Source organism: Pseudoalteromonas sp. TAE56 (assembly GCF_000497955.1).
In the GTDB taxonomy this organism is placed as follows: Bacteria; Pseudomonadota; Gammaproteobacteria; order Enterobacterales; family Alteromonadaceae; genus Pseudoalteromonas.
Genome location: NZ_AUTN01000100.1, coordinates 1 through 57,671, shown reverse-complemented (window position 1 = coordinate 57,671; position 57,671 = coordinate 1). Strand labels below are relative to the sequence as shown.

Below are 57,671 nucleotides of genomic sequence, written 5' to 3'. Positions count from 1 at the left end.
AGGTTGGACAAGGGACGTCTGACATTAAATCGGCTTCACTTGAAGCGCTTGGCGGTACATTTAATTTTGTAAGTAAAGCACCAAGTTTAGATAAAAGCACCACTTTTGCTTATACCTCAGGCAGTCACGATGCCACACGCTATTACGTTAAGCACGAAACAGGTACGATTTTTGATAATACACAAGCGTATGTAAGTTACTCGCAAACCGATACNCGGGAAAGATAACCAACACGCTGAGCTTAAATTTGTAACTACGCTTACGGATTTAACCATTACTGGTCGTTTATCTTATGATGATGTAAGCGAGACAAACTACAATAGTGTAAGTATTGAGCAGTTTGAGCAAACACCAGATTGGGATCAGCTGACATGGAATTGGACTGGGGTCCCACATTTTGACCAAATGTTCGCAGAAGGCTGGGGTACGCTTCGCGAAAACACTCTAGCGTATTTAAAATTGGAATATGCACTTTCTCCAACATCACTTATTACCGTTAGCCCGTATTATCATAAAAATTCAGGGCGTGGGGATTGGATCCCACCGTATTTAACAACCCCTGTTGATGAAAATGGTAATCCAACAACTGAGGGCGGAACAAATGCTGGCTCTTACGGATTTGCTGATAGTGAAGGGGATCCGCTTGCACCAAACGAAGAATGTACGGCAAGTTTAAGCTGGCCATGGGAATCGGGTCCTGGTTTAAACCCAGCGTGTTACGACGATACAGCAACACCTGTTATGTCGTATCGCCATACGCATTACAAAAAAGACCGCCTCGGTTTAACGGCAAACTACCAAGCCACTTTTGGTATGCATGATATAGAAGCAGGTTTATGGTATGAACAAAGTGACCGTGAAGAATCTCGTGATTGGCACAAGGTAATTGATGCGCGTATTTATCATCACTTTGATAGCACTCCATACTGGACACAATACAAAAACACTTTTGAAACTGACACTCTAAAATGGTATGCGCAAGATTCAATGGCGCTTGGTGATTTTACACTTAACTTAGGTGTTAAAAAGTACCTTGTTGATATTGAAAAGTATGATCATTATCAAAATGCAACCACAGCAAAAATAAATAGTGATTCAGACATATTGTTCAGTGGCGGTATTTTGTATCAGTTAAATGACTCTACAGAGTTATTTACCAGTTACAGCGAAAATTTTGCGGCTATTAAAGACGGTGTACTAGAACGTGATAGCTCGGATTTATCAGCCATCGAGCCTGAAACCGCTGAAAATATTGACCTTGGTGTGCGCTATCAAAATAATGCATTAAAACTAACAGCAACAGCGTATTCAATAGAGTTTGATAACCGTATTACCTTTATTGCACCTGGTAGCGATACAGGCGGTATTGATTACACAATAGGCACTAATGGCTCTTACTTAAATGTAGGTGGTATTGAGTCTAAAGGTTTAGAGCTTTCTGCAAGTTATATGCTTAATTCAGAGTGGAATATATATAGCTCGTATACAAATAACGACTCGGAGTACAAGGGCGACGCGCCAGGCTTTGAACCAGGTGACAAAGTAATTGACTCAGTCGATGACTTATTCGTGCTATCGACAGACTACTACAGTGGGGATTTTCGTTTTGGGTTGTCGGCTAAATACACCGGCGAACGTGGTGAGGTTGACGGCTACACTGTACTGGATTTAAATGCAGGTTACTCAGCAGAAGTAAATGCAGGCCCATTTAAAGCACTAGATATTGCATTTGTAGTTTATAACGTGACAGATAAAAGCTATCTAGCTGGCGGTACAGGCAATGGTACCACTTACTTTATAGGTGCTCCGCGTACAGCGGCAGTGACTTTAAGTGCTACTTTTTAATACTCAAAGTACGCAACTTATTATTCAATTATGTTAGTAAACTCTTAACCAGAGTTCAGGTTAAATAGTAAATATTTTAAAGCCCATCACTGATGGGCTTTTTTAAAAGGTACACACATATTATGAACTCAATAATAAAAGTAGTGGTATTTAGCTTAACTGTATTATTAAGCAATGCGGTTAATGCGGCGCAAAATGTAGTGCTGATAACGCTTGATGGAGTACGCTGGCAAGAAGTATTTAATGGGGCTGATAATAGCTTAATTAATAATACTGACTTTGTTAAAAAGCCAGAGCAATTAAAGACTCAATTTTGGGCTAAAACAGCGAATGAGCGCCAGCAATTACTAATGCCTTTTTTAACTCAAGTAGTGGCTAAAAAAGGGATTATAATTGGCGATAGAGCTAACGGCTCTGCTATGTCGGTAAGTAACCCGTGGTATTTTTCATACCCTGGTTATAACGAAATACTCACCGGTGAAGTAGACGAAAATATAAATAGTAATAACAAAGTGCTCAACCCAAATAAAACTATTTTAGAGCGTTTAGATAAGTTACCTGAGTTTAAAAGTAGCACAGCCTTATTTGGCAGTTGGGATGTATTTCCATACATTGTAAATACTAAGCGCAGTAACGTGTATGTAAATGCAGGTTTTATGTCAATTGAAGAGAATTTATTCACTGATGCGCCACTGTTAAATGCGCTACAGAATGAAATCCCCAGTCCTTGGTATAACGTACGGCTAGACAGTTTTACATATCGCTTTGCTAAAGCGTATATGTTGGCTAAAAAGCCTAAGTTGTTAGTGATAAGTTTAGGCGAAACCGATGACTTTGCGCATGATGGTCATTACGATCAATACCTTAAATCGGCAAGGCAAAGTGACGCGTTTATAAAAGACTTATGGGCAACCATTCAAACTACAGCGGGTTATAAAGATAACACCACACTAATTATTACCACTGATCACGGGCGTGGCAATAATGCCAACGATTGGCAACATCACAGCTCTAAACGTGCACTTGCTGAGCTAGAGTTAGGTGCAAATACTTACCCAGAAGGAATTGTTGGCTCTGAACATATTTGGCTTGCAGCCATTGGTCCTGCAATAAGAGGCAGTGGCTTAATTAAAACTAAAAATGAGCTTAAACAAGCGCAAATAGCAGCGACCGTTTTAAAGGCTCTTGGGCAGAACCCAAATGAAATAAATTCAAATATGGCACCTGCTATTAGCGAGATTTTAAAATGAAGAACCTATTTAAACCATTGACCCTATCAGCCTTGGCGTTGAGTTTGGTTATTAGCGCGAATGTTACTGCCGCGCCATCTAAAATCCTATTTGGTTCGTGTGGGCATCAAGATAAAAACATTCCCATATTTAATGCAATTAATAAAGAGCAAGGGGATTTGTTTATATTTCTGGGTGACAATATTTACGGCGATACCAACGATATGGATGTACTTGCCAATAAGTATCAACGTTTAGGGGCAAAGCCTGGTTTTAAAACGTTAAAAGCGCAAACGCCTATTATTGCTATGTGGGATGACCACGATTTTGGTCAAAACGATGCAGGTAAAGGGTATCCGCATAAAGAGCAATCACGCCAAATTATGCTTAATTTTTGGGATGAACCTGCAAACTCAGCGCGTCGCACTCGCCCTGATGGAATTTATACCTCGTACATGTATGGTGAAAATGAGCAAACCATACAAGTAATAATGCCTGATTTACGTTGGAACCGTGATGCGCTAAACCATGTAGGTGAGCTTGAGTATTACACTAAGCGTAAGTTTAATAACCAAGGCCCGTATAGTCCTAGTGAAGTGAAGGGCGCATCAATGATAGGTGAAGCCCAGTGGCAATGGCTTGAACAAGAGCTTAAAAAGCCCGCTGCAATAAAATTGATTGCCTCAAGCTTACAGCTTTTACCCGATTTTACAGGTTGGGAGTCATGGGCAAACTTTCCTGAAGATAGAAACCGTTTATTTGCATTGATTAAAAAGCACAAGGTAAATGGGGTAGTGATTATAAGCGGTGACACACACTGGGGCGAAATATCAAAGTATCAGCAAAACCTTGATTACCCATTAATTGAGATGACTAGCTCTGGCTTAACTGAAAAGTGGAAAGACGTAAGCCCTAACAAACACCGAGTAGGGGACTTTACTCATAACGTAAATTATGGTGATTTAAGCGTCGACTGGCAACAAACAGATCCCGCTATTTCACTTAAATTAAAAGGCATTGATGGCGAAGTAATAATGCAAAGTGACTTTAGTTTATCAAGTATTAGCCCTTATAAATAAACTCACTACTACGCACAGTATATAAAATAGATGCTGTGCGTTTAAATTACTTGCTAACTCTCTGATTTATTAATACCAATTACCTGTTTGCGCTACCCCTAATATTGAAAATATCTTACACTGGTTTTATCTCAAGCAAGGTCAGTGTTATATGCTAAATATTATTCAATCAAACCGTATGGAAGCCCTGCAAGCGCAGTTCCACCAGCTGTTAAAAGTAAACCCATTGCAAAGCCCGTTCGACAAAGAAGTAGTGCTAGTGCAATCGCCGGGTATGTCGCAGTGGTTAAAAATAGGTTTGAGCGAAAACTTAGGGGTTGCAGCGCAGGTAGATTTTCCGCTGCCATCGAGCTTTATTTGGCAGTTGTATCAGCAATTACTGCCAAATGTCCCTAAAGAGTCGGCATTTAACAAGCCCAACCTTGCTTGGAAACTATTTGCAATTTTACCAAACTGTATTGATGAGCCATTATATTTGCCGCTAAAAACCTATTTAGAGGGCGATATTGACGGGCAAAAAACTTTTGCGCTGTGCGAAAAAATAGCCGACGTGTACGACCAATATTTAATGTACCGACCGCACTGGATAGCCACATGGGATAGCGGCAAAGATGAGCTTGATGATGTAGATGTAGCCATTGCACCATGGCAACCTGACTTATGGCGACGCATTGTAAAATTAAGCCAAGACCTTGGGCAAAGTCAATTTCATCGCGCTAATATGCAAGGGCAGTTACTTGCAGCGCTTGAGACTATGGATAATAGCTTACTGCCACAACGCATTAGCTTATTTGGTATATCTGCGATTGCCAGCTCCCAGCTAGACGTATTTGAAGCGCTGAGTAAAAAAACAGAGGTTATATTATTCTTTTTTAACCCAAGTGAGCATTATTGGGGCGATATTATAGATGAAAAAACAGCGGCTAAAATAAGCGCTAAATACGCTAAAATGCCGCTGGTGGAAGCACAACAAAAAAAACAAACCAATCCAGATGAAGAATACTACTTTATTGGTAATCCGTTGTTATCGTCGTGGGGGAAATTAGGTCGCGACTATTTTGAGCAACTCGTACAGTTAGATGCCCGTTGGATTGACGGTTTTATTGATGTGTTTGACGACACCTTACTAGGGCAAGTACAAAGCGAGATTTATCAGCTTGCGTTTAAAGGTGAATCGCTGACCGATAACAAAGAGTGGTTTATAAACGACGAAGGTAAATTACCAATCAGCGCAACCGACACCAGTATTACGCTAAGCGATTGCCATACACCGCTAAGGGAAGTTGAGCGCTTGCACGACTACTTACTTAACTTATTTAATCAAAACCCAACGCTTACTCCCAAAGACATAATCGTCATGATGCCCGATGTAGGTACTTACAGCCCCTACATTGAAGCCGTATTTGGCGGAGCACAAGGCAGCCGTTTTATTCCATACGCATTGGCCGATCTAGCCATAGAGCAAGAAAAGCCTGTCCTTAGCTCATTTGCGAGTTTAGCTAACTTGCCGTTTTCGCGCTTTGGTGTGTCGGATATTCTTGATTTACTGCAAGTAACGCAAATTGCCGAAAAATTTGGCCTTGAAGCGCACGAGTACGAGCAAATTCAATACTGGCTTGAGCGGGTGGGCGTAAAATGGGGTATAAATGCTGAGCATAAAAGCAGCTTTGATTTACCCGCTATTGATTTAAATACATGGCAACACGGGCTTAACCGCTTATTGCTTGGCATAGCGCAGCGCGACGAGCAATGCCCGTTTAATGGTATTTACAGCGCCGATGAAGTAGAAGGCATGGCGCTTGATACACTCAACAAGCTCGTGCACTTTATTGATGTACTGCAAAGCTTTAAAGAGCAGCTAACGCCCGACGATACGCTCACTAATAAAGCGCATATTTTAAGTGAGCTATTAAACGCTATATACGAAAGTGAAAGCGACGACAGCTGGGATTTATTAGTGCTGCAAAATGTGCTCGAAGAGTTACAAAAGCACCACGACAACGGCGATTACAGTAAAGCGGTTTCGCAGCGTATTGTTAGTTACTTAATTAAACAAGGCATTCAAGAAAAAGGCGTGGGGCAGCGGTTTTTAGTAGGCCAAGTAAACTTTTGTACGCTTATGCCCATGCGCGCCGTGCCATTTAAAGTGGTGTGTATGCTGGGCTTAAATGATGCCGACTACCCGCGTAACGTACAGCCTATTGGTTTTGACTTAGTGCCTTATTCTAAAAAGCAAAAAGGTGACCGATCACGTAAATTAGATGACCGCTACTTATTTTTAGAAGCACTACTGAGTGCCCGCGACAACTTATACATGAGTTACATTGGTCGTTCGTGTTTTGATAACCAACCGCGTATGCCATCAACCCTTGTAAGCGAGCTGTTAGAATATATTGGGCGTAGCTTTGTATTAAGCGATAAAAGTGAAAAAGCACTGCCAGAATGTCTAATTAATCAGCAGCATTTACAGCCCTTTAATAGCCATTATTATTTAGCCGATGAGCAAGCCAATACTGTGCTGAGTAACCACAGTTACAATCCAATTTGGCTGCCAAGTGAGTCAATTAAACCACAGCCAGTTACCGCGCTTGATGTTGTTGTGCCAGAACAGTTAGATCTCGATGTGTTTATTAAAAGTGTGTGCAGCGCACAAGAGAGCTTTTATCAACAAACATTAGGTTTACGCCTGCCACAATTTAACGAAGTAGCAAAAGACGAAGAACCATTTAGCCTAGATGCACTGCGCCGTTATTTTTATCTTGATGAAATACTTAAAGCCAATATAAACGAGCAACCGCTGAGTACAGAGCAAATACTGCAGCGAGGTGAGTTACCTCAAGCCAATGTAGGCAGCCTCATATTTGAGAGTATGGAGCACCGAGTTGATGCGCTTGCAGGGCAAGTTAAAGAGCACATTAAAGGCGGGAAAAGTGAGCCGATAGAAGTTTTGCTTACCATTGAAGGCACCAAAATAGAAGGCTGGCTCAATCATGTTTATTTGCAAAAACAAGTGTTTTACCGCAGTGCGAGTATTAAAGCGAAAGATTTAATTAAAGGCTTTATTTATCACCTTGCAGCGCAAAGTATGGATCATCACGTAGAAACATTGTTACTTGGGCTCGATAAGCAAATTACCTTTGCGCCCATAAACAAAGCCGATGCGGATGCACTATTGGCCGATTGGTTTGAGTTATACAAAGCACTCCGCGCAGAGCCTGTGCCATTTTTTCCGGTAAGTGGTTATGAGTACGTTAAAAGTGGCGGCGATATAACAAAAGCGATGAGCAAATTTAGCCCGCAATACATAGGGCGAGGAGAGGGCGAAAACCCGTATATCCGCTTAACGGTGCAATCGCTAAACGACTGCCAAGACGAATTTATAAAATGGAGTGATAAATTGCTCACGCCTTTATTTGAACACGCAAAGGAGAGTGACCATGCAAGCGCTTAATCCTCTTACTATGCCGCTCATTGGTCAAAGTTTAATAGAAGCCAGTGCGGGTACCGGCAAAACTTATACAATTACGGGGCTGTATTTACGCTACTTGTTAGGTATGCAAATAGAAGGTGAGTTAAATACGCCGCTCAGTGTTGAGCAAATTTTGGTTGTAACCTTTACCGATGCCGCCACCCAAGAAATTAAAGACCGCGTACGCAGCCGAATTATTGCTGCGCGCGATGCACTACTTGGGCAAGACCCAAACGACGAACTCATTGAAGGCGTAATTGCCAAAATTGATGATAAACACCGCGCCTTTGATTTACTCGATGCAGCTGCTAAATCAATGGACGAAGCCGCTATTTTTACTATTCATGGCTTTTGTCAGCGGATGCTAAAACAACATGCGTTTGAGTCGGGCGTGGCGTTTAACCTCGAATTTATTTTAGATGAGCGCGACATACTGCTCGAAACTATTAAAGATTTTTGGCGTGCGTTTGTATACCCACTTAACAAAGAGCGCACCGATGCTATTTTAGATGTGTTTGCCGCACCAGAGTCTCTATTCGCTAAAGTGGCGAGTATTTTAAATAAAGCTAATGCGCACATTACGCCACAAATAAATTTAGGTGATGTATGGAAGGCGCGTGACGAGTACATAACCCGTGTACCCGCATTTAAAAAAGCAGTATTAGAGCAAGAGTTTATAGGTGCCATTAAAGGCTCGGGTTTAAGCGGGTCTAAAACGCCAGCACGAAAAGGCAGCCTTGCAGCGCTTGAAGCATATTGCTTAGGCGGCGATTTGTTTTTTGAATTTGGCACTAACAAGTATTCGTTTGAAGTGTGGAGTACAGAAAACTTAAGTGATGTGAGCAATTATAAAAAAAATCAGCCATTATTTGTGCATCCATTACTGAGTCAGTTTGACGAGCTTGCCGCACTTAATAACACCATAAACCAAGGGCTCATAATAGCAGTTATACAACATGCAGCACGCTGGGTAAAAGCCGCAATAGTTAAGCGCAAGCAAGAGCAAAGCGTTATCACCCCAGATGACTTATTGACCAATTTACACAGTGCGCTTAATAACGAGCAAGGCGACGTACTAGCGCAAAAAATTGCGCAATTGTTTCCGGTTGCCATGATTGATGAATTCCAAGATACCGATCCGATTCAGTACGGTATTTTTAGTAAAATTTATGGGCAACAAAATACCACGCTTGCCATGATAGGCGACCCAAAACAGGCTATTTATGGCTTTAGGGGCGCAGATATTTTTACGTACATTGGCGCAAAAGAAGCTGTACAGACTGATCAGCAATTTACACTAGGCACTAACTTTCGCTCAAGCACCGATATAGTAAATAGCGTTAATAGCTTATTTGGCAAACACGCTAACAGCTTTATTTATAACGACGCCATACCGTTTAACGCAGTAGCTGCTAAAGGTAAAAAAGCGGAAGACTCTTTTTTAATTGATGGCAAACCCGCGACCGCATTCGAATTTAACGTATTTGTAGATGAAGCCGCAGACGAAAAAAACAAACCAACCAACAAAGGTGTAGGGCAAGCACATTTAGCCACTCATTTTGCTAATAAAATAGTGACCCTGCTTGAAAAAGCAAAACAAGGTAATGCCTGTATTGGCAGTACTCCTGTAAGCGCTGCCGATATTTGTATATTAGTGCGCGACCGTGTTGAAGCACAAATAATGAAAAAAGCGCTTAGCGAAGCCAAAATAGCCAGCGTGTATTTATCGCGCGAAAGTGTTTTTAGCCAAGAGCTTAGCCATCACCTACTTAACTTTTTAACGGCGCTGCATGGGCAATATGACGAGTCACTGCTGCGCGGTGTATTAGCTGGCCCGTTATTTTGTTTAAGCTATAACGAAATACACGCACTCGCCGATGATGAAAATAAATGGCAAGACTACTTAAACTTTTTTGCACAACTTAGTCATATTTGGAACAAGCAAGGCGCCATGGCCATGCTTGAGCGCTTAATGAGCCATAACCAGCTTAGCGCTAAATGGCAAGGGTTGGGATATAACGTTGAGCGTTGGCTGACGGACTTTAGGCACTTGGGCGAAATACTTCAGCAAAAACAAATAGAGCTTGAAGGCACGCTGCGTTTGCTGCGATGGTTTGCACAAAAGGTAAGCCAACAAGATGGCGAAACAGTACAAGTGCGCCTAGAAAGTGACGCCAACTTAGTTAAAATTGTTACTATGCATGCCTCAAAGGGGCTTGAATACCCACTGGTATTTATGCCGTTTGCTAGTGGCTATCGCGAAACAAAAGAAGCGCTTTATCATAATAACGGCAAACTAATTTACGATTTAAGTAAAGACGAAGATGCCCTGCAAAAAGCAGAGCAAGAGCGCCTAGCTGAAGATTTACGCCTGCTTTATGTAGCACTTACTCGCGCCGTACATTTTTGTGCGCTGGGTGTTTATAACATTGGGCAAGGGCAAAGTAGCCGCTTAGCTATGCAAAGTAGTGCACTAGGACACGTGTTATTTGCAGGGCTTGAACTTGCCAGTAGCCAAACATGGCGTACGCATTTAAGTGAGTTTTGCGACGCTAATAGCGCGATGAGCTATCAGCAATTTACCTCACAAACGTTATTAGAGCAGGGAACACTTGGTTTTAATAATAGTAAAATTGCGCAGCAAACATTAAGTGTTAATAAAGTAACGGCAAGTATAGAGCGTAACTGGCGAGCAACCAGCTTTAGCGCGTTGAGTTTTAAAAAGCACAGCGACCAATTAGCCCCAGGGCGAAGCGATGAAGATCACGAAAAAGACGAGTTTGCAGTGCAAGAGGACGAACTGCCATCACCTTATAGTTTTCCTAAAGGGCCAAAGCCGGGTAGTTGTTTGCACGAAATATTTGAACAAATAGATTTTACTAGCCCAATAGTCCACCCAACTAATACCGAGCAAAACTTATCGGAAGTTGTTAAGCGCAGCCTTGAAAAATACCACATAGGTGAGCAATGGCGAGAAGTGGCTGAAAAATGGGTGCTCGATGTTCTTGCGTGCCCCCTAGATAACAGATCTCTAGATAAGAGCCTTCTTTCATTGGGTGTACTTACACCAAGCGACTGCCTAGTCGAAATGGAGTTTAATTTACCACTTGAGAGCTTAAGTGCACCTAAGCTAAACGAAATGTTGGTTAAACATTTTGGTTTTACGCAAAGTAAGCTTGAATTTTCGCAGGTGAAAGGCTTGTTAAAAGGCTTTGTCGATTTAATATTTTGCTACCAAGGCAAGTATTATATTTTAGATTATAAGTCTAATTATTTAGGCAGTACGACAGCTGATTACGAAGGCGATATGCTTGAGCAAGCGATGAGCAGTCATCAATATCATTTACAGTATTTAATCTACACGGTAGCGCTGCATCGTTTATTAAAACAACGTATAGCTAATTACTCAATAGAGACCCATTTAGGCGGCGTGTATTACACTTTTTTACGTGGAATGCCTGCAGGGCAGGGCGTGTACTTTAAAAAGCTAACTGTAGAACAAGTGATTATTTTAGATAGCTTATTTAGCCAAGGAGCCATGCTATGAGTGATTTAAATGAACAACCTGGCTTGTTTGACGATATTGATCAAGCGCCTAGCGATGAGCCTCTAAATATTCTTAAATCACAAAATGAGGTGGCTGTAAAAAATTCAATTACTGAAGTCCCGTTACTTGAGTATTTATTAGTTGAAAAACGATTACGTGTAGTTGATGTTAAGCTCGCTGAATTACTGAGTACTAATGGCATAGAGCAAACACATAATGAACTATTTTATATTGTTTTATTACTGTGTTTATCGCAGCAAAGCCAGCATAGCTGCCTAACCTTAAATGAGGTTGATTGGAGCAATCCTTTTAACTTGCGCAAAGGTGACTTTAATAAACTCGATGGCAATGTACCCAGTACGCTAAGCCCGTTTAGTGATGACTTTAATGTACACACAGCGGTTAGTTATTTACAAAACCATGAAAGCGTTGGCGAGAGTAAGCCATTGCAATTATTTAACGAGCGACTTTATTTTGCGCGCCTTGCCGGTTATGAGCAAACACTCGCGGATAGACTATTAAGCATGAGCGAGCGAAAGCTCAATATTAATAATGAAGTATTGGCTGAACTTTTAAATACCTATTTTCCTACTGATTCAACAATTGAAACTGATTGGCAAAAAGTGGCGTGTGCGATTGCCGCAACCAAAGGCTTTAGCGTGATCACGGGCGGACCAGGTACAGGTAAAACCACGACAGTGACTAAGTTACTGGCTATTTTGCAGTCGCTTTATAAAACCGCGCCGCTTAGCATTAAGCTGGTGGCACCCACAGGTAAAGCAGCTGCACGTTTAAGTGAGTCTATTTTGGGCGCTAAAAATAAGCTCACAACGATTCCTGATGATATAAAAACACTGATACCGCAAAGCGCTCAAACGATTCATCGCTTGTTAGGTGTAAAACCGTTTACTAATAAATTTAGGCATAACAAAAGCAATCCGCTGCATTTAGATGTACTAATTATTGATGAAGCCAGTATGGTCGATTTATCGCTGATGGCTAAATTAATAGAAGCACTGCCCGCGCACGCGCGGTTAATACTCTTAGGTGATAAAGATCAACTTGCCTCAGTAGATACCGGCAGCGTAATGAGCGATTTATGCCAAGGTTTAACACTTGGACAAACGCCACGCTATTCGCAAGCACGTTGTGATGAGTTAAATAATTTATGCTTTAATAACGAGGCTAAACTTGCAGCGCAAAGTGCGAGTGAATTTAAACTCGCAGATTGCATTGCCTTTTTACAACACAGTTATCGATTTGACGCACAAAGCGGTATTGGTCAACTTGCACTTGCGGTAAACACCAATAACACCGGTATTTTAAATTACGTAGAACAAGAAAGTACTGAAGGGCGCTTTAACGATGTAATTTTAGATTACGACTTTGTAGCAAAACCGATTGAAAAACTCGTTAAAAGTGCAGCAAGTCATTATGCAAAATACCTTAACTTAATTGCCCAAGGTGCAGGTGTTGCACAAGTGCATGCTGCTTTTGCTAGTTATCAGCTTTTAGCTGCGGTACGAGAGGGCGATTACGGAGTGCATAGCTTAAATCAACGAATAGAGCGCGTGTTGCAACAGCAAGGTTTAATTACCGTTAGTCCTAATACTCACCACTATACGGGTATGCCTATTATGGTGAGCCAAAACGATTATCAACTTAAGTTATTTAACGGTGATATTGGTATTTTAATGCCAGATGAAAGTAATCAACTCAAAGCCATATTTATTGATGAGCAAGGTAACCAACGAGCATTTTCGCCTGCACGACTCCCCGCACACGATAAAGTATACGTAATGACCATTCATAAATCACAAGGCTCAGAGTTTAACTACACCGCTATGGTATTGCCACCGCTAAAACAAGCGCGCATGGGTATAAACAGGCAATTAGTTTATACGGGTATAACCCGCGCTAAAAATACCTTTGAGCTGGTGGCTGATAAAAAAGTACTGCAATTAGCAATGAATAAAAGTGTATCAAGGGCATCTGGTTTATATGAAAGGCTAACTTTTTAAGCTGTTAGTAATAGCATAGCACCGAGACGGTTAGATAAATACATTCTCATTCATGTAGAAATTAATACGCGAAAGTGGTTAAAGTTCTTATTATTTATCGCGTTATGATAAATGTCTTCTATACTAAAATTAATTTTATATTGAATGTATTCGGGCGTGTTGATCTTTGGTGGGTGAATTTGCAGCTGTGCGTTTGGTTTTTAGACAAGGCAGAGCCTATGTAGTGTGGTTATCCCCCATAAATAGGCGATAACGCAGCATAAATACCAAACATACGCTGCCCTTTGGGTTCTTTCTAGGGGCGATTAATTCTTTGTTGCTCGGTTTTTACTTATTCTTACATGGATGTAAGCCATTAGAATAACGCAGGAGCAGTTATCGAGCCCACTAGGTTATAAACCTCGTGCCGTGATTTAATCGCCCCTAGATTGAACAAATTTCAATCCACAAAGATCAACACGCCCTAGTAAGGATATTAATGTTTTTTTCTAAAAATAAACAAACTGAAATAGCCTCTTTAAAAGCAGAGCTCTATCCATTACAACAAGTGTGGGAAGGGCTTTACCGAGAGATGTTAGTACTGAACATTCTTTATGATGGCAGGATTTCGCACGCCAACGATAAATTTTTAGAAAACCTAGGCTATAGCGAAGATGAGCTAACTAATAACTCTTTTGATAATTTTATTACAGATTCGTCTCGACAATCTGTCGAATTTAAAAGCTTGCAACAAGCTATTAAAAAAGAAGGGCATTGGGGCGGTGCATTACAAGTTATGCGCAGCGATGGCAAAGCTGAATGGTTACGTTTAATAGTACATCCTGTAAAAGGGGAACAAGATCAGTTGCTCTATTTTTCTATATTCGGGAGTGTACTTACAAAAACAATTACAGCTTCTCGCGAGCAAAGCGATACTATTAAAGCTATATACCGCTCTATGGCGGTAATTGAATTTGATTTAGAGGGCCATGTTTTAAAAGCAAATGAACAGTTTTTAGCTGCAATGGGTTATCAAGAAAGTGAATTAATAGGAAAACACCATCGCACATTTTGTGAGGCTTCAGAGTACAACTCCCAAGAATATCTGCAATTTTGGGATAAATTAAGAGATGGTCAATTTATTGCTGAGCGCTTTAAACGCGTAGATAAACACGGCAATATTGTTTGGCTAGAAGCGTCATATAACCCAATCTCAAATGACGCAAATGAGCTTTATAAAGTGATGAAGTTTGCCACAGTTATTACTGAACAAGTAAATCAAGAAATTGCAATCTCACAAGCGGCCGAGATTGCTTATAGCACCTCAACCCAAACGGATAAAAAAGCAGAACAGGGCGCGAGCGTTATACAAGACACTGTTGCAGTAATGACTGAGCTGGCTATTAACATGGAGCAAGCTGCGAATGAGATTTCAGCGCTTGATCAGCAGTCGCAGCAAATATCAAGTATTGTACAAAGCATTAGTAGCATTGCTGAACAAACAAATTTATTAGCATTAAATGCCGCAATTGAAGCGGCTAGAGCTGGCGAGCAAGGTCGAGGCTTTGCCGTTGTTGCAGATGAAGTTAGGCTGCTTGCATCGCGTACATCAAAAGCAACAGAAGAAATTGTAGAAGTGGTACAGCGCAATCAATCACAAACACAAAATACGGTTGCTGTAATAGAAAAAGGTAAAGAAAAAGCAGAGCAAGGCTTGGCGTTATCTAAAGAATCTGGTGACGTGATGCAGGAAATTCAACAGGGTGCACAAGAAGTTGTAAATGCGATTGGGCAATTTACCAGTGAGCTTAAAGCTAACGGTTAGATTAGCTTTGTCCTTATTCTATAGCGGGCACTTTTAATGGTGCTCGTTTTAATCTTATACCTCAATATCCCCCTGAAACTCATTTAATAATTTCATATTTAACAACTATACCTTTGTTAACTCATTAATCAGTATGAAATAAATTCCCACCCCTTCTAAATGATAATAAGTTGTTGCATTTTTGTTCGTTGTTCCTAATACTAGTGAGCGCTTAGGCTGACAAGCTTACGCAGACCAACATGAATACCTTAAATGATAATAAAATATTAAGTACACAACATTGAGGAATTGTATGAACAACAAATACACACACAAATTAATTAAGCCAAGCCACCTAATCGGTGCGGGACTTGCTATGTTAATGAGCTTTTCTGCAGCGAGTAAAGACTACAAAATTATATTAATTCATGGCTTACAAACCTCGCAAATAACCAATAAATCGGGAAGTGATGTAATTAATGATGGTGAAACATATTGGCAATCGTACTGGAATAATCGTGCGGATGAGCGAATTGACTGGCCTGCTTATGAACGCGTTGAAGGTAAGATTGCTACCGACTGGGTATGGCCTAAATTAAAGCAAATTTCACGCTCTAATTTATGCAGTGATGGCTGTGTATTTGTAACACATTCAACAGGTGACTTAGTTGCACGCCATATTATTGATAATCAAGAAAACTGGTTAGAAAACGAAGGATTACAGCCGCTTAATATCGTGGCTACGTTTGATTTAGCAGGCGCGGGCGGTGGAAGTGAGCTTGCTGACGTCGCTGTTAGTGCTTTAACTGGCGCATCATGGAACTTTGCGGTCGATGCTGCACTCAAATGGTGGCTAGGAAGTGATGTAACCGAGGCCGTTGGCGTATTACACGATTTAAAAGTGAATAACGCCCGTAAAATATCACCATTTCCTGATGCACGTACACCTCGTTTACGCTTTGTGGCAGATGGTAATGCATACTTAGGATTAACAGGTGGATTTTTAAAAGGCAATGATGACTCTGTGGTTGCATCGCATTCTTCATGTGGTGCAAGTTCAGCTCGTTCATTTGGAAGTTGTAGTCAAAGTATTGATACTGATGGCCGCTTAAAATCGCAAGGTGATGCGGTAAATAGCTTTATGCCAAACCATTATCCAATGATGATGAGTGACAGTTATAGCCATAACGAAATACATAATGCCCAGCGCAAAGGTAATGTAACAATTGCCATGAATAACGTAAATGTGGAAGGTGACACGGTAGGGTTTAATACGTTTGATAAAACTACAGGTAGTTGGTTTTGGAAAAAACAATATCGTTATATTAAGGATTCAAATAATTTAAGCGCATCAGCACTTATTTATAATGTGATTCCATAACATAGAAGGCGTGTAGTTATACCAATCTGCATAAATCTTTGATCAATTTAACGAATTAAATTCCACTATAACGTCGTTAAAAATTTTTTATTTAGAACAACTAGATACAAAAATTTTTGCCTAGTTCTAGCGTAATTTTCTTAACGTTAAATTGACCCCATATATAAGCAGATTGGTATTAAAAACTATACCCCTTATAAAAGATTGAAATATAAAAATGAAAAAATTTTATGTCGTTGCTTTAATTATTAGCACTATTTTATTCTCGCTATGGTTTACAGGTAAAAATGATGCTCATAAAGCTGCTGAGCCAATAAAACCACAGGTTAAACACAGCGCGAACGCAGCTGACTTATCGCCTGTAAAAGTGATCCCTATAGATGTGCCTAAAGCTAAAAAACCACAATCAAAGAAGCAAATTGCGTTTAATGAAGACCTAACAAAAGCAGCGCAGCAAGTGGTGATGCAATACGAAAGTGCACTTAAGTTTCCTCCTTATTCCCAACCTTTAAGTCCTTTAGATGAAGATCGATTAAAGCCAAATCAATTTTATCCTGTGTCGAGCCCCATAGGTGAAAGCGGCGATGCTTTAACGGTAAGTCTCAAACAATATCGTTTTGTATATCCAGAAGAAATAACAATAAAGGTAAGCGCTCAAGGGCTTGGTAAAGTGGTCGTTGAACTTGCAAATACTGATACAAAGGAAGTATTAAATACCCATACGGGCAATGCGCGTGAAGGTGAGGCAATTATTACATTTAAAGAAGATGAAGATTACCCTCGTAGTTTGCAGGTGTATGTGCAGGGCGATGTTGACGGTAAAAAAGTACCTGTAGTTGCGCAAATTCAATATATGCCGCCAAGTGCTACTTTAACAGGTTTTGAAACTGCATATGCACAAGATGAAAACATTGTCGTGCCAGCTAATTTAACAGTGATAAAAAGCGGTTTGTATCGTGTTAGGGCTAACTTATACAGTGGCGATACACCACTTGCTCATTTAGTATCTAAAGAGCGGTTAGCACAAGGAAGCCAAACACTTAATTTGAAAGCTCACTGGTCGGTATTACCACAAGGTATTACAGATATGCGTTTAAGTGATTTTGTAATTGAGAAAATGTCCCCAAGCCCCGGTGAGCGTAACAGCTTTGGGAATAGTGAAATAAGTCACTTTGATATTAACGATTTTTCGTACGATAGCTTGCAACAGTTGCCATACCAGGCCAATGCACAAGAAAAGTTAAGTTTAGAGTTTTTACAAGGTTTAGCTGAGAGTTAAAGTAAAGCTTAAGATTAAATTGGTAAATTAAAGGGTTTGTATATAAATACAAACCCTTAATTCTTTACTCTTAGCTAACTAAAAGTTAGCTAAGATTTATAGTAACTACACTTGGCACTTCTTGTTCATCAATTTCACTACTTACTGGTACTTTAGGTATGTCAGGTTTATCAAGGGCGATATCGCCACCATCAATTACTTCACCTGTTTGTAAGTTTTTAAAATCAAATAAGTCAGCATCAGCTAAATGTGAAGGCACTATGTTTTGCATTGCTGTAAAAATACTTTCGATACGCCCAGGATGCTCCGCATCCCATTTTGCAAGCATTGCTTTTGTATGTTTACGCTGTAGGTTTTCTTGTGAGCCACAAAGATTACAAGGGATTATAGGGTAGCCTTGTGCAAATGCGTATTGGGCTATATCGGTTTCTTTGCAGTATGCAAGTGGGCGAATAACCATGTGCTCGCCATTATCACTCATTAATTTAGCCGGCATACTTTTTAGTTTACCGCCATAAAACATGTTCAAAAATAAGGTTTCAATCATGTCATCACGGTGATGCCCAAGGGCTATTTTAGTAGCGCCTATCTCATTTGCTGTGCGGTATAAAATACCACGACGTAAGCGTGAGCAAAGTGAACACGTTGTTTTACCTTCAGGGATAATATCGGTAACAATGCTGTAGGTATCTTCTTCTACAATTTTGTACTCAACATTTAGTTTATCAAGGTACTGGGGTAGTACATGTTCAGGGAAACCTGGTTGTTTTTGATCAAGATTTACAACAACTAGATCAAACTTTATAGGTGCCACACGTTTTAAATGCTGGAGCATTTCAAGCATTGTGTAGCTATCTTTGCCGCCTGATAAACACACCATAATACGGTCGCCTTCTTCAATCATATTGAAGTCCATAACAGCTTGACCAGTTTGGCGACGTAAACGCTTTTGCAGCTTATTTAAGTTAAATTGAGCTTTAGCTTGATCTGAGTGTGACAATTACGCCCCCTAGTAAAACAATACAGCAAAGTTATTTGCTAAAAATAAAGGGGCGTATTATACCCAAACCACCTGAATATGCGAGTTTAGGATGTAATTAAAAGCAATTTAAACACGGTATTTTTAGCAAGTAGTATATGAGCTGTTACTTGCTAAAAATCTTTTGGTTAATCTAGTTTTTTGCAAGTGGGCTCACGTAACCATCGGGTTTGAGTGCCAGTACATCACAGTCTAGGCTATCAATTACATGCTCTGCTGTGTTACCTACAAGAGCAGCACTTAAGCCGGTACGCCCAACGGTACCAATAACAACTAATTCGCTATTTAACCGCTTCGCTACATCAGGGATTACATCCTCTGGCAGGCCTTCTTCAATAAAACATTGCTCTGGGTTTAAATTAAACTCTGCAGCAAGTGCATTGGTTGATTCATGATGATGTTTTTTAACTGATTCGTTATAAAGCCCCGGGTTAAACTCAGGAATTTCGATTGCGATATTTATGGGCGTTGCAGGATAAGCATTAACTAAATTAAGTTTTGCGTTGGCAAGTTCACATAAAAATTGTGCGTCTTTAATAACGCGTTTATTAAGTGCTACATGCTCTTCATTTTCGCTAACTGCATTTACAGCAGCTAAAATATTACCGTTAGCAGGCCATGCCATTTCTTTTACAAATAAAACCGGAGCGGGGCATTTGCGTACTAAGTGCCAATCGGTCGGGGTAAAAATAACGGATTTAAGTGCACCATGTTGATGTGTGCCTTTAATTACTAAATCGTACTTTTCATCAATTACAGTATCGATTATGGCTTCGTAAGGGCGATTATGCCAAACCACTTGGGTTTCAATATTTATATCTTTGTAAGGAGAGACTAAATCGTTTAGCCATAGCTCACGATCTTTTAGTACAGCGTCACGCATTGCTTCGCGTTCATCGCCTGATAGCATGGTTGTCATTTCGTAAGAGAAGTCGTAAACCGTCATAAAAGCGGTAATACTTGCGCCAGACTTTTTAGCTAAATCTATTGAACGTGCTAAGCCGTGTTGATCGTCTTTGGTAGGGTCAATAACCGCAATAATGCGTTTAATAGTGTTCATATGCTACTCCATTTACATAACGGGTGTACATTTAGTGTAACGTAAATATAAAACAGTTAAAGGGGTAGCATATAAATTGTTGTTCTAAATCAAACTATTTAATTTGACGTGGCTTAACAATTGCCGCTGTTTTAGCCAAGGCATCATTATCTAAAATTGTAATAAATTTACCTTCTACTTTAATTAAGTCTGCTTTTTGAAAACGACTTAATAAACGACTAATAGTTTCTACAGTAAGGCCTAGGTAGTTGCCTATTTCACCGCGAGTCATCGTAAATCTAAATTCTTTACGCGAAAAACCGCGCTCACCAAAGCGCTCAGATAAGTTATAAATAAAACTAGCTAGGCGCTCTTCTGCTGATTTTTTATTGAGTAGTAACAGCATTTCTTGATCGTAAGTAATTTCGCTACTCATTAAACGCATTATTTGTTGGCGAAGTTTAGGTAATTTCCCTGATAGTTCGTCAAGAGTATCGAATGGGATTTCGCAAACCATTGACGTTTCAAGTGCTTGTGAGAAACTTGGATGAGTCATTTTATTTATCGCATCAAAACCAACTAGATCGCCAGCTAAATGAAAACCAGTAATTTGCTCATCACCTCGCTCTGATAATGTGTACGATTTAAATGAGCCTGAACGTACCGCATAAATAGCCTGTAAAGGTGCGCCTGATTCAAATAAGTAGTCGCCTTTATGGAGAGGTTTTTTTCGCTCAATAATTTCGTCTAGCTTGTCCATTTCTTGGCCATTAAGTGAAAATGGCAAACACAATTGACTAATACTGCAGTTATTACAGCTAATAGCACAATTACCTTTAGTACGGCTTTGAGAGAAATCCATAATTTAATCCGTTTAAATTTTTATTCACGACATTGTGTAGATTAATGTACCAACTTGTCGGTTGCAATAATCAATAAGTAGATACCATACCAAATTATAACACTGCCTAATACAATTCGGGTCCATGGATGGTTAATAATAGTATTTAGTTTTTGCGCTGCAACGCCTAACGTGATCATCGCGGGAAAAGTACCCAGAGCAAAGCAAAGCATAACTAAAGCACCATCTAAAGCACTAGGACTAGTCATCGCCCATGTAAGCGCTGAATATACTAAACCACAAGGCAGCCAGCCCCACAAAGCACCGTAACCTAAGGCTTTAAAAGGAGAGTTGATAGGCATTAAATATTTATTTAGTTTAACAATGTGTTGCCACACCAAGGTTTTACCAATTTTCTCTAACCACTGCAAAGTAGGGCCCAAGCGCATTATATACACGCCAACGAGGAGCATAAAAATAGCAGCAATGAATGAAAGTACTAATGAAAAGGAGGTGTTTTGCCTAGCAAATTGACTACTAATTCCTGCAACAAGTGCGCCTGCTGCCATGTAGCTAAGGGCTCGTCCAACATTATAGGCAAATGAATAGGTAAATGTTTTGCGTTTGTCACTAGCCAGTTGTAATGAGCTTGCAATACCGCCACACATAGCAATGCAATGACCGCTACCGATTAGGCCCATTAAAAATGCGCTGGTATAAAGAGGGTCAATCATTACTTTTATTATGTTGCTCTTTGTCGTCTTCAAACAAAATACTATGACCTTGCTTGTTTAAATCCGAAAACTGCTCACTTTTTACGGCCCAAAAAAATACGCCAATAGCAATAATGACAAATAAAATGGCAATAGGGATCAAAATGTAAATTATGCTCATAACTTTAATAGCCTTAGTGAATTACTAATCACAATAATTGAGCTGGCAGACATGCCAATAACAGCCATCCATGGGGCTACTAAGCCCAGCGCTGCCAATGGTAATATGGAAGCATTATACAATAAAGACAGCGCAAGATTTTGTTTAATAATACGTCTGGTTTGTTTGGCAACATTAAGTAAATGACCAATGGAGGCTAAATCGCTATTAAGAAGCACTACATCAGCGCTATTTTTTGATATGTCAGCACCGGTTTCCATAGCAATTGATAAATGCGCGCTGGCAAATACTGGGCTGTCGTTTATGCCATCACCGACCATAGCAACCACTTCGCTTTGTGAAGACCATTGCTCAACTGCGGTTTGTTTATCCTGTGGGGAACATCCTGATTGTACGCTTTCAAGTTTAAGCTGTTTAGCTACTTTTTGCCCTGCATCTGACGCGTCACCGGTCAACATATGACACGTTAAGTTTTGCGATTGAAGAGACTCTATAAGCTTTTTCGCATCGCTTTTTACTTTATCAACAAAGTAAAAACGTGCAACAACTTGTTTATTTATATATAAGCTTGCTTGTGCATTCGATTTTTTGCTATCAAACCAGCCACTTTTACCAATTGCGTAATGATGAGTTGCATCTTGTGCGCTAATTCCTAGCCCTGGATGTACTTCAACGTTATCAAGAGTATTATGAACGGGCGTGATTTCATCAAATGCGCTGGCAATAGGATGCTCAGAATAACGCTCTAGCATGGCTGCCATATCTAGCACTTGCGTTTTTGTATATTTTTTATCGATTATATCTACTTCATCAAGGCTAAATTTACCTTGCGTAAGTGTGCCTGTTTTATCAAATGCAAATAAAGTGATTTGTGAGAGTGTTTCGAGCACATGTGCTTGTTTTATTAATACGCCTTTTCGAGTAAGTGTTGCCACTGCACATGTAAGCGCGGTGGGTATCGCTAAACTCAGCGCACACGGGCAGGTAGCAACTAAAACCGAAATGGTGATCCAAAATGCGTGCTCAGGATCAATTTGGTACCAGCCGATCGCTGTAAGTGAAGCAAATACAAGCAAACAAGCTATGAACCACTGCGCAACTTTATCAGTAATTTCAACTAGTTTAGGGCGCTTGGTTAATGCGTTATGTTGCAGGCGTATTATTTGATTCAAAAGTGTATTTTGGCCAATTTTATTAATTTTTATTTCAATAACGCCGTCGTGGTTAACGCAACCAGCATAAACATTGTGACCAATAAATTTAGTTACAGGTTGATGCTCCCCCGTCATCATTGACTCATCAACGGTGGTTTTACCTTTAATTAGTTCGCCATCGGCAGGAATCGTTTCACCCGCTTTAATAAGTACTACGTCATTAAGTTTTAGTTTTTTGGCTGCAATTATAAGCTCTTCGCCACTTTCGTTAATGGTGCGGGCTGTTAATGGCAATAGTTTTTGTAAGTTGGCAGTAAACTCACTCGCTTTTAAACGCGCTCTAAATTCAAGATATTTACCTAACAACAGTAAAAAGGTAAACATGCACACAGATTCAAAATACACTTCGCCGACTTGCATAAATGTGGCGTAACAACTTGCACCAAATGCGCCAAAAATGGCCAGTGATACAGGTAAATCCATATTGAGCTGTTTTGCTTTTAAGCCATTTATAGCGTTGGTTAAAAAGGGCAGAGCACTATATAAAATAACTGGTGAGGCCAGTACTAAGCTGATCCATCTAAAATACTGCTCAAAATTACTGTCCATGCCTGAAAACATGCCAAAGTACATGGCAAATGCAAACATCATTACTTGCATGGTCATTAAACCGGCAACACCTAAACGGCGAATATAGGCTTTTGCTGTTTGTTGCTTTTGTTGGGATTCAGTATCGGCTTGAAACGGGTAGGCTTTATAACCAATCTTAGCAAGCGCAGTAATTATTTCGCTTAATGGGGTGCTGGTTTTATCCCATTGGATCATAGCGCGGTTAGTGGATGTGTTTACATCAACACGTTTTACTGAGATTAAATTTAATAGTTGTTTTTCGATAAGCCACGCACAAGCGGCGCAGGTTATACCTTCGACACTCAGTAATACTTCTGAGATATTATCGTTAGTGGCTATAAATTCGTCTTGAATGTCTTCGTTGTCATAACTTTTTATAAATGCGAGTTGCTCGGGTACCAATTGTTCCACTTTACCTGCACGTACGGTCCGATATTTGTAGTAATCGGTCATACCTTGGTCAACGATGTTTTGTGCAACAGCTTGGCAGCCAATGCAACACATTGGCTGGGCTTTATCGTCAATTATAACGCTTGCACTAAATCCGTTTGGCACATTTTCAAGGCAATGAAAACAAGAGTTAGACATAGTTATACTACTTATAATTAGGAGTAACTAAAACAGTTTGTTCGGTTGGTAACGTTATATTTTCTTTCATTTTCCAACTGCCATCTATAGGCTCAATAAATACTGAGTAGGCACCTGGTGTGTACTTATCAAGTAGTGCTGTAAATTCTTGATTGGCATTAGGGGTTAGAGTAGCGGTAAAGTCATGTGCTTTAATTGTGCGGTGGTAAAAAGAGAGTTTTAATACATGCACATTGCTGCTGTCGCCTTTTGTAAATTTAAAGCTTACGCGCTCATTGGTTACATTTAATCCGCCATGCAGATAAAGCGCTTTTGCTTTTTCAAACTTAGTAAGTTCTAAGTTGATTGCTTTACCTTTTTTGTAGTAGTCGTCAACAACCATATCTGGACCGTTACCTATTGCCGTAATAAATAGGCTAATACAGCCAATAATGGCCACTAACGGAAAAAAGATTAAAAACCAAGGCCAAAAATTCTTATACCACGGAGTAGGTTGCATAGTTGCTCTAAATTAGTTTAGGGAGGTTTATTTTATAGGATTTATACGTAAAAGACTAAAAAAAAGCCTCACAGTGGAGGCTTTTTTGATCTGGATTAATCTATTGAATTAAATAAATTAATTTATAAACATTTTATTAACCACATGCTTATTTATCTTGCGATAAACTGTAAACATAGGCTGTTAATAAGTGAATTTTTTCTTCACCTAAAATGTCTTTCCATGCAGGCATTACACCAGCACGACCATGGTTAAGTGTTTCTTCAACTGCACGTTGAGAACCACCATATAACCAAATGTTATCTGTCAGGTTAGGCGCGCCAAATGGTAGGTTATGTGCAACCGACCCTTTACCGTCAGCACCGTGACATGCGGCACACATTGCAAACTTAGCTGCACCTGCTGCTGCATCTTTTTGGTTAACAGTACGGCCAGAAAGGCTTAGCACATGTGCTGTCATTTCTTTAACGCCTTGCTCACCAAGAGCATCGCCCCAAGCTGGCATTGCAGCTATACGACCATTAAGGAGTGTTTCTCTAATTTTGTCTGGTGTTCCGCCATATAACCAATCTTTATCAGTTAGGTTAGGAAAGCCGGTACCACCACGCGCATCAGAGCCATGACATTGCGCACAGTTTTGTGAGAACAAACGCTGACCAATTTCGATGGCTAATTGACCATCTGTTTGCTCGTGTTTGTCGCCATTTTCTAGAGCAACTTGCTGCGCTGCATCACCTTCAAACTTAGAATTAACTAAATCTAAAATCGGTACCTGTGCCAACTTATTAAAAATAGGACCGAAGCGTTCTTCTGCAGCTTCATACTCTTTATCAAGCTTAACAAAGCGACCTTCTGCTTTGGCCTCTGCAACTGCTTTTTTAGATTCAGCTAAAGACGTAATACCTTGGTTAGAACTCGTCCATTTACCCAAACCTTCCCAGTTGCCTAAACCTGGGTAAGCTGCAAGGTAATATACTGACCAAATAAAAGTTGCGAAAAACATGTAAGTCCACCATTTTGGTAGTGGATTATTTAGCTCTTCAATGCCGTCAAATTCATGTCCACAGCTTTCACCTTCTTTTACGCCAGCATAGTTTTTTAAGTTCCAAACTAATAGGCCAAAGATGATGCATAAGCATGCAAGGGTTAATACAATAACCCAAATACTCCAAAAGCTAGTCATTTTTCAGACTCCTTTTCCTCGTTAGAGAGTGTGTTGTCATGTTTTTTTTCATCTTCGAAAATGGCATTAGCTGCGCTATCAAAACGGGTTTTGCTTCGCTTACTATATGCCCATGCAACAATCACAATAAACAATACTAAAATTACCAGAGTCAAAATGCCTCTGTATGTTCCGTAATCCATAATTTTTACTTCAAGTGGGTGCCAAGTTGCTGTAAATACGCGATTAGAGCTTGTATTTCTGTTGCGCCTTTGCCGTCATTCATAGCATTAACTTTATCAACATCAGCTTGAAGCTCTTCGTCGCTGCCATAACCTAAACCCGGATGTTTTGGGTTTTCTGGGTTAATAGCAAAAGTATCACGGAAAATTTGTAGTTTTTTCAGAGTAAGGCTGGTATCAACCGTATTCTCTGCTAACCAAGGAAAGCCTGGCATGTTTGACTCAGGAACCACAGCGCGTGGGTCAACTAAGTGAGCATAGTGCCAGTCGTCCGAGTAGCGCTTACCAACACGAGCCAAATCAGGACCAGTACGCTTAGAACCCCATAAGAACGGGTGATCCCAAACAGATTCACCGGCTACAGAGTAATGACCATAACGCTCAACTTCATCACGAAAAGGACGAATCATTTGTGAGTGACAGTTAGAACAACCTTCACGCACGTAAAGATCACGGCCTTCCATTTCTAAAGCATTAAGAGGGCGTAGGCCTTCTACTGGTTTAGTTGTATCGTCTTGGAACATTAGCGGAGTGATCTCAACTAGTGCGCCAAAGCTAATAGCAAAAACAGTCAGAATAGCCATAAGGCCAACGTTCTTTTCTACTATTTCATGTTTGTTTTGCGAATTTTTCTTGCTCATCATCTCACTCCGTTATGCTAATTGTGCTTGCGCGTCTAGTTTCAGAGATTCTTTCTCAGCTGAAATAGTGCGGTAAACGTTATAAGCCATAACTAACATACCTGTTACGATGAATACACCGCCTACAAAGCGCATAATATAGAAAGGATGCGACGCTTCTAAAGACTGCACAAAGCTGTACATTAATGTACCGTCAGCATTTACTGCACGCCACATTAGACCTTGCATTACACCAGAGATCCACATTGCAACAATATATAAAACAACACCTACAGTGTGTAACCAGAAGTGGGTGTTAACCAATTTAACGCTATACATACGACCTTGCGCGAATAACGCAGGAATTAAGTGGTAGATAGCACCAATTGAAATCATAGCAACCCAACCTAGTGCACCTGAGTGTACGTGGCCGATTGTCCAATCTGTATAGTGAGATAACGCATTTACAGATTTAATTGCCATCATAGGACCTTCAAACGTAGACATACCGTAGAAAGATAATGAAACAACTAAGAAACGAAGTACTGGATCGGTACGTAGTTTATGCCACGCGCCAGATAGCGTCATAATACCGTTGATCATACCACCCCAAGACGGTACGAATAGGATAATAGACATAACCATACCTAAACTTTGCGTCCAATCAGGAAGCGCTGTGTAGTGAAGGTGATGAGGACCAGCCCAGATATATAATGAAATTAGAGCCCAAAAGTGAACTACCGATAAACGGTATGAGTAAACTGGGCGACCTGCTTGTTTTGGTACAAAGTAATACATCATACCCAAGAAACCAGCAGTAAGTAGGAAACCTACAGCGTTATGACCGTACCACCACTGAACCATAGCATCTACCGCACCCGCATAGATTGAATATGATTTAGTTAACGACACAGGCACTGCCATACTGTTTACAATATGAAGTACTGCAACAGTGATAATAAAGCCAGCGTAGAACCAGTTAGCAACATAAATATGCGACACTTTACGCTTAATTAAAGTACCAAAGAATACAATAGCGTAAACAATCCAAACCACAGCGATTAAAATATCGATTGGCCATTCAAGTTCTGCGTATTCTTTTGAGCTAGTAATACCAAGTGGTAATGTAATTACTGCTAATACAATAACTAGCTGCCAGCCCCAAAATGAAAAGGCGGCGAGTTTGTCTGAGAAAAGACGCGTTTGACAAGTACGTTGTACGACGTAATAAGACGTCGCAAAAAGTGCACTGGTACCAAATGCGAAAATTACTGCGTTCGTGTGTAACGGACGTAGTCGAGAGTAAGTTAACCATGGTGTATCAAAGTTAAGTGCTGGCCAAGCTAATTGGGCAGCAATCAGAACCCCAATACTCATGCCAACGATGCCCCAAATCACTGTCATAATAGCGAATTGGCGTACAACCTTATAGTTATACTCAGTTTGTGATGCTACTGTTTGGCTCATTTTCTGGCTTCCGCTGCAATAAATGCGTTTAGAAATGAATTACCCACCTTTAAAAGTGGGGCCTACTATTTTCTCAAGCGTGTTATCTAAAACTTTCAATACATGAAAGCTTCAGAAAAAAAACTTGAGAAACCCTTATTTTTTGCGGGTGAAATGATAAATTTTTTGGCCTAAAAAAGATAGGTCAATTACATAAAATTATGACATCAATCAATGTTTGTGAGCTTGTTGTTTATTTTTTGATACAGTTTGTGCCTAATTTGGCTTAATAGTAACACTCACACTTGTTATTTGCAGTCGCGATTATTAGTATTTGCTTTTCTTTAGTGCGAAATTGTTATGCTTATATATAGGTTAAGTTTATTCATCGCGGTGTTTTTTTTATTAACAGCGTGTGATTTTTCCAAAAATACAGATGAAAAATTTCTAAAAAATGCCACATGCACAGCCAATTTGCCTTGTACTTTTTCAAATGATGTTAAAGTATGGTTAAGCGAGAAAACTCTTTCTCCCGAAACCCCATTTACTATTTTTAGTGATTTACCAACAAATATTACAATTGAAGATGCCAAGCTCAAAGGCATTACTATGTATATGGGTTACATTCCTCAGCAATTTAAAAAACATAATGGCCTGTGGCAGAGCAATACCATGGTTGGCATTTGTTCTGAGCAAAATATGCTCTGGAATTTAGAGCTAACAGTCAAAGATAATACAACCTCTTTAATACAAACACTAAATTACTCTTTTTATGTAACGTATTGAAGTAGCGACTGCAAGCTTCTGTATACAACGTACATTTTTGGTGTGAATTTGCTTTCTCATACATACGATTATTTGAGTGACTAGATCAATTAAATTATTTTTTAGATTTTGAGACTTATAAACTTCAATGATAAATAAGTGCTCTCAAAAAGTTCAACTTTAATTGCGACTGAATAAAAATCTAATCAAAAAACTTTCCAAAGTGGCTAAATAAGACTATTTAAGCACCAAGTATGCATAAATATGGTTATTAATTAACATTTAGTTTTGCGGTTTTAATAATGTGCTGTGATTAAGTTGTTAATTTGTCTGTTTTTGGTACATAGCTCAATCAATTACATTTGATTACAAAGTGAATCACTTTGGTTTCAGGTGTGTTTCTAATGTTTCTGTGTTTTCTCATGCTTTTGTTTTTAAAGTGTATTTATTAATTAACACTGAAACATAATGTAACCTATGTACCTAAAATGGTTTATCCACATTATTGCTTGATATAAATTGAGCTTCCGTTAAGTTTTCGTTCAGTTAAAAGCGCCTAAGTTGCCCACCTGACTCACTATTCTAATAAAAAGTGAGCATTACCAATAAAGGTAAATTTCCAACAAGTAGGGTTCTTTCATGAAAAAATCAACTCTTGGTTTAGCTGTAATTGCAGCATTTCCAATGTTCTCAAGTGTGCAAGTTCTAGCTGCTGAAGACTCAGCACAAGCAATCGAAAAAATTCAAGTAACGGGTTCTCGCATTAAGCGCGCAGATATGGAAACCGCTAGCCCAGTTACTATAATCGGTGCTGACGATATCGCTGCTTCAGGCGCTGTATCAGTAGATTCTGTACTACAAAAAATGACCGCTACAGGCGGCGCAATGACAAACCCAGGTATCAATAATGGTTCTGGTGGTAATGCATCTATTGATTTGCGTGGTTTAGGTTCACAACGTACTTTAGTACTTGTAAACGGCCGCCGTATGATTAACTCAGGTACAGGCGCTGCTTCTACAGTTGATTTGAATACTATACCGGTATCTATGATCAAGCATATTGAAGTACTTAAAGATGGTGCATCTGCTGTTTATGGTACTGATGCTGTTGCGGGTGTTGTAAATATTATCTTAAAAGATAACTTTGAAGGTTTAGACCTTAATGTTAAATCAGCAATCACTACTGAAGGTGATGCAGATGAAACGTCTTTTGATATTACAATGGGTGGAAACTTCGGTCGTGGTAACGTTGTAATAGGTTTACAGTACACAGACCGTGGCGATGCTTCTCAGGCTGATCGTAGCTTTTCTGATTGTCCATTAACTGAAGATGGCGATGGCAGTGCTCCATACTGTTCTGGTTCTTCTTACACTCCTAATGGCCATGTTTGGTCAGGTGATGAATCTTTGCAAGGTCAGGCTGATAATGGTTGGCACGACTTTGGTACTAGTGATGCCTACAACTATTCTCAATCTAGCTACTTATACACGCCAATGCGTCGTTTAAACCTTACTGGTATTGGTAGCTTTGATTTAACTGATGACACGCGTTTATACTCTGAGTTTACATACTCAAAACGTTGGTCAGAGCAGCAATTAGCGCCACAACCAGTATGGTTCGACTTTGACTACGCAGACTGGATGGGCGATTCTTTAATTGACCAAAATATTAACTACGGTGATGAAGTTTCTTACGGTCGCCGTATGGTTGACACTGGTACACGTGACTCATCTCAAGTAGTTGATACAGTTCGTTCTGTTATCGGTGCTGCAGGTTATTTAGATAATGGCTTAGAGTGGGATACATCAGTTATTTTTGGTCGTAATGACTCAGTAGATCGCTTAAGCAACCTTCACAATATGGGTTCAATTCAAAGCGAAATTGAAGCTGGTAACTTTAACCCACTTTCACAAGCTTCATGGTCAAGCAGTAGCTTTAGTGACTATGTTTACACTGAGCAAAACTCAGGCGGCAGTCAATTATTTATGATTACAGCTGCGCTTTCTGGTGAGTTAATGGAAGTACCTGCGGGCTTTGTAGGTTTTGCTGCAGGTCTTGAACGCCGTGAAGAAAAAGCGTGGTACACACCAGATTCGATCACTTCACAAGGTCTTGCGAATGACCCACGTGTTGATGCAACAAGCGGTCGTTTTGATGTAAACGAAGCATACCTTGAGCTTGCTATTCCTTTAGTAGCAGATGCTTACTTAGCACAAAATGTAGAATTAAGCGCTGCGATTCGTGCTTTTGATTACAGCACATTTGGTTCTGATGAAACGTGGAAACTAGGTTTAACTTGGCGTGTAAACGACGAACTAATGTTCCGTGGTGTTCGCTCTACAGCTTTCCGTGCTCCTACAGTTGCTGAGTTATACTCAGGTGATTCTCCATCTTATGAGCAAGTTAGCTTTACAGGCGCACAAGATCAGGCTGAAGTAACCGTTGGTGGTAATGATGAATTAACACCTGAATTAGCTGATACAGTTACCGTTGGTGTAGTTTACGAACCAGAATGGTTTGAAGGTTTCTCAATGACGTTAGATTACTACGACATTGAAATCGAAAACGCTATTGCTACAGTAAACAACCAATACATTGTTGATTCATGTCTTGCATCAGATGGTTCTTTAGCGAATCAATCAACAGCACTTTGTAGTTCAGCAAATATCGATTTTAACCAAAGCACAGGTCGTATCGCGTTTAATAACCAACTACAAAACGTAGGTTATGAGCAAACAAAAGGTTATGACTTAAACTTAAATTACAAATTTGATTTAGCTGGTCTTGCTTGGAATACGTCATTAGATGTTACTTACCTTGACGAGTACACTGTTGATGTTATTGAATCAAGTATTGATTACGCTGGTTTAATTACTTCTGGTATCGGTGGTTATGCTGACGTAAAAGCAAACTTTGAGCTTGATGTTAAAGGTGATGCTTGGTCTGCTAACTACAAAGCACGTTACATTGCAGGAATGGATAGCTACAGCTGTTTAGGTAAAGAATCTACATGTTATGCACCAACAACACCATCTGTTGTTTACCATGATGTGAGCGGTTCTTACTTTATCAGTGAAATGGTTTCGTTAACTGCTGGTGTAAATAACTTATTTGATAAGCAACCACCATACTACTCAGGTAACAACGATTCTAATACTGACCCGTACACATATGATGTACTTGGCCGTCGTGTATTTGCTGGTGTAAACGTTAAATTTTAACTAGCACATTAATCGTATTAAGGCTCAGTATTTACTGAGCCTTTTTTATTGAACAAAACAAAGGAGACAAGTACACTAAAACGATATTTTAGAAGGAGAACTGATTGTTAAAACAAGATGAAAACTTATCTTTTGTCATTGAACCAGAGCTTACTCCTCGTTCTGAACAGCGCATAGATCTGTATTTTTCTATCCCTAATGAAATGGGGATTAATCCGCAAACGCTCACCGAAGAATCTTACTTTAATAACCACTTTAAATCACATTTAGCCTACAACGCTAACAACATACACTTGCCTTTAGTACGAAGCCGTTTTGTGAGTAAAAACAAAGGTGAGCAGCAAGATTATCGTCAAAACCTTAATTTATTTTGTTACCAAGTACGTTTAGCCCTTGATGCCGATATTAAAGATGCGTTAAAAATTGATGAAGCAGAAGACTTTTATAAACGCGCTAACGAAGTATATGAACAAAGTGAAGGACTTCTAAAAAAGCTGCGTCGCTATACGCCAGATGATGAAAAACTACTGCCATTTTTTACCAATGCTGATAACTATTTAAGTTGGCATGTTGAGCAATCATTTTTAAAGCTTTTAGATGAAGGCCCACGTAGTAGCGATTATGCAAAAGAGCGTAACGATTTAATGCAGTTTTGTAAAAACGAAAATGCGTACCGGGCTGACAAAAACTATAATTCTGAAACCACAATGCAAGACGCTAATCGAATAACAAATAAAATGCGCTTGCTGCAACGCTTGATTGAGCATGGCGTTATATTACAGCGCCAAACACGGTTTCTTAATAGCTACCTTAAGCGATTAGTTAAGGGTACTGTAACGGCAGTTATCATGGCATTCGTGATGGTTGTTATACTTAATGCCCGCTCAACGTTTACTGAAGTCACCGCGACGCTTATTTTAATTTTAGGGGTTATTTACGGGCTACGTGAAATATTTAAAGAAGATATTACGCGTATGATTTGGCGAGCTATTGTACAAGGGCGACCTAAGTGGAGATTTAGTTTTAAAAATAGTATTACTAAAGACAAAATAGCGAGTCAGCTAATTTGGCTTGAATACACACGCTTTAAAAAAATCCCTAAAGAAGTAAAATCTATATTTTCAAAACGTCGTCAACAAAATAAACAAGCTGCGCAGTGGCTACACTTTGCAAGTGAGACACGGGTAAGCGCGAAAGAATTTTTACCTGGGTACGATACACTGCAGCAAACGCTACAATTTAGTCTTGCGCCATTTGCGCGTTATTTAAAACGTGGTGAAGGGAAGTTATATCATTTAGACAGTAATAAAATATCTAAACAGGCAGTTGAACGGCGCTACCAACTTAACATGGTGCTTGTGCTAACCGAGGAAGATAGAACACTTTATCAACGCTATAAAATAACGTTAAATCGAAGTAAAATCGTTAATATTGAGCTTATCTACTCCAAAAAATGAATTTTAGTAATTAAAAAAGGGACTGATAAAATCAGTCCCTTTTTTTAATTTATTTATTAGCTAAACCATGTTTACTATATAAAGTTACTTTGTTTGATACTAGCGTGATCTCGATATTTTTTGCTTCGTCGCCCCACACACAATTAGTATGCAGTGTTTTTTCAACACAGTTGTCCGCAGTGCCTAAAATGGTTTCAACTTCAGTCTTATCCATACCTACTTTGATTTTCTCGTAACTCTCAAGACTTACCTTAGAACAAGCCGCGAGGCTTAATGTAGCTGCGATGATAAGGAGTTTTTTCATTGTTATATCCTACTTAGTATTAATGTTTGAATTTTCTGATTTGGACAATCATGCCCATTCGTGGGTGGTCAAAGTAATGTACTTCACCACTTATTACACGTCTAAACTGAGAAAAGCGGGCTGACTCTATATCGCCATTTTCTAGCTTTTGGCTAATATCAAAATTAGCTGTAATGTATAAATAATGTCGTAAGTGTATTTTAAATAAACCGTCTAGTTCCCATTCTGCCTTTGATTGCTCCGGGTCGTTAAATAGTTCAGGTTGTGAATTTAATAAACTTACAAAATCAGGGTTTGAATAGCTAGGGGTTACGTTAGAGTCACTTTTAAGGTGTTTACCTGCGATTAAATGCATGCTTGGTGCACGCGACTTACTTGCGCCTTCAAAGCGCCAGCCTGTATGTAGAATAGGTGTTAATCCTTTGCGATCTAGCTGCCTGTACTGCGCTTTAAATTGCAGCTGTTCTGGCGCTAATAAATAAGTTTGCTGCATATCATCTTTAGCGGGCGCTAGAGGTGTAACAGGTAGCTCATCATAGCTTTGTAGGTAGTTTGTACTGTCACCACATACACCCGATTGCGGGTTTGAATTAACTAATGAATCTGTAAAAGAGCGTTTTTGAAAACGCTCATCACCATCTATACAGGCTTGCATTGCTTGCTCTGTATAAAGAGGGGTCATTAAATCTAGAGAGTTTTTATCCTCAATAGCTTTGTGCTTAAGTGTAAAATCTTCTTGCAAATACGGAGCTGGGCGCTGTTTAAATACAAGCACCTCAACCTCAAACCAGCGTTCTGCAAGTGCAGTGCTGCTAAACAAGCAGCATAAAATAACCAGCGATTTTTTTAGCAACATTAATGGCTAACCTTTTTTTCGAAATCTGCAATCATTGCAGTGACCATTTTTAAGCGTTCGCGAGCGTTAGCTTCACTAATTGCAAAGCGCAATTTATTTGCGCCATCCATTTTGTACACCTTAGGCGCACTTTGTATCAAACCAATGATGAAGCTAGGGTTAACCTTGGTATCTTGGCTAAATTCAAAATAACCACCTTTTGGGTTTGCCTCAATTTTTGTTATACCCAAATTACTGGCCTGCATTTTAAGCTGCTGCAAGCTGAACAAGTTTTTGGCTGCATCTGGCAGTAAACCAAAACGGTCTATAAGTTCTACCTGTAATTCGTCCATGTCGTCAAGGTTAGCACAACTTGCAACGCGCTTGTACATGCCTAAACGTGCATTTACATCGTGTATGTAGTCATCAGGTAATAGGGCAGCTAGTTTTAAATCTACTTCGGTTTGTTTTTGAAGTAGGTTTTCAAGCGTTGGCTCTTTACCTTCACGTAGTGCATTTACGGCCTGCTCGAGCATTTCCATATACAAACTAAAGCCTATAGTTTGCATTTGACCTGATTGATCGTCGCCAAGTAACTCACCGGCGCCACGAATTTCTAGATCGTGTGTAGCGAGGGCAAAACCCGCGCCTAAATCTTCCAATGATTCGATTGCTTGTAAGCGTTTACTCGCATCTTTAGAAAGTGCTTTGGGGTCACCTGTGAGTAAATAGGCATACGCTTGGTGATGGCTTCGGCCAACTCGTCCACGTAATTGGTGTAATTGCGCAAGGCCAAGTTTATCAGCTCTATCCATAATAATGGTGTTGGCTGTAGGTACATCGATACCGGTCTCGATAATCGTAGTACATACAAGCACGTTGTATTTTTGATGATAAAAGTCAGTCATTATTTGCTCAAGCTCTTGCTCGCGCATTTGGCCATGGGCTGAGGTTACGCTTGCTTCCGGCACCCATTCACTAATTTCTTGTGCAACACGCTCAATAGTTTCTACATTGTTATGCAAAAAGTAAACTTGGCCACCGCGTTTAATTTCTCGCAGTACGGCTTCGCGTATTAGTTCTACATCGCGTTGCCGTACAAAGGTTTTAACCGCTAAACGTTTAGCCGGTGGCGTTGCAATAATTGATAAATCGCGCATGCCGCTCATGGCCATGTTAAGTGTACGCGGTATTGGCGTTGCAGTTAGTGTGAGTATGTCTACATCGGCACGCAGAGCTTTAATTTTCTCTTTTTGGCGAACACCAAAGCGATGTTCTTCATCGACAATGAGTAAGCCTAAATCGTTAAACTTAATATCTTGCTGAATAAGTTTATGTGTACCAATAACTATATCGAGCTTACCGTTTGCCATTTTTTCAAGCGTATCTTTTTGCTCTTTAGTGGAGTTAAAGCGCGAAAGTACACCTACTTCAATAGGAAAATCAGCAAAACGGTCTTTAAAGTTTTCATAGTGCTGCTGAGCCAGCAAGGTGGTAGGCACTAAAATTGCCACTTGTTTATCATCGTTAACCGCTACAAAAGCAGCGCGCATGGCCACTTCTGTTTTACCAAAGCCTACGTCACCACATACTAAGCGGTCCATGGCTTGCTTTGATTGCATATCACCTAATACCGCTTCTATGGCGTTGCGCTGATCGTCAGTTTCTTCAAACGGGAAGCTATCGCTAAATTGGCGATATGCAGGGGCGTCTAGCGTAAACTTATTACCGGGTTTTGCTTGGCGCTGTGCATAAATGTCGAGTAATTCTGCTGCTACGTCGCGAACTTTTTCAGCCGCACGTTTTTTTGCTTTTTCCCATGCATCTGAGCCAAGCTTGTGCAGCGGGGCGCTAGCTTCTTCGCCACCAGAGTAACGGCTCAGCATATGCAGCGCCGACACTGGCACGTATAGTTTAGCTTCACTTGCGTAAGTAATCGTAACAAACTCAGTAATTACACCTGCAGCATCAATTGTTTGCAAACCTTGGTAACGCCCAACACCGTGATCGAGATGCACAACAGGTTGGCCCTCTTTAAGCTCGGCTAAGTTACGTATTAGTGCATCTTGGCTGGCTTCGTACTTGTGCTTACGGCGTCTGCGCTGAGATACTTTTATACCTAGCAGTTCTTGCTCGGTAATAATAGATAGGCTTGGTTTAGTGCCAAGTACGACACTTTGTTCAAGCGGGCTTACTATTAAACCTACATCACTCGCGCTTTTTGTAAATTGTTCGAGTGTTTCAAATTCTTTAAATTTTAAACCGCTTGGTTTTAAAATGCTCAGTAATGATTCGCGACGACCATCGGATTCAACACTGAGTAATATGCGGCCTTTTTTCTTTTTTTGCTCTGCTACATAATTTATAAACGCGCCATAAGGTTCATGCTGCTTATGATCAATTCGAATAGCAGGCAGCTCGCTAACGCTTAAGTTTTTATTGCCCGCTTTAGTACCAAGCTTTGCAAGCGATAAACGAATACGTGCAAAATTGCCTAAATTAGAAAACAGCTCTTCAATAGGCTGATAAAGCGCATTGGGTTCTAGTAATGGGCGAAGTGGGTCAACTCTGCGGTTCTCATAGCGTACATTTACATCGTGCCAAAAGTTATCTGCCGCGTGCTCTAAATCGCCCAGTTGCATAACGGTAGTTGTTTCTGGCAGGTAGTCAAAAATAGTCGCGAGCTTTTCAAAAAACAACGGCATGTAGTATTCAATACCGGCAGGCCAGTTACCTTTGCTTACTTGCATGTATACAGAGTCTTGCTGCGAGCTTGCACCAAATTTTTCACGGTAGCTTATTCTAAAACGTTCAATATCAGCGTCGTTAGTAGGAAATTCATGTGCTGGAAGTAGCTCAATTTTATCTACTTTTTCATCAGAACGCTGCGTTTCTACATCAAATAAGCGAATAGTGTCGAGCTCATCATCAAAAAAGTCGAGTCTAAATGGATGCGGGCTACCCATTGGGTATAAGTCAACGATAGAGCCGCGTATAGCGTATTCGCCATGTTCCATTACTTGTTGAACATTTAGATAACCGGCTTGCTCTAAATTGTCACGAAAGTTATGTGTGTCTAGCTTGTCGCCCACTTTAAAGTTTATTGTCGAACCGTAAATAAACGAGGCCGGGGCTGTGCGCAACATTAAGGTAGATACAGGTACAATTAACACACTTTGTTGTTCTTTTTTTAAGGTGTTTAAAGTGGCTAACCGGGCTGAAATAATATCTTGATGGGGAGAAAAGTGATCGTATGGCAGAGTTTCCCAATCAGGAAATACCATTACTGGGTTATCGGGTAATAAATATTCTAGCTCTGTTTCAAGGCGCAGTGCGCTTGGTGTATCAGGCGTAACAATCAAGACTAAGTTGTCTTGCTGTTTAACGCCTTCAGCAATGGCAATACTTAAACCACTTCCGCTTAGCTGGCCCCATTGAATTTTATCTTTATGAGATTTTACCCAAGGCAAGGCTGCCCATTGCTCAAACGCCATTTATTACTCCATTTATAGTTGGCTCTTAGCAAGTAAGAGCCATCTTGAGTTAAGTTTACTTAGTCTCGATATATTTTTGTTAGGTCTTTATAGTGATCAATTCGTCGATCACGCAAGAACGGCCAAATACGTCTTACGTTTTCTGAGCGTTTTTGATCAATTTCAACCACTAAAATTTGCTCATCAGTATTATTAGCTTCTGCTAATAATTCACCTTGTGGGCCTGCAATGAACGAATTCCCCCAAAACGCAATACCATCGCTTTGCGCACTTGGGTCACTTTCATGGCCGACACGGTTACAGCTAATTACCGGTACACCATTGGCAACAGCATGGGCACGCTGGCTAATAACCCACGCGTCTTTTTGACGAGTTTGCTCAGCAATGTCGTCGTTAGGATCCCAACCGATAGCGGTAGGGTAAATTAACACCTCAGCGCCTGCCATTGCCATTAAACGTGCAGCTTCAGGAAACCATTGATCCCAACATACTAGCACGCCTAATTTACCCACCGAGGTTTGAATAGGCTCAAACCCGATATCACCTGGGGTAAAGTAAAATTTTTCGTAAAAACCAGGATCATCAGGAATATGCATTTTGCGGTATTTACCCGCAATACTGCCATCTTGTTCTAATACAACTGCGGTGTTGTGATAAAGGCCCGTAGCGCGTTTTTCAAATAAAGAAGCGACAATTACAATACTTAGCTCTTTAGCAAGCTCACCTAATGCATTACTGCTAGGGCCTGGAATGGTTTCGGCTAAATCAAATACGTCAACATCTTCGGTTTGACAAAAATAGAGGCTTCGGTGTAGCTCTTGAAGTACGACCAGTTTTGCACCTTTTTGAGCTGCTTCACGAATGGCACTTATTGATTTTGCCATATTGTGCTGAGCGTTATCGGTATTGCTTTGTTGCACTAATGCAACGGTTAATTTTGCAGGGCTTGTCATTGTGTTGCTCCAGCTAAAAATCCACGAGGTAATTGCATTGTAATACAGTGCAGGCTGCCAAATTGTTCAATTATTGGTTGGCAATTAACGCCAATAATAGTGTGTTGTGGGTATGCTTTTTGAACTTGTGCAAGAGCACGTTCATCATTGGCATCATTATACGTTGGCACAAGCACAGCATTATTAATAATTAAGTAGTTAGCGTAGGTAGCCGGTAGGCGTGTTTGCTCATCGTCATAAGCGGCTTTTGGCCACGGTAACTCAATTAAGGTATATGGGGTGTTATCGGCAGTTTTAAAGGTTTTTAGTTGTTTTTCCATTGCATCAAGTGCGCTAAAGTGCTCATCAGTTTTATCATCACACTGCACATATACAAGGGTATTATTTGGCGCAAAACGCACTAAAGTATCAATGTGGCTGTCGGTGTCATCGCCCGCTAAATAGCCATGATCAACCCATAAAAAACGTGTCGCGCCCAAGTGATCTTTTAAAAGTACTTCTATGTCAGCAGGATTTAAATCTGGGTTGCGGTTTTTGTTAAGCAAACATTCGCTGGTTGTTAGCAACACACCATGCTCGTTTATTTCAATACCGCCACCTTCAAGTACCATATCGAGCGCTTGATATTGGTTGTTTGTGCTACTTAGCTCTTTTACCAAAGCACGATTAATTTGATTATCTAATGCGCTTTCAAATTTATTGCCCCAACCATTAAAAGTAAAATCATATACTTTTAGTTGCTCTGGTGAATCAATAGCGGCGCAAGTAAGCGGACCATGATCGCGAGCCCAGGTATCGTTGGTAGGTGTTACTACAAAATGAACACGATTAAGGGAGACGTTAGCGCTATTTAGCAATGCTGTAACATGCATTTTTAAGGCACTATTATGCGCCACAATCACAAGCTGTTGCTGCGTTGTTATATGCTTAGCAAGCTCAATATATACAGGTTCTACACGTGCTAAATTATCAGCCCAATCGGTGTCTTTATGAGGCCATGTAAGCATAACAGCGTCTTGCTCGGCCCATTCTGGTAAAAGTCTAAAGTTCATGAATTTTATATACTAATTAAGATGACGCTAGTTTAGCATTTTACATAAAGATGTCAGCTAATTATCACTGTTTAGGTCGGCCTGGTTTTGATCAAGTTCTTGACGTTTTTTAAGTTGGCGGGTTTGAGCATGTAAACTCGCTCTAACAATCAGTTCTTGGTCAGTGGTTCTAATTGCGGTAAAGAGCATGGTGTATTGATAATGTTCGCTATCTTGTTTTTCTACTGCTACAACTTCGGTGTAACAATAAACCGCAGAGGCTTCGTGGTGCAAAAATAGTTTTGTTCTAAACGCTTGGCCAATTGAGTGTACTTCGGGTGATGTAAAGCGAATACCGCCACCGCCATAGCTATCACATTGAATTGCATTATCTTGCGCTTGTTCTGAGGCCAAAATATGGCTCATTATTAAATCTATTTTACGTGACTGCGCTTGTAAAAATGTAGCTAGCTCTTGTGCTATATCGCCTAGGTTACGCAGTGGGCGTAACGAGCTTTGCTCAAGTTCACTTACTTCATTTGCTAATCTAAATAGTGGGGGAATGTCGTCTTCTAGCTCAAGCTGCGATTTAGGAACTTGTCCGTTCGATACAGCGAATAAATTCACTCTTATACTTTCATTGATTTGAAAGTACTGCTCAAACTCACCTAATCTTTCACTATTCATTATGTTCTCCACCACGTATTTATTTAATAGTAGCGTTGTGAGTACTAAATTGCTAGCAGATAAAATAACTCATACTGGGCTAAATGCTTTGTTTACATTCAATTTTTAACATACTGATTATGAAAATAATTACACTAAGACATATTTAGGGGTAGTTATAAAAAAGCGGCCAATGTCATCCTAACATTGGCCGCTTGGGTATTGATTCATCAGCGCGTACTTATTTAAGTAGAGCGGCTAATTCATGTAAATCTTTCACAACGTGATCTGGTTTTTTAGCTAATGGGTAAAGTGCTTTACCTGGGCGTGCAATGAAAGTGGTTTGTAGGCCTGCTTCTTTTGCGCCAGCAACATCCCAACCATGGGCTGCAACCATCATTGCTTCATTTGGTGCTACGTTTAGCTTTTTAAGTACCCATTCATAAGCACGTAAGTCTGGTTTGTAAATTTTAATATCTTCAATGCTGTAACGCGCATCAAAGTAAGACATTAAACCAGCACTTTCAAACTGTGCCTTTACACCTTTGTTTGAAGAATTTGTAAGGCTTACTAATTTATAGCCCTGAGCTCTAAGTTTTGCCAGTCCTTCTTTAACATCGCTGTGTGGAGGAAGCGTTAAAAGAGGCGTAACAATAGCTGTTTTAGCTTGTTCACTAGTAATATCAATATTGTTATTTTGAGCAACCATAAGAAGTGACGCCACCCCAATTTGCCCAAAGTCGTGATAGCTACCGCTTACTGTATCTACTAATGAATGGTGCAGCATAGTCGAAAACCAAAGTGGTAATAAATCTTCACGTCCGCCTAGTGCTTTACCAATAGAGGTACGCATTGACGTTAAATCAAGTAGGGTTTCGTTTACATCAAAAATAAGCACTTTGGGCTTTGCTTGTTCTTTTGGTTCATCAGCGACTGCATAACCAGATACAAGGCTTGTGCCTACAAGTAGTGAAAGAGTCAGTGTTTTTAACGATTTTAAAATAGACATTAGTTATTCTCCGATTCAAGTGCTGCCATAATATCAGTAGGTTCTGCGCGTAGGGTGTAGTCTTCGTTTAAAAATGCATATGTAATAACACCTTCTTGGTTTATCACATAGGTAGCCGGTAGCGGCAATTTAAAGCTTTTATCGCCGTAGTAGTGTTCAAAATCAATACCAAATTGTGTGTATAACGCTTGAATACGTTCATCAAGTGTAAACAATAGACCAAATTGCTCAGCTACTTTATTACTGACATCTGACAGCACATCAAATTCAAGGTCGTTTTTTTGTGCAGTTGAGAGAGTTTCATCAGGCAGTTGTGGTGATATTGCCACTAACTGAGCACTTTGAGTTTTAAATTGCGGTAAGTAGTCATTAAGTGCTTTTAGCTCTAAATTACAATATGGACACCAGCCACCACGATAAAAGCTAATAATTACCGGACCTTTTTTTAATAAATCCGCAAGCTCAATGTTTTCGCCGTTATGGTTGGCTAGGCTGAAGTTTTCTACCTTTTGACCAATTTGCAACGCATTGTCTTTAATATGCTGTGCAATAAGCTCTTCGTTTGTAGTGTTCATTAATGCTAAAACGTCAGCCGGTAACTTGGCATCTTTTTGTACGTTATAGGCATCTATTTGCGCTTTTAAACTCATGATTGAACCTCAGTAATTAGACTATTTGCAATTATAGTGTTTTACATATTTAAATAAACATTGCAAAACTGAAAGCTTCATTCGAAAATATTAAACATTGAAAAGTGCACAATGGCATCTTTATGTATAATTTAAGCGACCTAGAAACATTTATAGCAGTAGTTGAAAATAAAGGAGTGCTTGCTGCTGCTCGCGAGCAGCGTTTATCGCCTGCAACGGTAAGCCATCGCTTAAGTAAATTGGAGCGTGAGCTTGCAACAGTACTTGTTTTTAGAGATAGCCGACGAGTACGGTTATCTCCCGCAGGTGAAATATTTTATACGCGAGTTGGCGCTATAATTGAGGCATTGCACGACGCTGAACATAGTATTGGTGCACGTAGCTCATCGGTAAGTGGTTTATTACGCGTGACTATGCCCCCTTGGATTTTTTCGAAATACGTAATGCCAAGGCTTAACGAGTTAGAGCAGGCCTATCCTGAACTAAAACTTGATTTTTTAATTACGGATCATTTTGTAAATGTGGTTGATGACGCACAAGATGTGGCAATTCGTGTAGGGCAATTAAATGATTCCGGTTTACTGTCGCGAAAAATAGTAAACAACAAACGTATACTTTGCGCAGCTCCTAGCTACATAAAAAAATATGGTATGCCTAAAAGCTTAGCTCAATTAAGCGAACACTATTGGGTTTGCCTGCCGTGGCAGCGCCAATTAAAACTTTTTGATGAACAAGGTAAAATACATACTTTTAATGCGAGAACACGCTTTACCATTTCTAATTCCGATAATATGACTCAAGCAGCTATTGCGGGTCATGGCATTGCAATTAAATCAATGATAGCTATTCATGAAGATATTAAAAATGGCATTTTAGTTGAAGTTATGCCCGGTGTAATGGCACAAGATGATGCCCCAGTTTGGTTTTTGCGTCCGCAAAATAGCTTAACTACCCGTAAAACCGATGTGTTTTATGATTTTATGAAATCACTATTTTTGAGCTGCGAATAAGCGCTTGAATGAGCGTTTTACTCCAGTTAACAACAAATAACCAGTAAGCTCGGCAAGTAAGGCAATTATAATGGCTGCAATAATGGCGGCTATTATAGAGTCTTTTTTTAAAATGATTTGACCTTCAAAGCGTTGCCACACTTGTTGCTTTACATCGCTCATGCCACTGATCAATGTAAAAATATATGGAGATTGCGCAAACCTATTTACAGCGATTTGTAAGTCTTGTTGTCGCGTGTAAAGTGTACTGATATTGCTTGCACCTTTATTCACAATCCCATCATCAATATTTTTATAGTGTTTTATTAGCTTATCTAAATCATTATTAAAATACTTAGCGGCATCGTTTTTAAATGGTGCAATGGCATTTTTAGCTTCAATTAATTGGGCTGATAATGCTTGGCCAAAATCGCTTACAAATGCAGGAATTTGCACTCCAAGTAGTAAACCGAATGCAAAGAAGCTAAGTCGGATGTAATCTAAAAATTTACTCATTTATCTTCCTATCCATTTAAATAACCCAGAATTAACATTTGAGCTTGTTTTTATGTCAAAAACTCGTAATCTAATGGGGCGTGTTGACCTTTGTGGATTGAAATTTGTTCAATCTAGGTACGATTTAATCGCGGCGCGAGGTTTGTAACCTAGCGGGCTAAGTCAAAACCGAGCAACAAAGAGTTAATCGTCCCTAGAAAGAACCCAACGGGCAGCGCATGTTTGGCATTTATGCTGCGTTATCACCTATTTATGGGGAATAACCACACTACATAGGCTCTGCCTTGCCTAAATCCCAAACGTACTGCTGCAAATTCAACCACGAAAGGCCAACACGCCCTAATAATAAAAATAACAACAGGTGTATGTTAAGGATGACGAAAAAAGTAAAGTTCACGTCAACATTTGTTGATATTTCTAAACAGCTCAAACGTTTTGTATCGCGCATAGTTCAACCCGACGATGTAGAAGATATTGTGCAAGAAACCTTTGTAAAAAGCTATGAAGCTGATTTAAAGCAAGACATTCAGTTTACCCGCAGTTATATGCTTAAAACAGCAAAACACCTAGCACTAAACCATATAGCAAAGTGGGACAACAAATTTAATGATTCGTTAGAAAATGATAACGAATTACCCGTACTACTCAAATCAATGAAGCTTGAAGATGAATACACATCTAAAGAGCGCTTCTTACTTTTTTGTAGAGCTACTGAGCAACTAAACTCATCAATTCGTAAATGCTTTATATTAAAAAAAGTTTATGGCATGAGCCAAAAAGAGATCGCAGATCAAATGCAGTTAAGCCAAAGCACTGTTGAAAAACACATTGCAAAAGGATTATTACAAACCATGTTGTACATGCGTGAACATGAGCAAAGCTCTCAAATACATCCTAAAGCTCAAGCACACCCTATATCAGTTAAGAGGGTCGCAGAATGAGTAATGTTCATCAATTTAATTCAAAAGATTTAATTTTAGAAAAGTCATGTGAATGGATAAGCGCAATTGATCGTGGTTTAACTGATGATGAAAAAGAGCAATTTAAATTATGGATGATGCAAAGCACCGCCCATCAAGACTCTATATATGAGCTTGCTCAGCTTTGGGATGAACTTTCGGTATTAAATGAATTAAGTCATTTATTTCCTCAGCGTAACAATACTAAAGCATCAAAAAATAAGTGGATGTTTTCTTACTCAATTGCAGCGAGTTTATTTGCAGCGTTAATGGTGTGCAGCTACTTATTAATTAATTTAGAAAATGGCTATAACCAAGAGCTTGCAAAAGTTAATTACACTAAAATTTACAAAACAAAAGTAGGCGAGCAAGCAACGTATGTGTTGCCAGATGGCACCATAGTGCAGCTTAATACTAATAGCTTGCTAGAAGTTGCTTATAGCAAAGGCCGCAGGCAGTTATTACTTAGTCGTGGAGAAGGGCGCTTTAATGTAGCAAAAGATGCTACGCGTCCGTTTAGTGTTATGGCAGGCGACAAAAGCTTTACCGCACTCGGTACCGTGTTCAATGTACAGCGTAATACCTCATCAGATTTAGAGCTTGTTGTTACCGAAGGCAAAGTGATGATCACCGACCCTAGTGTAGCGGTTGATGCAAATGACTTTAAAGATTATCAACTTGCAGATAACAGCACGCAAAAAATTCGTCAAATTAATGCCAACATTGTTACCTCAGGCGAAAAGGTAGTTATAGAGCAGAGTGTTACAAAGCCAATTACCCAACTTTCAATGAACGACGTACAACGCGATTTGGCATGGCAAAATGGCATGCTTATTTTTAACGGAGAAGAGCTAAGCGATGCTTTAAATGAAGTAAGTCGTTATACCGCGACACGTTTTGAGCTTTCTTCAGCCGAGCTTGCCAGTATTAAAGTAGCTGGGGTATTTAAAGCGGGTGACGTTGAAGGTTTACTAGAAAGTTTACAAACTAATTTTTCGATTGATCATGAGCGTTTAGGTGAGCATGTAGTAACGCTAAAACACCATACAGAATCATAAGTAGACGTTATGCAAATCAGACTAATGTTAGATAAAGTTGCATCAATAAAGATTGAACGTAAAAAAAACATTAAAAAAAAGAGACAAAGCCATAGAGGATTTTTGTTTGTCAGCTGTTTATATAAGTTGCGCAGTAACCAAACGCATTTATTGAGTGGATTTAGTGTGCTTGCACCGGCTATTTTTAGCTTGAGTGTACAAGCAGCAACTCAAACCACTGGGCAAATGGTGCAATTTGATATAAAAGCGCAGCGAGCAGACAAAGCCTTAATTGAATATGCTAAACAAACAGAGCAAACCGTGGTGTTTTCTTATGAGTTGGCAAAGCAGTATGACGCAAATTCAGTTTATGGATTTTACACTCAACTAGATGCCCTAGAGGCATTACTAGGTGGGACAGAGCTCGATGCGGTTGTTGATCAAAATGGTTTACTGAGTATAAAACTCAAACAAATCAACAGGAATGATAACAACATGATGAAGCTTTCAGCGGTCAGTGCAGCAGTATTACCAGCCTTACTTGCAGTTAATTCGCAAGGTGTGAACGCAGCAGAAGAAGTCGCTCAAGAAAAAATTGAAAAAATTGCTATTGTCGGTAGCCGTGTAGCAGGACGTTCAGTTGAAGATTTACCCGTTCCAGTAGATATCTTAAGTGCAGAAGCGCTTGAAAATACAGGCCAAACAGAAGTTGGTCGTATGCTACAGTCTATCGCTCCTTCATTTAACTTTTCAAGCTCTGCAATTAGTGACGGTACTGATGCTTTAAGACCTGCGACACTTCGCGGTTTAGGCCCCGACCAAACATTGGTGTTAATTAACGGCAAACGTCGTCACCAAGCAAGTATTATTCATATTAATGGCTCTGTTGGGCGTGGTACTGCAGGTACTGATATGAATGCAATTCCAGCCTCTGCAATTAAACGCATTGAAGTATTACGTGATGGCGCTGCTGCTCAGTATGGTTCTGATGCGATTGCTGGTGTTATTAATATTGTACTTAAAGATGGTAGCGAAGGCGGTAAAGCGGCTATTAACTACGGCCAATATTCAGAAGGTGATGGCGAAACAATTAACCTTGATTTTAATAAAGGCTTTGCGCTAGGTGATGACGGTTATTTAAATACAACTATCAATTACCGTGACCGTGCACCGACTAACCGTGCAGGTTTACATGGCTCTTGTCAGTTTTATGGTTGTACAGAGTTAAGTGACGGTACTTTACTTGCTGGCGATCCGCGTGAGCTGACAGCCGATCGTGATACCTTCAGAATTGGTGATGCTGATTCTCAGCAGTTTGGTTTAACAATTAATACCGGCTATGAATTAGGTGATGGCGAGCTTTACGGCTTTATTACTTACTCAACACGTGAAAACGAGTCGGCTGCATTTTTCCGTCATAATGCAAATGCAGGTGGTAACCCAGTACTGCAAGATAACGATGCGACAATTCCGCTAGGTTTCTTACCAAAAATTAATACAACTATCGACGATATCTCATACAACTTTGGTTATAAAACTGAGTTTGATAACGATGCAAGTCTTGATTTGTCTTACACCTACGGTGAAAACAGCATTGATTATACGACAAGTGACACTATTAATGCCTCATACGCTAACTTTTTACGTTATGACCAAGGTTTGAGTGCAGCTGATATTCGTACAACTATCCCACGTGAAGCGTACGCTTACGGCATGGAATTATCACTGCAAACAATCAACATTGATTTTACGCAAAACTTTGATGATTATTCGTTAGCGATGGGTGCTGAAATTCGTACTGACGAATACCGTATTTTAGAAGGTAGTGAATATGCATACCGCGATTACGATACGACCAACGGTGTAAGTATTTATAACGGCTTAAGTGGTGGTGTTGGCTCTGAAGATGCATCAGGTGGTTCACAAGGTTTTGGTGGTTCGTCTCCTGCGTCATCAGTTGATGAGTCGCGTGATGTAATCTCATTTTATGTAGATGCAGAAGCTTATGTGATTGAAGATGTAATTTTATCGGGTGCACTTCGCTACGATAACTACAAAGGCTTTGGTGATACAGTAAACTTTAAGCTTGCTGGTAACTGGTCTGTAACCGACGATATTTCACTACGTGGTGCATTAAGCTCAGGTTTTAGAGCACCTTCAATGCAACAGCTTTACTTTAATAATGTAAGTACGCAATTTGTTGTTGATACTAATGGTAACTTAGTTGCAGAAGAGGTTGGTACATTTAGAAATGATTCAACACTTGCGCAAAGCTTAGGTATTCCAAAGCTTAAAGAAGAAAAATCACAAAACCGTAGTTTAGGTATTGTGTATAACGTTACAGATAATATTAATGTAACCGTTGATTACTATTCAATTGATATTGACGACCGTATTGTAATTAGTGACCGCTTAGGTAAAGGTTTATCTACAAGCCTTGATGCTGCATTAAATAGTGCGGGGGCTGGCGTAGGGCAGTTTTTCTTAAATGGTGCTGATACTGAAACTCGTGGTGTTGATTTTGTAGCAACGTGGAACACTGAAGGTTTAGGCGGTACGCTTGATTTTACACTTGCAGCTAACTTCACTAAAACAGATGTTGTATCGTTATTTTCTCCTGCTGGCTCAAGCCTTGAGACAGTAAGTGTAGATGATATATTTTCAGCGGAAGATATCTCTATTATAGAAGAGTGGCAACCAGAGGATCGTATTAACTTAAGTGCACTTTATCAACGTGATGATTGGACAGTTAACCTGTCACTTAATCGCTTTGGTGAGTACACAGTAGAAGATGGTGGACGTCAAACGTATGGCGCAGAAATTTTAACTGACGTTAAAGTTAACTACTTCGTTACTGAAGATTTGTCGGTAAACATTGGTGCAAATAACTTGTTTGACGTTTACCCAGATAAAAACGAAATAGGTAACTCTCGCTCAGGTACTATTGTGGATGCTAGTGGCAACACAGTAATAAGTAGCTCAGGTGTGTTTGACTACTCACGTCGCTCGGCTCCATTTGGATTTAACGGTGCTTACTACTACGTAGGTGCAGAATACCGTTTTTAATTAATAACCTCCCTTTCGTTATTTAACTCAAAGGGCCGTAAGGCCCTTTTTTTGTTTTAGCTTGGGCTCATTTTATTTAGAAATCAAACTTATTGAATAATCATCGTATTGCTTAATATTATTCATTACACTCATTAAAGTATTATGTGTACTGTTTTCGTCTGCGGTTATAAGTACCGAACTTATTTCATATTTAGCCGCGAACATCGCTAAATTAGACGTAACTTGCTCTAAATCAATTAACCTCCCTGAAAAATATACTCCGTTACTTTCATCAATTCTAAATAAAGCATTTTTAACAGGCTTATCTATTTGAGGGCTGTCGAGTGGTCGGTTTAATTCAATAGCCACAGGTTTTACAAAAGATGTAGTTACAATAAAGAAAATTAGTAATATGAACACTATGTCTAACATCGGGGTCATATCTACATCAGCATTATTTTGTAGTTTGGTTAGTTTTTTCATATTGGACCTTATTTTTAATTAAATGCTGCGGCGCCACAGCAAGGTTTTAGGTACCTATTAACAAAATTAGCACAGCAAAAATAAAGCGTGGTTAAATAAATATTCTAATAACATTAAATATTTGTACTAATTATGTATTAAAATGTGGTGAAATAAGGTGGTGTTTATACTGATCTGCTTAAATATGGGTCTATTTAGCATCGTTATAATGTAATGCAATTTGTTAAATTGCTTAAAAAACTATGTAGATTGGTATTAGAGGCAATAAAAAACCCAGCTCGAGGCTGGGTTCTAGTTATGCGCTATGTCAGCTTAATGCTTTTGCATACGGCTCATTTCTGCATGGCAGCTTTGCATTGTTAATAATGTTTTAGCCAGTGCAGCTTCGCAGTCAGCTGGTTGCGGTTTATCCATTGCTGCTTTAATTTCTTCAAGGGTTTTATCTTCTACCTCTTCGAGCTCTTTTACATACGTGCTGTCGTTGTGTGAGGTGAAAGTAGTCAATAGGGCTGTGTACGCACGTCGTGCTTCAACTGCGAAAGATGAGCCATCTTCACGTTCGCCTTTTTCATTAATTGCATATGGCTGCAAGCGCTCAACACTCACTTTTCGGGCATCTATCATACGCTGAAAAAGTGCACCAATAGCAGGGTCTTCAACTTTTCCCTGCGCCTTTTGATAAAAATCTATGCCGCTGTTCATAACTTGAATGATGTCAGTAATATGATTTACTTCTGATCCTTGATGGGTGTTCATAATGACCTCTTTAATTAAATGAATGTATAGTTCAATTTAATAAAAGCAATGTATGTTCCACGTTTCAATAGTTATGTAGTTATTTGATTTTATTGGTTTAATTTTGTTTTAGTAAGATGCTAAGTTAACAGGCAGAAAATTAACCTAGCAATTTTTACATTATATTGTGTAATAAAGTTATTTTAGCTCTTCAGCTACTTCAGCTACTTTTTGACGTAACCAAATGTGACTCGCATCGCGATGTAACAGTGGGCTCCAAATCATATCAAGCTCAAAAGGAGGAATTGGAAATGGTGGCTCTAAAATTTTAAGCCCCGGATCATCTAAATATATATTTGCGGCTTTTGAAGGAAGGGTCGCAATCAAATTTTTCTCTTTAGCTAAATGAATTGCCACATGGTAGTTACGCGTAAAAGTGGCAATATTACGATGCTTACCAAAGTGAGCAAGTGCTTCGTCAACCCAGCCAAGTTTTTGCACATCTTTAGGGTCCATGCCTACACCTACACCAAAACCTGTTTTGCTTACCCATATATGGCGCGCTTTTAAATAGCTGTCGAGACTAAAGTTTTCAATTATAGGATTATCGGCTTTTACTAAGCAGCAAAAACTATCTTTCCAAATACGTTTATGATGAAAAGACTGAGGTAAGTTTTCAAAACGGTTGATTGCCATATCTACTTTACCGTTTTCTACATCATGAAAGGTGACATCACTTGGTGTGAGTATATCTAAAGTAGTATCGGGGGCTTCTTCGTGCAATTTACTTAAAAGCTTTGGTGCTAATGTACTTGCAGCGTAATCACTGGCCATTATTCTAAACACACGCTTACTTTGGCTTGCCTCAAATTCTCGATTAGGAGCTAGAGTTTCTTCAAGGGTCATTAATATGCCACGAATAACGGGTTGTAACTCCAAAGCACGCTCGGTAGGCACCATACCATCGCTGGTACGAACTAAAATAGGGTCGTTAAATAAGTTACGAAGACGTTTAAGGCCATTACTCATTGCAGGTTGCGTTATACTCAATTGATTAGCAGCGCGTGTTACGTTGCATTCTCGAAGCAATGTATCGAGGTAAACGAGTAAATTTAAATCTATTTTACTTATATTCATTGTGTGTGTCCTTTAGCGCTTACCAGTGGTGAATAAAGCGCTGTGCTGTCGGGTATGGGTAAATATGACTTACCTGACCATTTTTTATATTTTGTTGTGCCTGCTTCCAAAAGCTAACATCTATAAGCTCAGGATGAGTGCTGAGTAAAAACTTCTTATACATAGGGTTTGGCATTACAAATGTACAAAGCTGCTCAGGAAATACGTCCTGTGGTGCAACAGAGTAACTTTGTCCATCCATTAGATAGTCGTCATAGCTCTTTGCTTTTGGTAATGCTCTAAAGTTCATATCGGTTAGATATTGAACTTCATCGTAATCGTAAAAAATAATACGTTTGTGCTTACTTACACCAAAGTTTTTTAAGAGCATATCGCCAGGAAATATATTAACGGCAATCATTTCTTTTAGAGCTTGCCCGTATTCTTCAATCGCGTCTGCGGCACTTTCTTCATCAGCATTTTCTAAAAATAAATTGAGTGGTGTCATGCGCCGTTCAATATATAAATGCTTGATGATCAACCATTCGCCTTCAATTACCATTGATGAGCCAATTGTTTTATGTAATTGCGCAAGTAAATTACTATCAAAACGCGCCAAAGGAAATACGACGTTAGAATACTCTATGGTATCGGCCATTCTGCCAACGCGATCATGGTTTTTTACTAGTTGATAACGCTTTAATACGGTATCACGGCCGAAGGGCTTACTTTCACCAAATTTGTCTTTTATTACTTTAAAAACATAACCAAATGAGGGAAGGGTAAATACCATCATCACCATACCGGGAGTACCCGGTGCAATTGTAAACTCATCACTAGAGTGAGATAAGTGATTTAAAAACTCTCGATAAAACTCAGTTTTACCCTGCTTATGAAAACCCACTGCGTTATAGAGCTCAGCAAGTGTTTTGTTTGGCATAAGCTGATTCAAAAACCGGACAAGTGCTGAAGGTGCATGAGTCTCTACCATAAAGTAGGCACGGGCAAAGCCAAAAATGACACGCATTTGAGATGATTTAGTTAAAAGTGCATCTAAATATAATCCGTTATCTTCATCGTGTAACACGGCGATTATAAAAGGCTGAACCCCACTTTTTGAAACAACACGACCAACAATATAAGCTGCTTTATTACGATAAAAAGGTGTGTGTAAAATATCAAAGCGCATTTGCCAAGGTTGATGATGTGTATCGGGGGCTTGTTTATAAAATGCTTTAACAAGAAGGCGAATATCACGCTCTAAATTTACAAATGGGGCTTTAAAATCAAAATGATTAATAATGCGCTTTATTGTTGGCTTTAGGCCATCAACTACTGGAAAGTATGTCCTATATTCGGCCTCAACAGGTACTGAAGGAGCATCTTTCAAAGTTGCTTCTACAAATATAAAGTCATTATGAAAATAGCGCCTATGGTACAGCCGGCAAAATACAGAGTTATAAAAGGTTTCGGCGAGTTCTGCTTGAGGGTGGAAACATAAAAAATGCTGATATATCTTTTTAACTTCGAGCCATAGGCTTTCATCTAATTGCTCTGTTGGGGTTTCTTTTTTTAGCGCTTGTGTGGTTTCGTTAACACGATCATCATAATAGCTGATACGCAAACGGCTGATATCATTAATTGCTTGCCAATCTTTTTTTGCAAAGGCGAGAGGGGCTTTGGCCGTTGTTTTTTGAAATAGCTGATAGTGCCTTTTAAAACCCGTTAAAATTAATTCAGCAATATGGCGAGGCTGCATTTGCACTCCTTAATAGTCCCTAGAGCTTATACTCTATTGTGTTAAGGGTATGTTATTTTAAGTTTAAAACCAAGATAAATATTACTTGCTAATTAAGAGTGATTTATTTGTATTGAGCTATCTTTTTTTCGAGAATTTTAATTTGTTTAGTAATAATCAATACATCTTTTTTGTACTCTTTATTAATTATTTTTAATTTTATAGTAATGTCTTTGGTAATACGCTTTTTATCATCAATGGCTAGAATATGATTTAACCGTTCTTGTTGTTTATATTCAGCACGCTCTTTATTACGATCAAGTATTGTTAGTTTATGGTTATTACTGCGAAGCTCTGCCTGTAAGCCAGATAGAAGCCTTTCACGCTCAAGTTCGTTTAGTTGTTTAGTGTAGTCAACCTTAGGACCTGAATACTGATTACCCGTTGTGTTAACTTTATAAGTCGTTGCTTCGTCGTCACACGGCAGTTGAGAGAAGATTGTGCCTTTTTCTGTTACACATTTGTAGTAAGTGGTATCGCTAAAGCTAAAAAAACTGATAAGTAAAAAGCTAGAATGGAGAATATAACGAGAAGTTTTAAACATACATGTCATCCTTGGTTTTTATATCTAACAACAATATAAAACTATAACCTAGCTTGGTGGTATATCAAGCTAGGTTAGGATAACTGTTATTGGGTAAAGGTTTTGAGCTTTTTAATACTCTGTACTAAAAATGGTATATCTAAACCTTGTTCAATAGAAAAACCTTCAGCGGCGGAAATGTTTTTAAAGTTACCATCTGAATCTATTAAGGTAATCCTATCTTTTTTATAGGCTATAACGACACCCTGAGAGTAGTTAACGCCCATATCATCTTTTTTCTTGTATAAATTAACGCCCAGCATTGTTTGCTTAGCAATGGCTTTACAATTTAAATATTGGCCAACACTTGTTGCAATTAAATCGCTAGGTTGAATAAGTCCATCTACTTTAGAAATACGTTTGTCGGAGCTATATAAAGTTGATGTTGTTACTACTTCTTGCTTGTTATTGGCAAGACTAAAAGCAAAAACCTGTGTTTTATCATCTCGTACAACGGCGTTATCGCTACTTTTAATAACTCTAATTGCGCTAGAACTATGTGCTTGATCATTTATAAAACTAAGTTCTTCCACGCCGGTTACTTCAATGCTGCGGCGCTGACTTTGCCATGCGGGAAGAGTTTGATCTCTTAAAATTGCTGCTTTATAAAAAGCTGGCAAACCATACACTAAGCTAAATAGCATATCGTCGTGATTAGTTGGCTGTAAAAACTGCTCTGTTTTGTGTAAGTTTTTATTATCGGCAACAAATTTAGCGAGTTGTTGCTGGGTTTCAAATACAAAAATATCTACATTGGCTTGTGTGTAGTCTTCACACTTATCAAGCGGGCTTGGCATTTGATAACTAATGTTTTGGTTATTAATTTTTACGTTATGTGCTTGCTTATAGCTTTCTATATCAAGCAGGTCATTTTTAGCCAATAAACTTTTAGCGGTAGTAGGGTATGACAGTGGTAGTACATTATCTTGCTTCGTTACGTCAAAGTTTAAATTTGCGTCGGCCCAAATATGAATACTGTGACTAAGTGAAAAACACACTATTAAAAATGAAATTGCGTAACGTGCAAATTTATATTGTTTTAAGCGCTCAAGGTGTTGCCATGTGTAATTACTCACAAGTAGCTGAAAGCCTAAAATAAGTAATACAATCCCACTGGCTAAAATGGTTGTTAAAGCAGGTGAACTGGTTAAACGATGCCACAGTAGAGAAATAATCTCAGGTAAGGCAGATATACTTAGATGATAACCCAAATTAACGTAAACATAAGCATCAAGGGTAAGCAGTGAAGCGCCTAGTGTGGCTATAACAGCCGCCATGCCTCGTATATGTCGTGGGTAGGGGAATATTAAACTAAGCGGAAATACCGTCAGCACAAACGCTAAAAAGGCGATAAAACTAGTGTGGCTTAACCACGTTACTAGCATATAAGTAATGCCCATAAAGCTTGTTGGTGGCGAGTCGGCAAATAAGTAGCTTAAGCTAATAAATAGCGCCAAGCCAATATTGGCAAAAGTAAACCAATGGCCCCAGCTTAATAGCTGACTCGCTTTTGATGAAAACTGATTGTGCTGCGATAAATTCATAGAGTTTATTTAACCGACTGTGATAGAGCTTTTGCAAAGTTCTCAGTTACGGCTTGTCTTTTCCCTGTTGGTACATGCTCTTTTAAGATATGCGTGATAGAATTTCCTAAACACATAAGGCTTAAATCTACCGGCGCATTGTGTTTAGTTAGCACATCAATAAGCTGATCGACGATTTGTTCTACTTCTTCATTAGAGTATTTTGATAAGATTGGCATCAGTTGGTTCAATAAAATAGTTATATTCTCGTATTTTAACACTAGAGGCGTGAAAAACAAAGATGACAACAGACGTTAAAAAATTAGTCGTTCATTATGTAGACAAAAAAGACGGCGATACGCAAATTCACCTTCGAAATGATGAGATGGTAATTAACGATAAAGTAGCCGTTTTTATCGAACAATTACATCATGCATACAATGGTAAGCCAGGTAAAGGTTACTGTGCTTTCAGTGGTGATAAAAACAGTGTTGTAGCATCTGCAATGCAAAGCTACCGTAACGATGAGCTAGGCTTTTGGCATATGACCGAGCAAGCCTCAACGGTTTTAAAAGAAGAACTTGATAAGTATGCATTTAGTGAAACAGGCTATTTAGTATTTTGTCATTATCAGTATGTTGCTACCGATTACATGTTAATTGCGATGATTAACATTAAAGAGCATTACTCTATGACGTCTGAGCTTGATTTAGCGGCTTCTCGCCATTTAGACATATCTCGCATGCAACTCGCTGCTCGTATCGATTTAACAGCGTGGGATACGCAAGCAGAAGATAATCGTTATATTTCGTTTATCAAAGGACGTGCGGGTCGTAAAGTTGCTGACTTTTTCTTAGACTTTTTAGGCTGTGAAGAGGGTATTGATTCAAAACAGCAAAGCCAAGTAATGCTTAGCGCAGTAGAGGATTATTTATCAGAGCAACAGTTTGATAAATCAGAAAAAGACGATTTACGTAAACAAGTATTTGATTACTGTAATGATTGCGTAACCACAGGCGAAGATGCAAGTGTGAGCGATCTATCTGCAACGCTTACAAAAGGCGATGACAGCCCGTTTGATAGTTTTTGCAAAGAGCAAAGCTATGACTTGGAAGAAACTTTCCCCGTTGATAAAAAAACAGTAACCAGTATGGTTAAGTTTTCAGGTCTTGGTGGTGGTGTAAGTGTCAGTTTTGAACGTAAACACTTAGGTGAGCGCGTAACGTACAACGAAGCAACCGATACACTAGTGATTAAAGGTATTCCGCCAAACTTAAAAGATCAGCTACAACGTTTTATGGAAAATGAAAAAGAGTAAACTCATTTGAGCGAGTTGAAAGTTGATTCAAGAGCGCGATATTTATATTGCGCTTTTTTTTACTGGTATCGAAATTCATTGAATCGGAACAGAGCCACTTAAAGATCTATTTCACAAAGAGAAGTGAAAGAAGAGTAAGTGAGAAACACAAGCTAATCTTATTCACGGTGTTAAATTTCGGCTGTAGATACCATCTCTCATTTTAAGCTTCAAGGTCGTATTTAACTTTCTTGGAGCTTAAACGCTTCTTGGTTTTTTATTACACCAAAACATATATGAATGAGCTTTCGCATATTTGCACACACAGCTTGCATCGGTGTTTTACCATTATTTATTAACGTTAACTTATGTCGTTTTATTGTTTTATTCCATTGCCCTGCAACAATGGCCGCCATATAAAGTTTACATCGAATTCTGGCTGGCCCAAGTTTACTGATTGATGTTCGCCCTTTTAATTTACCCGATTCATTATGCCGTGGAATTAATCCACAATAAGCCGCCGCTTCTTTGGCTTTATTAAATTTTTTAGCCGCAAATAAATACGTCAGCTCTCTCGATAATACGGGCCCTATGCCAGGGATAGACTCAAGTAGTTTCCTGTTTCTTTTTAAATCAGGTTCATTATCTATGTGGTTATCAATGTCAGATTTAAGCTGTTTAATTTCGTCATCTAAAAACGCGATAGTTACTTTTATCGATTGGCAAACACGCGCGGAAACGTTGCTGAATTCACTTGCTTCTAATCGGTTAGCTTCTCGTTGTCGGTTACTCTCAAGCGCATCTAAACGACGGATAAGGGCTTTAAGCTCTCTAACTTCTAATGCATCAGGTTGCCAATAACTAACGACTGCGTGCTTAGCACAGCCGTAATGAGCAAGCATCGTTGCATCAGATTTGTCTGTTTTATGAATTATGTTTAAAGCGTCTGCATACTTTTTAGCTTTACCGGGATTCGCTAAAATAATATTAAAGCCTTGCTCGTGTAAAAAATACATCAGTGCTTCATGATAAACACCCGTTGGTTCGAGGGTGATAACGAGCTCATTAGCAGCGCTTTTAGTTGTATTTAAAAGCCATTTTTCTATTGCTAAAAAGTCTTGATGCTTGTTTTTAAAGACTTTTGTTTTAATTTTGTTTGTAAGCTGGTCTCTCAACCACGATAAATCAATCTTCTCTTTACTAATATCAATGCCGATAAACATCATCTCTACTTACTCCCCTTGTACATACAGCATCTACTTAAAAAAAGTGTGCTTGGATACCATTCAGTTTGTGAGAATAGAAAGTCAGGGCTTTATCTACGGCGCAGTATTAAATACTAGGCGTAAAGGCAAGCTCACTGACTTCGATGTGATAAATGATAGCTAATCATTAATCAATGAGAGATACAAGG

At 39.4% G+C, this 57,671-nt stretch carries 44 protein-coding genes and 1 pseudogene (1 of these 45 running past the window's edge); 17 read left to right on the top strand and 28 right to left on the bottom strand.

The window, feature by feature from the left end; all coding sequences use genetic code 11:
- The 9 genes and pseudogenes from L656_RS01000000122175 to L656_RS0110315 all read left to right on the top strand — a co-directional run.
- Positions 1–1,845: pseudogene (locus L656_RS01000000122175) on the top strand (TonB-dependent receptor domain-containing protein); it begins 400 nt to the left of the window's first position.
- Between the two features lie 122 nt (positions 1,846–1,967).
- Positions 1,968–3,095, top strand: coding sequence for an alkaline phosphatase family protein (locus tag L656_RS0110350; protein ID WP_024599155.1), 1,128 nt, complete (start codon positions 1,968–1,970; stop codon positions 3,093–3,095).
- Positions 3,092–4,153, top strand: a complete 1,062-nt coding sequence (locus tag L656_RS0110345; protein WP_024599154.1) for an alkaline phosphatase D family protein — start codon at positions 3,092–3,094, stop codon at positions 4,151–4,153. Before L656_RS0110350 ends, L656_RS0110345 begins: the two co-directional genes overlap by 4 nt.
- 151 nt (positions 4,154–4,304) lie before the next feature.
- Positions 4,305–7,604 (top strand): exodeoxyribonuclease V subunit gamma, encoded by a 3,300-nt coding sequence (gene recC / locus L656_RS0110340; protein WP_024599153.1) that lies wholly within the window; start codon positions 4,305–4,307, stop codon positions 7,602–7,604.
- On the top strand, positions 7,591–11,169 hold the full coding sequence (gene recB / locus L656_RS0110335; RefSeq protein WP_024599152.1) for an exodeoxyribonuclease V subunit beta: 3,579 nt from the start codon (positions 7,591–7,593) through the stop codon (positions 11,167–11,169). Before recC ends, recB begins: the two co-directional genes overlap by 14 nt.
- On the top strand, positions 11,166–13,190 hold the full coding sequence (recD, locus tag L656_RS0110330) for an exodeoxyribonuclease V subunit alpha (protein ID WP_024599151.1): 2,025 nt from the start codon (positions 11,166–11,168) through the stop codon (positions 13,188–13,190). Before recB ends, recD begins: the two co-directional genes overlap by 4 nt.
- Positions 13,191–13,668: 478 nt before the next feature.
- Positions 13,669–14,994, top strand: coding sequence for a methyl-accepting chemotaxis protein (locus tag L656_RS0110325; RefSeq protein WP_024599150.1), 1,326 nt, complete (start codon positions 13,669–13,671; stop codon positions 14,992–14,994).
- A gap of 292 nt (positions 14,995–15,286) precedes the next feature.
- Complete coding sequence (locus L656_RS0110320; RefSeq protein WP_024599149.1) at positions 15,287–16,354, top strand: hypothetical protein; 1,068 nt, start codon at positions 15,287–15,289, stop codon at positions 16,352–16,354.
- A gap of 217 nt (positions 16,355–16,571) precedes the next feature.
- Positions 16,572–17,633 carry a hypothetical protein gene (locus L656_RS0110315; protein WP_024599148.1) on the top strand — a complete coding sequence of 354 codons (1,062 nt, stop codon included), beginning with the start codon at positions 16,572–16,574 and terminating at the stop codon, positions 17,631–17,633.
- A gap of 85 nt (positions 17,634–17,718) precedes the next feature.
- Here the strand turns inward: L656_RS0110315 and ttcA are convergent, their stop codons facing one another.
- From ttcA to ccoN, 11 genes are all read right to left on the bottom strand, one after another.
- Positions 17,719–18,633 (bottom strand): tRNA 2-thiocytidine(32) synthetase TtcA, encoded by a 915-nt coding sequence (ttcA, locus tag L656_RS0110310; RefSeq protein WP_024599147.1) that lies wholly within the window; start codon positions 18,631–18,633, stop codon positions 17,719–17,721.
- 172 nt (positions 18,634–18,805) lie between these two features.
- Complete coding sequence (gene uspE / locus L656_RS0110305) at positions 18,806–19,732, bottom strand: universal stress protein UspE (protein WP_024599146.1); 927 nt, start codon at positions 19,730–19,732, stop codon at positions 18,806–18,808.
- 94 nt (positions 19,733–19,826) lie between these two features.
- On the bottom strand, positions 19,827–20,573 hold the full coding sequence (locus L656_RS0110300; RefSeq protein ID WP_024596435.1) for an FNR family transcription factor: 747 nt from the start codon (positions 20,571–20,573) through the stop codon (positions 19,827–19,829).
- 41 nt (positions 20,574–20,614) lie between these two features.
- Entirely contained in the window at positions 20,615–21,286 is a 672-nt protein-coding gene (locus L656_RS0110295) for a sulfite exporter TauE/SafE family protein (RefSeq protein WP_024599145.1), read from the bottom strand.
- The gene (gene ccoS, locus L656_RS0110290; RefSeq protein WP_002963071.1) at positions 21,279–21,446 is read right to left on the bottom strand and encodes a cbb3-type cytochrome oxidase assembly protein CcoS; all 168 of its coding nucleotides are present in this window, start codon (positions 21,444–21,446) and stop codon (positions 21,279–21,281) included. Before ccoS ends, L656_RS0110295 begins: the two co-directional genes overlap by 8 nt.
- Positions 21,443–23,818, bottom strand: a complete 2,376-nt coding sequence (locus L656_RS0110285; RefSeq protein WP_024599144.1) for a heavy metal translocating P-type ATPase — start codon at positions 23,816–23,818, stop codon at positions 21,443–21,445. The genes ccoS and L656_RS0110285 overlap by 4 nt, the downstream gene beginning before the upstream one ends.
- A 7-nt stretch (positions 23,819–23,825) precedes the next feature.
- Positions 23,826–24,317, bottom strand: a complete 492-nt coding sequence (locus tag L656_RS0110280) for a FixH family protein (RefSeq protein WP_024599143.1) — start codon at positions 24,315–24,317, stop codon at positions 23,826–23,828.
- 148 nt (positions 24,318–24,465) lie between these two features.
- Entirely contained in the window at positions 24,466–25,500 is a 1,035-nt protein-coding gene (ccoP, locus tag L656_RS0110275; RefSeq protein WP_024599142.1) for a cytochrome-c oxidase, cbb3-type subunit III, read from the bottom strand.
- Positions 25,497–25,682, bottom strand: coding sequence for a cbb3-type cytochrome oxidase subunit 3 (locus L656_RS0110270; protein WP_010554061.1), 186 nt, complete (start codon positions 25,680–25,682; stop codon positions 25,497–25,499). Before L656_RS0110270 ends, ccoP begins: the two co-directional genes overlap by 4 nt.
- Positions 25,683–25,687: 5 nt before the next feature.
- The gene (ccoO, locus tag L656_RS0110265; RefSeq protein ID WP_024599141.1) at positions 25,688–26,362 is read right to left on the bottom strand and encodes a cytochrome-c oxidase, cbb3-type subunit II; all 675 of its coding nucleotides are present in this window, start codon (positions 26,360–26,362) and stop codon (positions 25,688–25,690) included.
- Between the two features lie 12 nt (positions 26,363–26,374).
- Positions 26,375–27,808 carry a cytochrome-c oxidase, cbb3-type subunit I gene (gene ccoN, locus L656_RS0110260; RefSeq protein ID WP_007585649.1) on the bottom strand — a complete coding sequence of 478 codons (1,434 nt, stop codon included), beginning with the start codon at positions 27,806–27,808 and terminating at the stop codon, positions 26,375–26,377.
- 339 nt (positions 27,809–28,147) lie between these two features.
- On the opposite strand from ccoN, the gene L656_RS0110255 reads away from it, so the two are divergent.
- The 3 genes from L656_RS0110255 to L656_RS0110245 all read left to right on the top strand — a co-directional run bounded on the left by L656_RS0110255 (position 28,148) and on the right by L656_RS0110245 (position 33,231).
- Positions 28,148–28,573, top strand: coding sequence for a hypothetical protein (locus tag L656_RS0110255; RefSeq protein WP_024599140.1), 426 nt, complete (start codon positions 28,148–28,150; stop codon positions 28,571–28,573).
- A gap of 618 nt (positions 28,574–29,191) precedes the next feature.
- Positions 29,192–31,774, top strand: a complete 2,583-nt coding sequence (locus tag L656_RS0110250; RefSeq protein ID WP_024599139.1) for a TonB-dependent receptor plug domain-containing protein — start codon at positions 29,192–29,194, stop codon at positions 31,772–31,774.
- Between the two features lie 104 nt (positions 31,775–31,878).
- Entirely contained in the window at positions 31,879–33,231 is a 1,353-nt protein-coding gene (locus L656_RS0110245; protein ID WP_024599138.1) for a hypothetical protein, read from the top strand.
- Positions 33,232–33,280: 49 nt separating this feature from the next.
- Here L656_RS0110245 and L656_RS0110240 read toward each other — a convergent pair whose 3' ends face one another.
- The 8 genes from L656_RS0110240 to L656_RS0110205 form a co-directional block, all read right to left on the bottom strand.
- Positions 33,281–33,535: a lipoprotein gene (locus L656_RS0110240; protein WP_024599137.1), complete on the bottom strand. Its 255-nt coding sequence runs from the start codon at positions 33,533–33,535 to the stop codon at positions 33,281–33,283.
- Between the two features lie 19 nt (positions 33,536–33,554).
- A complete protein-coding gene (locus L656_RS0110235) occupies positions 33,555–34,391 on the bottom strand; it encodes a peptidoglycan binding protein CsiV (RefSeq protein WP_024599136.1) in 837 nt (278 codons plus the stop codon).
- Positions 34,391–37,864, bottom strand: a complete 3,474-nt coding sequence (mfd, locus tag L656_RS0110230; protein WP_024599135.1) for a transcription-repair coupling factor — start codon at positions 37,862–37,864, stop codon at positions 34,391–34,393. The genes L656_RS0110235 and mfd overlap by 1 nt, the downstream gene beginning before the upstream one ends.
- A gap of 59 nt (positions 37,865–37,923) precedes the next feature.
- Positions 37,924–38,817: a carbon-nitrogen hydrolase gene (locus L656_RS0110225; RefSeq protein ID WP_024599134.1), complete on the bottom strand. Its 894-nt coding sequence runs from the start codon at positions 38,815–38,817 to the stop codon at positions 37,924–37,926.
- Entirely contained in the window at positions 38,814–39,869 is a 1,056-nt protein-coding gene (locus tag L656_RS0110220) for an agmatine deiminase family protein (RefSeq protein WP_024599133.1), read from the bottom strand. Before L656_RS0110220 ends, L656_RS0110225 begins: the two co-directional genes overlap by 4 nt.
- A 57-nt stretch (positions 39,870–39,926) precedes the next feature.
- Positions 39,927–40,535 (bottom strand): PilZ domain-containing protein, encoded by a 609-nt coding sequence (locus L656_RS0110215; protein ID WP_007585675.1) that lies wholly within the window; start codon positions 40,533–40,535, stop codon positions 39,927–39,929.
- A 220-nt stretch (positions 40,536–40,755) separates the two neighbouring features.
- Positions 40,756–41,523 (bottom strand): haloacid dehalogenase type II, encoded by a 768-nt coding sequence (locus tag L656_RS0110210; protein ID WP_024599132.1) that lies wholly within the window; start codon positions 41,521–41,523, stop codon positions 40,756–40,758.
- On the bottom strand, positions 41,523–42,173 hold the full coding sequence (locus L656_RS0110205; protein ID WP_024599131.1) for a peroxiredoxin-like family protein: 651 nt from the start codon (positions 42,171–42,173) through the stop codon (positions 41,523–41,525). The genes L656_RS0110210 and L656_RS0110205 overlap by 1 nt, the downstream gene beginning before the upstream one ends.
- 122 nt (positions 42,174–42,295) lie before the next feature.
- Here L656_RS0110205 and L656_RS0110200 point away from each other — a divergent pair, with 122 nt between their 5' ends.
- Positions 42,296–43,183 (top strand): LysR family transcriptional regulator, encoded by an 888-nt coding sequence (locus L656_RS0110200; RefSeq protein WP_024599130.1) that lies wholly within the window; start codon positions 42,296–42,298, stop codon positions 43,181–43,183.
- Here L656_RS0110200 and L656_RS0110195 read toward each other — a convergent pair.
- The gene (locus L656_RS0110195) at positions 43,163–43,678 is read right to left on the bottom strand and encodes a DUF2937 family protein (protein ID WP_024599129.1); all 516 of its coding nucleotides are present in this window, start codon (positions 43,676–43,678) and stop codon (positions 43,163–43,165) included. The two genes, L656_RS0110200 and L656_RS0110195, sit on opposite strands and share 21 nt — an antisense overlap.
- 374 nt (positions 43,679–44,052) lie before the next feature.
- Between L656_RS0110195 and L656_RS0110190 the strand changes: the two genes are divergently transcribed.
- From L656_RS0110190 to L656_RS0110180, 3 genes are read left to right on the top strand one after another with little or no spacing between them, the layout of a single operon-like run.
- Positions 44,053–44,619 carry an RNA polymerase sigma factor gene (locus tag L656_RS0110190; RefSeq protein WP_024599128.1) on the top strand — a complete coding sequence of 189 codons (567 nt, stop codon included), beginning with the start codon at positions 44,053–44,055 and terminating at the stop codon, positions 44,617–44,619.
- Positions 44,616–45,695 carry a FecR family protein gene (locus L656_RS0110185; RefSeq protein WP_024599127.1) on the top strand — a complete coding sequence of 360 codons (1,080 nt, stop codon included), beginning with the start codon at positions 44,616–44,618 and terminating at the stop codon, positions 45,693–45,695. Before L656_RS0110190 ends, L656_RS0110185 begins: the two co-directional genes overlap by 4 nt.
- A gap of 9 nt (positions 45,696–45,704) precedes the next feature.
- Complete coding sequence (locus L656_RS0110180; protein ID WP_024599126.1) at positions 45,705–48,740, top strand: TonB-dependent receptor plug domain-containing protein; 3,036 nt, start codon at positions 45,705–45,707, stop codon at positions 48,738–48,740.
- Positions 48,741–48,812: 72 nt separating this feature from the next.
- Here L656_RS0110180 and L656_RS0110175 read toward each other — a convergent pair whose 3' ends face one another.
- The 7 genes from L656_RS0110175 to L656_RS0110145 all read right to left on the bottom strand — a co-directional run bounded on the left by L656_RS0110175 (position 48,813) and on the right by L656_RS0110145 (position 55,199).
- Positions 48,813–49,205 (bottom strand): ExbD/TolR family protein, encoded by a 393-nt coding sequence (locus tag L656_RS0110175; RefSeq protein ID WP_024599125.1) that lies wholly within the window; start codon positions 49,203–49,205, stop codon positions 48,813–48,815.
- Between the two features lie 312 nt (positions 49,206–49,517).
- Positions 49,518–49,961: a ferritin-like domain-containing protein gene (locus L656_RS0110170; protein ID WP_024599124.1), complete on the bottom strand. Its 444-nt coding sequence runs from the start codon at positions 49,959–49,961 to the stop codon at positions 49,518–49,520.
- Between the two features lie 177 nt (positions 49,962–50,138).
- Positions 50,139–51,077: a LysR family transcriptional regulator gene (locus L656_RS0110165; RefSeq protein ID WP_002961484.1), complete on the bottom strand. Its 939-nt coding sequence runs from the start codon at positions 51,075–51,077 to the stop codon at positions 50,139–50,141.
- Between the two features lie 19 nt (positions 51,078–51,096).
- Positions 51,097–52,815, bottom strand: a complete 1,719-nt coding sequence (gene aceK, locus L656_RS0110160; protein WP_024599123.1) for a bifunctional isocitrate dehydrogenase kinase/phosphatase — start codon at positions 52,813–52,815, stop codon at positions 51,097–51,099.
- Positions 52,816–52,918: 103 nt separating this feature from the next.
- A complete protein-coding gene (locus L656_RS0110155) occupies positions 52,919–53,398 on the bottom strand; it encodes a hypothetical protein (RefSeq protein WP_024599122.1) in 480 nt (159 codons plus the stop codon).
- 86 nt (positions 53,399–53,484) lie between these two features.
- Positions 53,485–54,981, bottom strand: coding sequence for a DUF3413 domain-containing protein (locus L656_RS0110150; RefSeq protein ID WP_007585701.1), 1,497 nt, complete (start codon positions 54,979–54,981; stop codon positions 53,485–53,487).
- Between the two features lie 5 nt (positions 54,982–54,986).
- Positions 54,987–55,199 carry a DUF1414 domain-containing protein gene (locus tag L656_RS0110145; protein ID WP_007375276.1) on the bottom strand — a complete coding sequence of 71 codons (213 nt, stop codon included), beginning with the start codon at positions 55,197–55,199 and terminating at the stop codon, positions 54,987–54,989.
- A gap of 62 nt (positions 55,200–55,261) precedes the next feature.
- Here L656_RS0110145 and yejK point away from each other — a divergent pair, with 62 nt between their 5' ends.
- Positions 55,262–56,278, top strand: a complete 1,017-nt coding sequence (gene yejK, locus L656_RS0110140; protein ID WP_024599121.1) for a nucleoid-associated protein YejK — start codon at positions 55,262–55,264, stop codon at positions 56,276–56,278.
- Positions 56,279–56,499: 221 nt separating this feature from the next.
- On the opposite strand, the gene L656_RS0110135 is transcribed toward yejK, so the two are convergent.
- Positions 56,500–57,483 (bottom strand): IS110 family transposase, encoded by a 984-nt coding sequence (locus tag L656_RS0110135; RefSeq protein ID WP_024599096.1) that lies wholly within the window; start codon positions 57,481–57,483, stop codon positions 56,500–56,502.
- Positions 57,484–57,671: the final 188 nt, after the last annotated feature.

What these genes read in the sequence shown, in the direction of transcription:
- L656_RS0110350 (WP_024599155.1), top strand. Translation starts at nt 1,968, where the DNA reads ATGAACTCAATAATAAAAGTAGTGGTATTTAGCTTAACTGTATTATTA.
- L656_RS0110345 (WP_024599154.1), top strand. Translation starts at nt 3,092, where the DNA reads ATGAAGAACCTATTTAAACCATTGACCCTATCAGCCTTGGCGTTGAGT.
- recC (WP_024599153.1), top strand. Translation starts at nt 4,305, where the DNA reads ATGCTAAATATTATTCAATCAAACCGTATGGAAGCCCTGCAAGCGCAG.
- recB (WP_024599152.1), top strand. Translation starts at nt 7,591, where the DNA reads ATGCAAGCGCTTAATCCTCTTACTATGCCGCTCATTGGTCAAAGTTTA.
- recD (WP_024599151.1), top strand. Translation starts at nt 11,166, where the DNA reads ATGAGTGATTTAAATGAACAACCTGGCTTGTTTGACGATATTGATCAA.
- L656_RS0110325 (WP_024599150.1), top strand. Translation starts at nt 13,669, where the DNA reads ATGTTTTTTTCTAAAAATAAACAAACTGAAATAGCCTCTTTAAAAGCA.
- L656_RS0110320 (WP_024599149.1), top strand. Translation starts at nt 15,287, where the DNA reads ATGAACAACAAATACACACACAAATTAATTAAGCCAAGCCACCTAATC.
- L656_RS0110315 (WP_024599148.1), top strand. Translation starts at nt 16,572, where the DNA reads ATGAAAAAATTTTATGTCGTTGCTTTAATTATTAGCACTATTTTATTC.
- uspE (WP_024599146.1), bottom strand. Translation starts at nt 19,732, where the DNA reads ATGAACACTATTAAACGCATTATTGCGGTTATTGACCCTACCAAAGAC.
- L656_RS0110300 (WP_024596435.1), bottom strand. Translation starts at nt 20,573, where the DNA reads ATGGATTTCTCTCAAAGCCGTACTAAAGGTAATTGTGCTATTAGCTGT.
- L656_RS0110295 (WP_024599145.1), bottom strand. Translation starts at nt 21,286, where the DNA reads ATGATTGACCCTCTTTATACCAGCGCATTTTTAATGGGCCTAATCGGT.
- ccoS (WP_002963071.1), bottom strand. Translation starts at nt 21,446, where the DNA reads ATGAGCATAATTTACATTTTGATCCCTATTGCCATTTTATTTGTCATT.
- L656_RS0110285 (WP_024599144.1), bottom strand. Translation starts at nt 23,818, where the DNA reads ATGTCTAACTCTTGTTTTCATTGCCTTGAAAATGTGCCAAACGGATTT.
- L656_RS0110280 (WP_024599143.1), bottom strand. Translation starts at nt 24,317, where the DNA reads ATGCAACCTACTCCGTGGTATAAGAATTTTTGGCCTTGGTTTTTAATC.
- ccoP (WP_024599142.1), bottom strand. Translation starts at nt 25,500, where the DNA reads ATGACTAGCTTTTGGAGTATTTGGGTTATTGTATTAACCCTTGCATGC.
- L656_RS0110270 (WP_010554061.1), bottom strand. Translation starts at nt 25,682, where the DNA reads ATGGATTACGGAACATACAGAGGCATTTTGACTCTGGTAATTTTAGTA.
- ccoO (WP_024599141.1), bottom strand. Translation starts at nt 26,362, where the DNA reads ATGAGCAAGAAAAATTCGCAAAACAAACATGAAATAGTAGAAAAGAAC.
- ccoN (WP_007585649.1), bottom strand. Translation starts at nt 27,808, where the DNA reads ATGAGCCAAACAGTAGCATCACAAACTGAGTATAACTATAAGGTTGTA.
- L656_RS0110255 (WP_024599140.1), top strand. Translation starts at nt 28,148, where the DNA reads ATGCTTATATATAGGTTAAGTTTATTCATCGCGGTGTTTTTTTTATTA.
- L656_RS0110250 (WP_024599139.1), top strand. Translation starts at nt 29,192, where the DNA reads ATGAAAAAATCAACTCTTGGTTTAGCTGTAATTGCAGCATTTCCAATG.
- L656_RS0110240 (WP_024599137.1), bottom strand. Translation starts at nt 33,535, where the DNA reads ATGAAAAAACTCCTTATCATCGCAGCTACATTAAGCCTCGCGGCTTGT.
- L656_RS0110235 (WP_024599136.1), bottom strand. Translation starts at nt 34,391, where the DNA reads ATGTTGCTAAAAAAATCGCTGGTTATTTTATGCTGCTTGTTTAGCAGC.
- mfd (WP_024599135.1), bottom strand. Translation starts at nt 37,864, where the DNA reads ATGGCGTTTGAGCAATGGGCAGCCTTGCCTTGGGTAAAATCTCATAAA.
- L656_RS0110225 (WP_024599134.1), bottom strand. Translation starts at nt 38,817, where the DNA reads ATGACAAGCCCTGCAAAATTAACCGTTGCATTAGTGCAACAAAGCAAT.
- L656_RS0110220 (WP_024599133.1), bottom strand. Translation starts at nt 39,869, where the DNA reads ATGAACTTTAGACTTTTACCAGAATGGGCCGAGCAAGACGCTGTTATG.
- L656_RS0110215 (WP_007585675.1), bottom strand. Translation starts at nt 40,535, where the DNA reads ATGAATAGTGAAAGATTAGGTGAGTTTGAGCAGTACTTTCAAATCAAT.
- L656_RS0110210 (WP_024599132.1), bottom strand. Translation starts at nt 41,523, where the DNA reads ATGTCTATTTTAAAATCGTTAAAAACACTGACTCTTTCACTACTTGTA.
- L656_RS0110205 (WP_024599131.1), bottom strand. Translation starts at nt 42,173, where the DNA reads ATGAGTTTAAAAGCGCAAATAGATGCCTATAACGTACAAAAAGATGCC.
- L656_RS0110200 (WP_024599130.1), top strand. Translation starts at nt 42,296, where the DNA reads ATGTATAATTTAAGCGACCTAGAAACATTTATAGCAGTAGTTGAAAAT.
- L656_RS0110195 (WP_024599129.1), bottom strand. Translation starts at nt 43,678, where the DNA reads ATGAGTAAATTTTTAGATTACATCCGACTTAGCTTCTTTGCATTCGGT.
- L656_RS0110190 (WP_024599128.1), top strand. Translation starts at nt 44,053, where the DNA reads ATGACGAAAAAAGTAAAGTTCACGTCAACATTTGTTGATATTTCTAAA.
- L656_RS0110185 (WP_024599127.1), top strand. Translation starts at nt 44,616, where the DNA reads ATGAGTAATGTTCATCAATTTAATTCAAAAGATTTAATTTTAGAAAAG.
- L656_RS0110180 (WP_024599126.1), top strand. Translation starts at nt 45,705, where the DNA reads ATGCAAATCAGACTAATGTTAGATAAAGTTGCATCAATAAAGATTGAA.
- L656_RS0110175 (WP_024599125.1), bottom strand. Translation starts at nt 49,205, where the DNA reads ATGAAAAAACTAACCAAACTACAAAATAATGCTGATGTAGATATGACC.
- L656_RS0110170 (WP_024599124.1), bottom strand. Translation starts at nt 49,961, where the DNA reads ATGAACACCCATCAAGGATCAGAAGTAAATCATATTACTGACATCATT.
- L656_RS0110165 (WP_002961484.1), bottom strand. Translation starts at nt 51,077, where the DNA reads ATGAATATAAGTAAAATAGATTTAAATTTACTCGTTTACCTCGATACA.
- aceK (WP_024599123.1), bottom strand. Translation starts at nt 52,815, where the DNA reads ATGCAGCCTCGCCATATTGCTGAATTAATTTTAACGGGTTTTAAAAGG.
- L656_RS0110155 (WP_024599122.1), bottom strand. Translation starts at nt 53,398, where the DNA reads ATGTTTAAAACTTCTCGTTATATTCTCCATTCTAGCTTTTTACTTATC.
- L656_RS0110150 (WP_007585701.1), bottom strand. Translation starts at nt 54,981, where the DNA reads ATGAATTTATCGCAGCACAATCAGTTTTCATCAAAAGCGAGTCAGCTA.
- L656_RS0110145 (WP_007375276.1), bottom strand. Translation starts at nt 55,199, where the DNA reads ATGCCAATCTTATCAAAATACTCTAATGAAGAAGTAGAACAAATCGTC.
- yejK (WP_024599121.1), top strand. Translation starts at nt 55,262, where the DNA reads ATGACAACAGACGTTAAAAAATTAGTCGTTCATTATGTAGACAAAAAA.
- L656_RS0110135 (WP_024599096.1), bottom strand. Translation starts at nt 57,483, where the DNA reads ATGATGTTTATCGGCATTGATATTAGTAAAGAGAAGATTGATTTATCG.